The 56,574-nt window shown below is 64.7% G+C and carries 51 protein-coding genes and 2 rRNA genes (2 of these 53 only partly in view); 30 read left to right on the top strand and 23 right to left on the bottom strand.

Features of this window, described 5'->3' with window-relative positions:
• The 7 genes from pdxA to ECTHA_RS0109010 form a co-directional block, all read left to right on the top strand.
• Positions 1 to 261 carry the end of a 4-hydroxythreonine-4-phosphate dehydrogenase PdxA gene (pdxA, locus tag ECTHA_RS0109045; RefSeq protein WP_025280719.1) on the top strand. The gene continues 756 nt to the left of window position 1, outside the view, so only the last 261 of its 1,017 coding nucleotides appear in the window; its start codon lies beyond the left edge, outside the window; it ends in the stop codon at positions 259 to 261.
• A gap of 54 nt (positions 262 to 315) precedes the next feature.
• On the top strand, positions 316 to 645 hold the full coding sequence (locus ECTHA_RS0109040; RefSeq protein WP_025280718.1) for a DUF4156 domain-containing protein: 330 nt from the start codon (positions 316 to 318) through the stop codon (positions 643 to 645).
• Between the two features lie 14 nt (positions 646 to 659).
• On the top strand, positions 660 to 1,463 hold the full coding sequence (rsmA, locus tag ECTHA_RS0109035) for a 16S rRNA (adenine(1518)-N(6)/adenine(1519)-N(6))-dimethyltransferase RsmA (RefSeq protein WP_025280717.1): 804 nt from the start codon (positions 660 to 662) through the stop codon (positions 1,461 to 1,463).
• A gap of 82 nt (positions 1,464 to 1,545) precedes the next feature.
• Positions 1,546 to 2,670, top strand: coding sequence for a transaldolase (tal, locus tag ECTHA_RS0109030; RefSeq protein ID WP_025280716.1), 1,125 nt, complete (start codon positions 1,546 to 1,548; stop codon positions 2,668 to 2,670).
• 665 nt (positions 2,671 to 3,335) lie between these two features.
• A complete protein-coding gene (locus ECTHA_RS0109020; RefSeq protein WP_025280715.1) occupies positions 3,336 to 3,800 on the top strand; it encodes an REP-associated tyrosine transposase in 465 nt (154 codons plus the stop codon).
• Between the two features lie 491 nt (positions 3,801 to 4,291).
• Positions 4,292 to 5,317, top strand: coding sequence for a glucokinase (gene glk, locus ECTHA_RS0109015; RefSeq protein WP_025280714.1), 1,026 nt, complete (start codon positions 4,292 to 4,294; stop codon positions 5,315 to 5,317).
• Between the two features lie 37 nt (positions 5,318 to 5,354).
• The gene (locus ECTHA_RS0109010; RefSeq protein WP_025280713.1) at positions 5,355 to 7,961 is read left to right on the top strand and encodes a DUF2339 domain-containing protein; all 2,607 of its coding nucleotides are present in this window, start codon (positions 5,355 to 5,357) and stop codon (positions 7,959 to 7,961) included.
• On the opposite strand, the gene ECTHA_RS17795 is transcribed toward ECTHA_RS0109010, so the two are convergent.
• From ECTHA_RS17795 to ECTHA_RS0108945, 13 genes are all read right to left on the bottom strand, one after another.
• Positions 7,933 to 8,700: a TSCPD domain-containing protein gene (locus ECTHA_RS17795; protein ID WP_035369551.1), complete on the bottom strand. Its 768-nt coding sequence runs from the start codon at positions 8,698 to 8,700 to the stop codon at positions 7,933 to 7,935. The genes ECTHA_RS0109010 and ECTHA_RS17795 overlap by 29 nt on opposite strands.
• Positions 8,701 to 8,717: 17 nt before the next feature.
• A complete protein-coding gene (locus ECTHA_RS0109000; RefSeq protein WP_025280712.1) occupies positions 8,718 to 10,874 on the bottom strand; it encodes an adenosylcobalamin-dependent ribonucleoside-diphosphate reductase in 2,157 nt (718 codons plus the stop codon).
• 307 nt (positions 10,875 to 11,181) lie between these two features.
• On the bottom strand, positions 11,182 to 13,068 hold the full coding sequence (htpG, locus tag ECTHA_RS0108995) for a molecular chaperone HtpG (RefSeq protein ID WP_025280711.1): 1,887 nt from the start codon (positions 13,066 to 13,068) through the stop codon (positions 11,182 to 11,184).
• 221 nt (positions 13,069 to 13,289) lie between these two features.
• Positions 13,290 to 14,039, bottom strand: coding sequence for a sulfur oxidation c-type cytochrome SoxX (gene soxX / locus ECTHA_RS17790; RefSeq protein WP_025280710.1), 750 nt, complete (start codon positions 14,037 to 14,039; stop codon positions 13,290 to 13,292).
• A gap of 16 nt (positions 14,040 to 14,055) precedes the next feature.
• Positions 14,056 to 14,859 carry a sulfur oxidation c-type cytochrome SoxA gene (gene soxA / locus ECTHA_RS0108985; protein WP_025280709.1) on the bottom strand — a complete coding sequence of 268 codons (804 nt, stop codon included), beginning with the start codon at positions 14,857 to 14,859 and terminating at the stop codon, positions 14,056 to 14,058.
• A gap of 432 nt (positions 14,860 to 15,291) precedes the next feature.
• Positions 15,292 to 15,762 carry a methylated-DNA--[protein]-cysteine S-methyltransferase gene (locus ECTHA_RS0108980; RefSeq protein ID WP_025280708.1) on the bottom strand — a complete coding sequence of 157 codons (471 nt, stop codon included), beginning with the start codon at positions 15,760 to 15,762 and terminating at the stop codon, positions 15,292 to 15,294.
• A gap of 4 nt (positions 15,763 to 15,766) precedes the next feature.
• Complete coding sequence (locus ECTHA_RS0108975) at positions 15,767 to 17,572, bottom strand: hypothetical protein (protein ID WP_244875624.1); 1,806 nt, start codon at positions 17,570 to 17,572, stop codon at positions 15,767 to 15,769.
• Positions 17,573 to 17,598: 26 nt separating this feature from the next.
• The gene (rplS, locus tag ECTHA_RS0108970; RefSeq protein WP_025280707.1) at positions 17,599 to 17,946 is read right to left on the bottom strand and encodes a 50S ribosomal protein L19; all 348 of its coding nucleotides are present in this window, start codon (positions 17,944 to 17,946) and stop codon (positions 17,599 to 17,601) included.
• A 13-nt stretch (positions 17,947 to 17,959) separates the two neighbouring features.
• Positions 17,960 to 18,724 (bottom strand): tRNA (guanosine(37)-N1)-methyltransferase TrmD, encoded by a 765-nt coding sequence (gene trmD, locus ECTHA_RS0108965; RefSeq protein ID WP_025280706.1) that lies wholly within the window; start codon positions 18,722 to 18,724, stop codon positions 17,960 to 17,962.
• Between the two features lie 8 nt (positions 18,725 to 18,732).
• A complete protein-coding gene (gene rimM / locus ECTHA_RS0108960; protein WP_025280705.1) occupies positions 18,733 to 19,236 on the bottom strand; it encodes a ribosome maturation factor RimM in 504 nt (167 codons plus the stop codon).
• Between the two features lie 19 nt (positions 19,237 to 19,255).
• On the bottom strand, positions 19,256 to 19,516 hold the full coding sequence (gene rpsP / locus ECTHA_RS0108955) for a 30S ribosomal protein S16 (RefSeq protein WP_025280704.1): 261 nt from the start codon (positions 19,514 to 19,516) through the stop codon (positions 19,256 to 19,258).
• Between the two features lie 122 nt (positions 19,517 to 19,638).
• Complete coding sequence (gene ffh, locus ECTHA_RS0108950) at positions 19,639 to 21,000, bottom strand: signal recognition particle protein (protein WP_026623660.1); 1,362 nt, start codon at positions 20,998 to 21,000, stop codon at positions 19,639 to 19,641.
• Between the two features lie 34 nt (positions 21,001 to 21,034).
• Positions 21,035 to 21,802 (bottom strand): MBL fold metallo-hydrolase, encoded by a 768-nt coding sequence (locus tag ECTHA_RS0108945; RefSeq protein ID WP_025280703.1) that lies wholly within the window; start codon positions 21,800 to 21,802, stop codon positions 21,035 to 21,037.
• A gap of 168 nt (positions 21,803 to 21,970) precedes the next feature.
• On the opposite strand from ECTHA_RS0108945, the gene ECTHA_RS0108940 reads away from it, so the two are divergent.
• The 8 genes from ECTHA_RS0108940 (at position 21,971) to folE2 (ending at position 30,047) form a co-directional block, all read left to right on the top strand.
• Positions 21,971 to 22,792: a cytochrome C assembly family protein gene (locus ECTHA_RS0108940; RefSeq protein ID WP_025280702.1), complete on the top strand. Its 822-nt coding sequence runs from the start codon at positions 21,971 to 21,973 to the stop codon at positions 22,790 to 22,792.
• Positions 22,793 to 22,909: 117 nt separating this feature from the next.
• Positions 22,910 to 24,202 (top strand): HlyC/CorC family transporter, encoded by a 1,293-nt coding sequence (locus ECTHA_RS0108935; protein ID WP_025280701.1) that lies wholly within the window; start codon positions 22,910 to 22,912, stop codon positions 24,200 to 24,202.
• A 32-nt stretch (positions 24,203 to 24,234) separates the two neighbouring features.
• The gene (gene radA, locus ECTHA_RS0108930; protein WP_025280700.1) at positions 24,235 to 25,596 is read left to right on the top strand and encodes a DNA repair protein RadA; all 1,362 of its coding nucleotides are present in this window, start codon (positions 24,235 to 24,237) and stop codon (positions 25,594 to 25,596) included.
• Between the two features lie 82 nt (positions 25,597 to 25,678).
• On the top strand, positions 25,679 to 25,939 hold the full coding sequence (locus ECTHA_RS0108925; RefSeq protein ID WP_025280699.1) for an exodeoxyribonuclease VII small subunit: 261 nt from the start codon (positions 25,679 to 25,681) through the stop codon (positions 25,937 to 25,939).
• Positions 25,940 to 26,824, top strand: a complete 885-nt coding sequence (gene ispA / locus ECTHA_RS0108920) for a (2E,6E)-farnesyl diphosphate synthase (RefSeq protein ID WP_025280698.1) — start codon at positions 25,940 to 25,942, stop codon at positions 26,822 to 26,824. It abuts the gene before it with no gap.
• Positions 26,825 to 26,893: 69 nt separating this feature from the next.
• Positions 26,894 to 28,810, top strand: coding sequence for a 1-deoxy-D-xylulose-5-phosphate synthase (gene dxs / locus ECTHA_RS0108915; protein WP_025280697.1), 1,917 nt, complete (start codon positions 26,894 to 26,896; stop codon positions 28,808 to 28,810).
• Between the two features lie 5 nt (positions 28,811 to 28,815).
• Positions 28,816 to 29,214, top strand: coding sequence for a 6-carboxytetrahydropterin synthase QueD (queD, locus tag ECTHA_RS0108910; RefSeq protein ID WP_025280696.1), 399 nt, complete (start codon positions 28,816 to 28,818; stop codon positions 29,212 to 29,214).
• Entirely contained in the window at positions 29,211 to 30,047 is an 837-nt protein-coding gene (gene folE2, locus ECTHA_RS0108905; protein WP_025280695.1) for a GTP cyclohydrolase FolE2, read from the top strand. The genes queD and folE2 overlap by 4 nt, the downstream gene beginning before the upstream one ends.
• A 90-nt stretch (positions 30,048 to 30,137) precedes the next feature.
• Here folE2 and bamC read toward each other — a convergent pair whose 3' ends face one another.
• Together bamC and dapA are read right to left on the bottom strand one after the other, a co-directional pair.
• Positions 30,138 to 31,283 (bottom strand): outer membrane protein assembly factor BamC, encoded by a 1,146-nt coding sequence (gene bamC / locus ECTHA_RS0108900; RefSeq protein WP_025280694.1) that lies wholly within the window; start codon positions 31,281 to 31,283, stop codon positions 30,138 to 30,140.
• A complete protein-coding gene (dapA, locus tag ECTHA_RS0108895; RefSeq protein WP_025280693.1) occupies positions 31,280 to 32,173 on the bottom strand; it encodes a 4-hydroxy-tetrahydrodipicolinate synthase in 894 nt (297 codons plus the stop codon). The genes bamC and dapA overlap by 4 nt, the downstream gene beginning before the upstream one ends.
• 159 nt (positions 32,174 to 32,332) lie before the next feature.
• Between dapA and ECTHA_RS0108890 the strand changes: the two genes are divergently transcribed.
• The 3 genes from ECTHA_RS0108890 to ECTHA_RS0108880 all read left to right on the top strand — a co-directional run bounded on the left by ECTHA_RS0108890 (position 32,333) and on the right by ECTHA_RS0108880 (position 34,909).
• Positions 32,333 to 32,887: a glycine cleavage system transcriptional repressor gene (locus ECTHA_RS0108890; protein WP_025280692.1), complete on the top strand. Its 555-nt coding sequence runs from the start codon at positions 32,333 to 32,335 to the stop codon at positions 32,885 to 32,887.
• 35 nt (positions 32,888 to 32,922) lie between these two features.
• Positions 32,923 to 33,414, top strand: coding sequence for a peroxiredoxin (locus tag ECTHA_RS0108885; protein WP_025280691.1), 492 nt, complete (start codon positions 32,923 to 32,925; stop codon positions 33,412 to 33,414).
• A gap of 79 nt (positions 33,415 to 33,493) precedes the next feature.
• On the top strand, positions 33,494 to 34,909 hold the full coding sequence (locus ECTHA_RS0108880) for a PhoH family protein (protein WP_025280690.1): 1,416 nt from the start codon (positions 33,494 to 33,496) through the stop codon (positions 34,907 to 34,909).
• A gap of 52 nt (positions 34,910 to 34,961) precedes the next feature.
• Here ECTHA_RS0108880 and ECTHA_RS0108875 read toward each other — a convergent pair whose 3' ends face one another.
• Genes ECTHA_RS0108875 through ECTHA_RS17785 form a run of 4 tightly spaced genes read right to left on the bottom strand, consistent with a single transcriptional unit; the run spans position 34,962 to position 38,149 of the window.
• Positions 34,962 to 36,047, bottom strand: coding sequence for an AI-2E family transporter (locus ECTHA_RS0108875; RefSeq protein ID WP_025280689.1), 1,086 nt, complete (start codon positions 36,045 to 36,047; stop codon positions 34,962 to 34,964).
• The gene (locus ECTHA_RS0108870; protein WP_025280688.1) at positions 36,047 to 36,406 is read right to left on the bottom strand and encodes a Crp/Fnr family transcriptional regulator; all 360 of its coding nucleotides are present in this window, start codon (positions 36,404 to 36,406) and stop codon (positions 36,047 to 36,049) included. Before ECTHA_RS0108870 ends, ECTHA_RS0108875 begins: the two co-directional genes overlap by 1 nt.
• Before the next feature lie 19 nt (positions 36,407 to 36,425).
• Positions 36,426 to 37,163, bottom strand: a complete 738-nt coding sequence (locus tag ECTHA_RS0108865) for a type 1 glutamine amidotransferase (protein WP_025280687.1) — start codon at positions 37,161 to 37,163, stop codon at positions 36,426 to 36,428.
• Positions 37,164 to 37,204: 41 nt separating this feature from the next.
• Positions 37,205 to 38,149 (bottom strand): LysR family transcriptional regulator, encoded by a 945-nt coding sequence (locus ECTHA_RS17785; protein WP_025280686.1) that lies wholly within the window; start codon positions 38,147 to 38,149, stop codon positions 37,205 to 37,207.
• A gap of 92 nt (positions 38,150 to 38,241) precedes the next feature.
• On the opposite strand from ECTHA_RS17785, the gene ECTHA_RS0108855 reads away from it, so the two are divergent.
• Entirely contained in the window at positions 38,242 to 38,874 is a 633-nt protein-coding gene (locus ECTHA_RS0108855; protein ID WP_025280685.1) for a TM2 domain-containing protein, read from the top strand.
• An 18-nt stretch (positions 38,875 to 38,892) separates the two neighbouring features.
• On the opposite strand, the gene ECTHA_RS0108850 is transcribed toward ECTHA_RS0108855, so the two are convergent.
• Positions 38,893 to 39,195 (bottom strand): hypothetical protein, encoded by a 303-nt coding sequence (locus ECTHA_RS0108850; RefSeq protein ID WP_025280684.1) that lies wholly within the window; start codon positions 39,193 to 39,195, stop codon positions 38,893 to 38,895.
• Positions 39,196 to 39,291: 96 nt separating this feature from the next.
• Complete coding sequence (clpB, locus tag ECTHA_RS0108845; protein WP_025280683.1) at positions 39,292 to 41,856, bottom strand: ATP-dependent chaperone ClpB; 2,565 nt, start codon at positions 41,854 to 41,856, stop codon at positions 39,292 to 39,294.
• A 317-nt stretch (positions 41,857 to 42,173) separates the two neighbouring features.
• On the opposite strand from clpB, the gene ECTHA_RS17780 reads away from it, so the two are divergent.
• The 11 genes from ECTHA_RS17780 (at position 42,174) to hemG (ending at position 54,585) form a co-directional block, all read left to right on the top strand.
• Positions 42,174 to 43,661: an isochorismate synthase gene (locus tag ECTHA_RS17780; protein WP_238625403.1), complete on the top strand. Its 1,488-nt coding sequence runs from the start codon at positions 42,174 to 42,176 to the stop codon at positions 43,659 to 43,661.
• An 8-nt stretch (positions 43,662 to 43,669) separates the two neighbouring features.
• Complete coding sequence (gene menD, locus ECTHA_RS0108835; protein ID WP_026623659.1) at positions 43,670 to 45,364, top strand: 2-succinyl-5-enolpyruvyl-6-hydroxy-3-cyclohexene-1-carboxylic-acid synthase; 1,695 nt, start codon at positions 43,670 to 43,672, stop codon at positions 45,362 to 45,364.
• 135 nt (positions 45,365 to 45,499) lie between these two features.
• Positions 45,500 to 46,285: a 2-succinyl-6-hydroxy-2,4-cyclohexadiene-1-carboxylate synthase gene (gene menH, locus ECTHA_RS0108830; protein WP_025280681.1), complete on the top strand. Its 786-nt coding sequence runs from the start codon at positions 45,500 to 45,502 to the stop codon at positions 46,283 to 46,285.
• Positions 46,282 to 47,133: a 1,4-dihydroxy-2-naphthoyl-CoA synthase gene (gene menB, locus ECTHA_RS0108825; RefSeq protein ID WP_025280680.1), complete on the top strand. Its 852-nt coding sequence runs from the start codon at positions 46,282 to 46,284 to the stop codon at positions 47,131 to 47,133. The genes menH and menB overlap by 4 nt, the downstream gene beginning before the upstream one ends.
• Positions 47,134 to 47,341: 208 nt before the next feature.
• Entirely contained in the window at positions 47,342 to 48,355 is a 1,014-nt protein-coding gene (gene menC / locus ECTHA_RS0108820) for an o-succinylbenzoate synthase (RefSeq protein WP_025280679.1), read from the top strand.
• Positions 48,352 to 49,782 (top strand): o-succinylbenzoate--CoA ligase, encoded by a 1,431-nt coding sequence (gene menE / locus ECTHA_RS17775; protein WP_025280678.1) that lies wholly within the window; start codon positions 48,352 to 48,354, stop codon positions 49,780 to 49,782. The genes menC and menE overlap by 4 nt, the downstream gene beginning before the upstream one ends.
• 11 nt (positions 49,783 to 49,793) lie before the next feature.
• Positions 49,794 to 50,228: a hotdog fold thioesterase gene (locus tag ECTHA_RS0108810; RefSeq protein ID WP_025280677.1), complete on the top strand. Its 435-nt coding sequence runs from the start codon at positions 49,794 to 49,796 to the stop codon at positions 50,226 to 50,228.
• A gap of 146 nt (positions 50,229 to 50,374) precedes the next feature.
• On the top strand, positions 50,375 to 51,865 hold the full coding sequence (locus ECTHA_RS0108805) for a DUF2867 domain-containing protein (RefSeq protein WP_025280676.1): 1,491 nt from the start codon (positions 50,375 to 50,377) through the stop codon (positions 51,863 to 51,865).
• Positions 51,866 to 51,954: 89 nt separating this feature from the next.
• Positions 51,955 to 52,395: an SRPBCC family protein gene (locus ECTHA_RS17770; protein ID WP_025280675.1), complete on the top strand. Its 441-nt coding sequence runs from the start codon at positions 51,955 to 51,957 to the stop codon at positions 52,393 to 52,395.
• 70 nt (positions 52,396 to 52,465) lie between these two features.
• Positions 52,466 to 53,176 (top strand): bifunctional demethylmenaquinone methyltransferase/2-methoxy-6-polyprenyl-1,4-benzoquinol methylase UbiE, encoded by a 711-nt coding sequence (ubiE, locus tag ECTHA_RS0108795; RefSeq protein WP_025280674.1) that lies wholly within the window; start codon positions 52,466 to 52,468, stop codon positions 53,174 to 53,176.
• Between the two features lie 68 nt (positions 53,177 to 53,244).
• Entirely contained in the window at positions 53,245 to 54,585 is a 1,341-nt protein-coding gene (gene hemG, locus ECTHA_RS0108790) for a protoporphyrinogen oxidase (protein ID WP_025280673.1), read from the top strand.
• 274 nt (positions 54,586 to 54,859) lie between these two features.
• Here hemG and rrf read toward each other — a convergent pair.
• Both rrf and ECTHA_RS0108780 read right to left on the bottom strand, forming a co-directional pair.
• A 5S ribosomal RNA gene (rrf, locus tag ECTHA_RS0108785) occupies positions 54,860 to 54,975 on the bottom strand.
• Positions 54,976 to 55,084: 109 nt separating this feature from the next.
• A 23S ribosomal RNA gene (locus ECTHA_RS0108780) occupies positions 55,085 to 56,574 on the bottom strand; it runs 1,397 nt beyond the window's last position.

The raw sequence follows: 56,574 nt of genomic DNA, 5'->3' as shown, positions 1-56,574 counted from the left end.
CTGTTCACCCAGCGGCACCTGCGTCATGCCGATGCAGTACTGGCCATGTATCATGACCAGGGTCTGCCAGTGCTCAAGCATGCCGGTTTCGGCGGCGCCGTGAACATCACCCTGGGCCTGCCCATCATCCGCACCTCGGTGGACCATGGCACGGCGCTGGACCTGGCCGGTACCGGCCAGGCCGAAGGGGGCAGCCTGCATGAGGCCCTGGCCACCGCCATTCATATGGTCCACGCCCGTCACGGCAACGCAGCGCCGTAGTGGAACGAACCGCCCCATGACATTGAAACCCTGCCCCATGCAAAGGAGCCAGCCATGAACCGCGCCCCGCGCCTGATCGCCCTCACCCTGGTGGGTGCCGCCTTGCTGTCCACCGGCTGCACCTTCGTGAAACTCACCCCCGAGGCCCAGGAAACCCGGGTGGTTCCCGCCGACCGGGTGGCCGACTGCGAGCGTCTGGGCAGCACCACCGCCTCCATGGCCGAGCGCATCGGCTTCCTCAAGCGCCCGCCCGAGCGCATCGAGCAGGAACTGGAACACGCCGCCCGCAATGCCGCCGCCGACATGGGCGGCGACACCGTGGTGCCCCGCGGCGAGATCATCGACGGCAGACGCACCTACGACGTCTACCGCTGCCTGCAATGACCGGATAACCCCTCTTGAATCACGCCCCCCGCAAACGTTTCGGCCAGCACTTCCTGCACGACCCCGGCGTCATCCAGCGCATCGTCGGGGCCATCGCCCCGCGCCGTGATGACACCCTGGTGGAGATCGGTCCCGGCCTTGGGGCCATCACCGGCCCCCTGCTGGAACGCCTGGATCACCTGCACGTGGTGGAACTGGACCGGGACCTGATCCCCCACCTGCACACCCTGGGCCCACCCGGCACCATCACCGTGCATGAGGCCGACGCCCTGCGCTTTGCCCTGGACAGCATCCCGGGGCCCCGGCCCCTGCGGGTGGTGGGCAACCTGCCGTACAACATCTCCACGCCGCTGATCTTTCACCTGCTGGATCAGGCCGCGCAGATCCGCGACATGCATTTTCTGCTGCAAAAGGAGGTGGTGGAGCGGCTCACCGCCGGCCCTGGCACCGCCGCCTATGGGCGCCTGGGCATCATGGTGCAATATCGCTGCCGCGCCGAGCCCCTGTTCCATGTGGGTCCCGGGGCCTTCCGCCCGCCACCCAAGGTGGACTCCGCCGTGGTGCGTCTCACCCCCTACGAGACCCTGCCCCATCCGGCCAGGGACGAACGCCTGTTTGCCCGGCTGGTGCAGCAGGCCTTCACCCGGCGCCGCAAGACCCTGCGCAACGCCCTGCAGGGGCTGGCCCTGGTGGAGCAGATCGAGGCCGCCGGCATCGACCCTTTGCACCGGCCCGAGACCCTCTCGGTGGAGGCCTTCGTGCGCATCGCCGATGTCGTGGCCGAGACCGCTGGCGCCGCCCCTGCCGATCAACCCTGAGGACCGGCGGGCCGCTGGCGGCAGCCCCGACTAACACGTTACACTGAACGCTTTTCTCCGCCGTGGGCGAGGACAGAATCACATGGGCGAACAGAACCCTTTGCTGCGTTTGCGTGACCTGGGCCAGAGCGTCTGGTACGACTACATCCGCAAGGACCTGATGGCATCCGGCGAACTGGACCGGCTGATTCGCGAGGACGGCCTGGGCGGCCTCACCTCCAACCCGGCTATCTTCGACAAGGCCATCACCGGCAGCGATCTCTATGATGATGGCATCCGCCAGGCCCTGGCGGCAGATCCGGACATCAGCACCCCCGCCCTGTTCTACCGTCTGGCCATCGAGGATCTCCAGGCCGCCGCCGACGCCTTCCGTGCCACCCATGACCGGACCGGGGGCCAGGATGGCTTCGTCAGTCTGGAGGTGTCACCGGACCTGGCCTTCGACACTGAAGGCACCGTGCGCGAGGCCCTGGACCTAGCCGCCCGGGTGGATCGTCCCAACCTGATGATCAAGGTGCCCGGCACCCTGCCGGGGCTGGCCGCCATCGAGCAGCTCACTGCCCGGGGCGTGAGCGTGAATGTGACCCTGCTGTTCTCGGTGGCCCGTTACGAGGCCGTGCTGGAGGCCTATCTCAAGGGCCTGGAGGCGCGCATGGAACAGGGCCTGGCGGTGGATCGCCTGGCCTCGGTGGCCAGCTTCTTCGTGAGTCGGGTGGATACCGCCCTGGACGACATGCTGGAGGAACGCATCCGCGAGGGCCGGCCGGTGGAGCACATGCAGGGCCGCCTGGCCATTGCCAATGCCAAGCTGGCCTATGCCCACTTCCTGGAAGTCACACAAAGCGAGCGCTGGCAGCGCCTCAAGGCCGCCGGCGCCCGTCCCCAGCGCCTGCTGTGGGCCAGCACCGGCACCAAGAACCCTACCTACAGCGACGTGCTCTATGTGGAATCCCTGATCGGCAAGGACACGGTAAACACCCTGCCCCCGGCCACCTACGATGCCTTCCGCGACCATGGCCACGCCGAGCCCACCCTGGCCACCGACCTGGAGCAATCCCGCGCCCTGATCCAGGGCCTGCCCGACCTGGGCATCGACCTGGAAAGCGTGACCGACCGCCTGGAAAGCGAAGGCATCGAAGCCTTCGCCAAGGCCTTCGATCACCTGATGCAGGGCCTGGAAGACAAGCGCGCCCGCCTGACCGCCTGATTCCTCCAGGGCAGGACCTTCCTCCCGGCAATAGGGAGCGGCCCCCTTTCCCCCCAAGCCCCCCCCGGCTCCCTGTGGGAGCCGACCTGGCCGGCGATGTGCTGCGACAACAGCATCCAAATCAGGCCATCTGCCCACCGCCTTCGCGGGCAAGGCCCGCTCCCACAACAAAAGAGCCAACCCCATCAACTCCACCTGTGGGAGCCGGCCTGCCGGCGATGCGCTGCGACAGCAGCGCCCGGAACAGGCCATGTGCTCACCGCCTTCGCGGGCAAGGCCCGCTCCCACAGCAAAAAAGCCAGCCCCATCAACTCCACCTGTGGGAGCCGGCCTGCCGGCGATGCGCTGCGACAGCAGCGAACAGGTCAGGCCATCTGACCACCGGCCTTCGCGGGCAAGGCCCGCTCCCGCAGCAAAAAACCAGCCCCATCAACTCCACCTGTGGGAGCCGGCCTGCCGGCGATGCGCTGCGACAGCAGCGAACAGGTCAGGCCATCTGACCACCGGCCTTCGCGGGCAAGGCCCGCTCCCGCATAGGGCCACCTCTCACAGAAAATCCATTCCACAAGAGACCGCCCCGTCAGCAGTTAGGTCATGCTGACTGATGTACACTAACCCTCCGTGGTACGACACCCACTTTCACCGACTTGCAAAGAGAGAAAGACATGCCATGGACGGCAAACAGTCATCGCCTGCGGCTCGGACGTTTCAGTGAACCAGGGCGACTCTACCTGGTAACCCTCACATGCCACCAACGTTACCGGCATTTCACCTCCCTCACTGCCGGTCGTACTTTCGTGGGCTCATTGATGAGCGTCCACCACCAGGCAAAGACGCTGTGTTATGTCGTCATGCCGGATCATGCGCATTGGCTCATGCAACTGGAAGTCGATACCGACCTATCCAGGGTGGTCCAGAAGGTCAAGTCACTCACCACCCGACAGATGCGATCAGGCGGCGGATTATCTGGCCCTTTGTGGCAAAAGGGTTTTCATGACCGCGCCTTGCGCAAGGAAGACGACGTGATAGCAGTGGCGCGCTATGTGATAGCCAACCCTTTACGGGCAGGACTTGTGGAGAGTGTGAGGGTCTATTCCCTATGGGACGCCTGCTGGCTGGAGACTGAATAAGTCCGGACACGCCAAGTGGGAAAGGTGGTGCCTGGCCGTTGCCACATACCTGCATCGGGCATGGGCGCTGGCCTTGCCGGCGATGTGCTGCGACAGCAGCGAACAGATCAGGCCATCTGCCCACCGCCTTCGCGGGCAAGGCCCGCTCCCACAACAAAAGAGCCAACCCCATAAACTCCACCTGTAGGAGCCGGCCTGCCGGCGATGCGCTGCGACAGCAGCGCCCGGAACAGGCCATCTGCCCACCGCCTTCGCGGGCAAGGCCCGCTCCCACAGCAAAAAACCAGCCCCATCAACTCCACCTGTGGGAGCCGGCCTGCCGGCGATGCGCTGCGACAGCAGCGCCCGGAACAGGCCATGTGCTCACCGCCTTCGCGGGCAAGGCCCGCTCCCGCAAGGGCCCGCCCCCCCTCTGCAGGTGAAAGGGGGCTGTCCCCTTTCTGCAGGTTCCTTCATCATGGGTGCTGAGCCCTTTACCGGCAGGTGATGCCATGAAGATCCTGGCAGGCGACATCGGTGGTACCAAAACGCTGCTGATGCTGGCTGATGTTTCCGATGATCGGCTGACAGCGCTGGCGCGTGAGCGATATGCCAGCGCCGATTACCCGGACCTTGCCCCCATGGTAAGGGCCTTCCTGAGTGACGCCGGGCTTCCCCGCGATAATATCGATGCCGCCTGCTTTGCCCTGGCCGGGCCGGTGGCGCGCGCTCAGGGGGTGGAACGGGCGCGACTCACCAACCTGCCCTGGGAACTGGAGTCGACCCGACTGGCACAGGATCTTGGCATCCCCCGGGTGGCCCTGCTCAATGATTTCGAAGGCATCGGCCACAGCCTGGACGACCTGCCCGCCGAAGCACTGCATACCCTGCAGGCCGGGCGGGCCGAACCCGACGGGGTACGTCTGGTCGTCGGAGCGGGGACTGGCCTGGGAGTCTGCATCGTGCCGCCCGGGCAGCCCCTTCAGGTTCTGCCTACGGAGAGCGGACATGCGGACTTCGCACCGGCCAATGCCGCCCAGGACCGCCTGTGGCAGTACGTGACGGACCTGGACGGGCGCTGCAGTCGTGAACACCTGCTGAGTGGCCGGGGGCTGGGGCGCGTGGCCGGTTTTCTGGTGGCCCAGGGCCAATCGCCGGGGCAGACCCTGAGTCAGGCCCTGGAAGGGGACGACCCCGCTCCGGTGATTTCCCAACTGGCCCTGGAGGGCAGCGACCCCGTGGCAGTGGAGGCCATGGACCTGTTCCTGGCCGTTTATGGCGGCCAGACCGGCGATCTGGCGCTGGGCTGCTTGCCCTTCGGCGGTGTCTTCATCGCCGGCGGCATCGCCCCGCGGCTGCTGCCACGGATGCGCGAGGGTGGCTTCATCGAAGCCTTTCGCAGCAAGCCCCCCATGACCCACCTGTTGGAACGCATGCCGGTTCAGGTGATCGGCGATACCGACGCCGGCCTGCTGGGGGCTGCCCGCCATGCGGCCAGCCTGTGTCGAGGGTTGGACGGGGCGGCCTGGCGCTCATGAACCCCTACCCTTTTCGGGTCGTGACCGCTTAGCCGGCATGCAGGTCATCTCCATCCTGCTCGGTCTGTTGGTGCTGGCGGCCCTGGTCGGAGGTTTGCTGGGCTGGTGGATCCTGTTCCAACAGCGGGCACTCAAGTCCCGCATCGCTCAACTTGAACGGATACTGGCCTCTTCGGAGCGGCAAGCCGGGGAAGCCTACCGGGGCACGGCCACCGACTCCCCCACCCGCGTGGAAGATACCCGGACCCCGGTAGCAGCCTCCCCCCCTTCCGACGACATTCCCATCAGTCTGCCGGATCAGCCCGCCAAGGATCCACCGGACCTGCCTCACCCATGGAAGCGCCCCGCCTGGCTGCAACACCTGCTCAGCCACTGGATGGTCTGGCTCGGTGGTCTGTGCGTGAGCCTGGCCGGGATCTTCATGGTCAAGTACAGCATCGATGCCGGTCTTCTTGGCCCATGGGGTCGGGTGATCCTGGCCCTGGTCACGGGTCTGGCACTCCACGTGCTGGCCGAGTGGCTGCGGCAACGCAAGGGGCATGATCCATCCCTGGCCGCCCTGGCGGGCGCTGCCAGCATCACCCTGTATGGTGCCCTGCTGGCCGCCCTCCACCTCTATGCCCTGCTGGATCCGGGCATCGTCTTTGCTTTGCTGGCCCTGGTTTCTCTGCTGACCATGGCGCAGGCGCTGCTCCACGGCCCGATACTGGCGGCCATCGGCTTGCTCGGCGCCTTCGTGGTGCCACTGCTTGTGAGCGACGGCAGTGGTGACATCGCCATCCCCCTGATCTACAGCCTGATCATCACCGCCAGTGGGCTTTGGCTGCTGCGAAGGATCTTTCGCCCCTGGCTGTGGTGGGGGATCGTCGCCGGAGCCCTGGGCTGGTGGATGTTATCCATGACCACCCCCGATGGAGACGGGTTACGCGGTCTTTACCTGGCTGCCCTCGCCTACGCCGTGGTCGCCATCCCGCGCCATCAATGGCTGCCTTGGAAGCCTCGCCCGCGCCCTGCGGGGATGGTCGGTGGGCATGTCTCGCTGATGGGGCGTCGATGGGGCCCGCAGGCCCTGACGCTGCTGCTGATCACCCTGGCCTGGGGGGCATCCATTCATCGCCAGGGGTTCGACACCCAGGCACTGGTCCAGTGGGCACCCCTGGTGGTGATCCTCACCCTGGCTGCCTGGCGGCGTGCGGAACTGCAGGCCCTGCCCTGGCTGAGCCTGGGCATACAGTGGCTGGCCTGGCTCGCCAGCGCCATGACCCTCAACCTGCTGGCCGACCAGTACCAGCTACGGGGGCTTGCATCCGACCTGGAGATACCCTTCCTGCAGTTCGCCGGCGCCATGGGCCTGCTCTACGCCGGCCTGGCCTTGCTACACCTGAAACATCGCGGCTTTTCCCATGCCTGGATGTCCCTGGCCCTGGTCGCACCACTGGCCTGGGTGGCCCTGGGCTGGCTGCTGGTCAGCCGCATGGACCCGCACGCCGGCTGGGCCATGACCCTGTTGATCGCCGGCATGATCTACGGCGCCGTGGCTGCCCGGCGTCTTCAACGCCAGGCAGGCGATGTCATTGCCCTGTGGTTCGTGCTGGCGGGCCATCTGGCCTACGCCCTGTCGGCGGCCGTGTACTTCCGGGAGGCCGGCCTCACCCTGGCCCTGGCCGCGCCCCTGCTGACCCTGGCCTGGCTGCGCAAACGCTACCCACTGCCCTGGCTGGAGTTCATCATCAAGGGGATCCTGCTGCTGGTGCTGGCCCGTCTGACTCTCAACCCCTGGGTGCTCAACTACCCACCGGATGTGCACTGGTCGCTCTGGACCGGCGGCGGTGCCACGCTGTTCTGCGCCCTGGCCGCCTGGCAGAGCCGCAGCCGCCCGTCCCTGCAGCGCTGGCTGGAGGCCGGCACCCTGCATTTGCTGGTGCTCACCCTGGGTGCGGAGGTGCGTTACTGGCTACATGACGGCGATATCTTCATCGATCATTACAGCCTCACCGAGGCGGCCATCAACACCACCCTGTGGGCGACGCTGGCGATGGTGTACTGGTATCGGGCGGGCCGTGATGAGGCCCTGGCGGGGCTTTATCGGGTATGCTCGTGGGTTTTGCTGGCCCTGGCGGCGGGCAGCTATGCCCTGGCAGTGACGGTGCTCAACCCCCTCTGGAGCACCGAAGCGGTCTCTGCCCGCCCCATCGCCAATCTGCTCTTGCTGGCTTACGGGGCACCGGTACTGATGGCCCTATGGGTGGCCTGGAAGCATGCCCCGCACGCACGGCCCGTGGCCTTGGCGGTGGCCGGCGTGGGGTTCTGGCTGTTCGTGAGCCTGCAGGTGCGCCATCTGTGGCAGGGGGATGTGTCGCTGTGGCTGTCCACGGGTCCGGGCGAGTTGTATACCTATTCGGCCGTCTGGCTGGTGATGGCGGCTGCCGGCCTGCTGGCCGGCAGCCTGTGGCGCCTTCAGGGAGTCTATCGGGCCGGCATGGCCCTGCTGACGCTGGTGATCGCCAAGCTGTTCCTGATGGACATGGCGGGACTGGATGGCCTGTGGCGCGTGGCCTCGTTCATGGGCCTGGGCCTGTCACTCCTGGCCCTGGCCTGGCTGCACCGGCAATGGCTCAACCGCACTTGCTATCCCCGCAGTTGAGGCAGGTGAGGCAGTTGTCCATGACGACCACGGCCTGGGTGTGGCACTTGCCGCAGAGCTGGGCGCCGGGGGGGAAGCTTTCCCGGGCCTGGGGATCGTCGCTGGCCTGGTGCACGCTTTCTTCGTACTGGGCGCGCTTTTCCTCCACCAGGCGGCGCTGGTGTTCGTCCAGGCCGTCGTCCTTGATCAGGCCGATCATGCGCATGTGGCTCTCGATGGCGTCGCCGATCTCGGCCACCAGGGAGGGCATGTACTTGCCGCCCTTCTTGAAATAGCCGCCGCGGGGGTCGAACACCGAACGCAGTTCCTCCACCAGGAAGGTCACGTCCCCGCCCTTGCGGAATACCGCCGAGATGATCCGGGTGAGGGCCACGATCCACTGGAAGTGGTCCATGTTCTTGGAGTTGATGAAGATCTCGAAGGGCCGGCGCAGCTCGTGTTCAGTGCCCGGGTTCAGGATCACGTCGTTGATGGTCACGTACAGGGCGTGCTCCGACAGCGGCGTCTTCAGCTTGTAGGTGGACCCGAGCAGCATCTCGGGCCGTTCCAGCTTCTCGTGCATGTGCACCACCTTGGCGGAGCCCTGGGCGGGCTGCGCGGGGGCCGGCGCGGGCGCACTGGGCGCCGCCGGCGGAGCGGACGATTCCGTGGGGGCGCCGGCCTGAGCGGCGCTCTCCTCGGCGGATTCTTCCCGCCAGATTCCGAAATCCACGATCGGTTTGTCAATCTTGATGGTCATGTACCTGTGCCCCTGATTCAGAATTTGCCGTAGTACCCTTCCTTCAGGGCCTCGTAGAGATTGGCGGCATTGTGGCTCTCGCCGTCGTATTCCACTTCCTCGTTGCCCTTGGCCAGCACCACACTGCCATCTTCCAGGACGAACCGGTAGGTGGTGTTTTCCAGGTCCTTTTCCTTGACCAGCACGCCCTGGAAGGCCTCCGGGTTGAAGCGGAAGGTGGTGCAGCCCTTCAGGCCCTGCTCATAGGCATAGCGGTAGATGTCCTTGAAGTCCTCGAAGCGGTAGTCCGTGGGCACGTTGGCGGTCTTGGAGATGGAGGAGTCGATCCATTTCTGCGCCGCTGCCTGCACGTCCACATGGGACTTGGGCGTGATGTCGTCGGCGGTGATGAAGTACTCAGGCAACTGGGCGCCCGGCTCCTCGGAATACGGCATGGCCTTCGCGTTCACCAATTCCCGGTAGGCCAGCAGCTCGTAGGAGAACACGTCCACCTTTTCCTTGGTCTTGCGGCCCGAACGGATGATGTTGCGGGCGTAGTGATGGGCGAACGAGGGCTCGATGCCGTTGCTGGCGTTGTTGGCCAGGGACAGGGAGATGGTCCCCGTGGGGGCGATGGAGCTGTGGTGGGTGAAGCGGCAGCCCTCCTCGGCCAGGGCCTCCACCAGTTCGGGGTCCGCCTGGGCCACCCGCTGCATGTAGCGGCTGTAGCGGGCATGCAGCACCCGGCCCTTGAGGGTATCGCCCACCTTGATGCCGTCCTTCTCCAGTTCCGGACGCAGGCGCAGCATGGCCGGGGTCACCTGGAATTCCTCGTCCATGATGGGGGCCGGCCCCTTCTCCCGGGCCAGTTCCAGTCCGGCGCGCCAGCCGGCCAGGGCCATCTCGCGGGTGACTTCTTCGGTGAAGGCCAGGGAACCCTCGTCGCCGTATTTCATGCCCAGCATGGTGATGGCGGAGCCCAGCCCCAGATAGCCCATGCCGTGGCGGCGCTTGCGGGAGATCTCCTCGCGCTGCTCCGGCAACGGCAGGCCGTTGATCTCCACCACGTTGTCCAGCATGCGGGTGAACACGGCCACCACCTCGCGGAAGGTCTCCATATCGAAGCGGGCCTGATCGGTGAAGGGATCCTGCACGAAACGGGTCAGGTTGATGGAACCCAGCAGGCAGGCGCCATAGGGCGGCAGGGGTTGCTCGCCACAGGGGTTGGTGGCGCGGATCTGCTCGCACCACCAGTTGTTGTTCATCTCGTTGACCTTGTCGATGAGCACGAAGCCCGGCTCGGCGTAGTCGTAGGTGGAGGTCATCACCATGTTCCACAGGTTGCGGGCCGGCAGCATCTTGTAGATGCGGCAGGCCACCAGGCCTTCGTCATTGGTGATGTAGTCGTTGTCCACGGGCCAGTCGCGCCACAGGACCTGGGCGGGATCGTTCAGGTCGATGCCGTCCTGTTCCGCCTCCTGGGGGCCCAGGGGGAAGGCCAGCGGCCACTGGGCGTCGTTCTTCACGGCTTCCATGAAGTCGGCGGTGATCAGCAGCGACAGGTTGAACTGCCGTAGGCAGCCATCGGTGCGCTTGGCGCGGATGAAGTCCTGCACATCGGGATGGCCGATGTCGAAGGTGCCCATCTGGGCACCACGCCGCCCCCCGGCGGAGGAGACGGTGAAGCACATCTTGTCGTAGATCTCCATGAACGACAGGGGGCCGGAGGTGTAGGCGCCCGCGCCGGAGACATAGGCACCCCGGGGGCGCAGGGTGGAGAAATCGTAGCCGATGCCGCTGCCGGCCTTGAGGGTGAGGCCCGCCTCGTGAAGCTTTTCCAGGATGTCGTCCATGGAGTCGTGGATGGAGCCGGACACGGTGCAGTTGATGGTGGAGGTGGCGGGCTTGTGTGCCCAGGCACCGGCGTTGGCGATGATGCGCCCGGCCGGGATGGCCCCCAGGCGCAGGGCCCAGAGGAAGCGCTCGTACCAGGTCTCGCGCAGGCCCGGCTCGGCCTCCACGTCGGCCAGGGCGCGGGCGACCCGCTTCCAGGTGTCGTCGATGGTGGGATCCAGATCCTCACCGGTGCGGGTCTTGAGGCGGTATTTCTTGTCCCAGATATCCATGGAGGCGGGCTGCATGGGGACCTCCCTTGAGACGACGGTTGCAAGGGCCTGGCGGGACTGGGATTTCATGGTGGCGGGATCCTTTTTCTACTATCTGTTGTGGTTGATGATTAACCAGAACACAACATCATGGATGTGAGGCGATCGAAGCTTAGGCAGTTGGCGGAGGGATTTCAAGCGCTCACAGGGGGCTCAGGGGGAGGTGCGGGAGAGGCGAAGCACGCCGAAACGGGCCTGGGACGCGGGGTTCCAGGGGTTCGGTCGGGACGGATAATTTTTTTTGATCCGACGAACGGTCGGCGACCGGAGGGAAGATGCGAAGGGGTGAGTGATGGCCCCGACGATCGGGGCCATCTCCTACGGGTTTGACCGTGGATCAGCCGTGGGTGATGAGGGTATTGAGGCGCTTCACGAAGCCCGCCGGATCCTCCAGCTGCCCGCCCTCGGCCAGTACGGCCTGATCCAGCAGCAGGCTGGACCAGTCCTTGAACCGGGCCTCGTCGGTCTCCTCGCCCATGCGCTGGATGAGACGGTGGGTGGGGTTCACCTCCAGCACCGGTTTGGTGTCCGGCAGGTTCTGACCCGCCTGCTTGAGCAACTGCTGCATGTACAGGGCCATCTCGTCTTCGGAGAGCACGATGCAGGCCGGGGAGTCGGTGAGGCGGTGGGAGAACTTCACCTCCTTGACCCGCTCGCCCAGGGCCTCCTGGATGCGCGGCAGCAGGTCCTTGACCTGCTCCTCGGCCTCCTGCTGGGCCTTTTTCTCCTCTTCCGTCTCGGTGTCGCCCAGGTCCAGGTCGCCCTTGGCCACGGACTTGAGGGACTTGCCCTCGAACTCGTGCAGGTGCGAGACCAGCCACTCGTCCACCCGGTCGGAGAGTAGCAACACCTCGATGCCCCGCTTGCGGAAGACCTCCAGGTGCGGGCTGTGCAGGGCCGCCGTGTGGCTGTCGGCGGTGATGTAGTAGATGGTGTCCTGCCCTTCCTTCATGCGGCCGATGTAGTCGGCCAGGGAGACGTTCTGGGTGGCCTCGCCGGTGTGGGTGCTGGCAAAGCGCAGCAGGCGACCGATCTGCTCCCGGTTGGCGTAGTCCTCTGCAGGGCCTTCCTTGAGCACGCGGCCGAAGGCGTCCCAGAAGGTCTGATATTCCTCGGGATCCTTCTTCGCCAGGTCTTCCAGCAGCCCCAGGACCTTTTTCACTGAACCGGAGCGAACACCGTCGATCAGGCGGTTGTTCTGCAGAATTTCCCGGGAAATGTTCAGGGGCAGATCGTTGGAGTCCACCACCCCGCGCACGAAGCGCAGATAGGTGGGCATGAGCTGCTCGGCATCGTCCATGATGAACACCCGCTGCACGTAGAGCTTGATGCCGTGACGGCGATCCCGGTCCCACAGGTCGAAGGGGGCACGCTTGGGGATGTACAGCAGCGAGGTGTATTCCTGGCGCCCTTCCACCCGGTTGTGGGTCCAGGTGAGCGGCTCCTCGAAGTCGTGGGCCACGTGCTTGTAGAACTCCTTGTACTCCTCGTCGGAGATGTCCGATTTGGAGCGGGTCCACAGGGCCGAGGCCCGGTTGACCGTCTCCCACTCGTCCAGGGCCTTGCCGTCATCGTCCCGCTTGCGCATGGCGATGGGCAGGGGGATGTGGTCGGAGTAGCGGGTGATGATGTGGCGCAGGCGGAATTCATCCAGGAATTCGTCCTCGTCCTTCTTCAGGTGCAGGACCACCTCGGTGCCCCGCCCGGCCTTCTCCACCGTCTCCACGGTGAACTCGCCGCTGCCGTCGGACTCCCAGCGCACGCCGTGCTCGGCGCCCATGCCGGCGCGGCGGGTGGTGAGGGTCACCCGGTCGGCGACGATGAAGGAGGAATAGAAGCCCACGCCAAACTGGCCGATGAGGTGGGCATCCTTCTTCTGGTCACCGGTGAGGCGGCTGAGGAACTCCCGGGTGCCGGAGTGGGCGATGGTGCCGATGTTGTTGATGACGTCATCCCGGCTCATGCCGATGCCGTTGTCGCGCACGGTCACGGTGCGGGTGTCCTTGTCGTACTCCACCTGGATGCCCAGTTCGCCCTCGCCTTCCATCAGGGCATCGTCGGAGAGGGCCTCGAAGCGCAGCTTGTCGCAGGCATCGGCGGCGTTGGAGATGAGTTCGCGCAGGAAGATCTCCTTGTTGGAGTACAGCGCGTTGATCATCAGGTGCAGCAGTTGGCTGACCTCGGTCTGGAACTGTCGGGTTTCCTTGTGCGTATCGACGCTCATGGGGGCTCCGCTGTTGATAGGTGAATTGACTCGCGGAGTGGTATGGGGGTGAGTGGGTAGGATTTCAAGAGGGTGAGGGGAATTTCAGGGGGCTGGGTGGGTTGTGGGGCTTCCTGTGGGAGCTGGCCTGCCAGCGAATCGCTGGGATAGCAGCGACCTGCCTGAGCTTTGTGCCTGCCGCCTTCGCGGGCAAGGCCCGCTCCCACAGGGATTGCCGGGGATCAGAAACCCGTATCCCCGGACGGGGCGGCCGCCGGATCCACCTCCGCATCCGGGTCCTTCTTGCGGGCATTCACCGGGGACTCGGCATCCAGCAGGTAGGCCATGATGTGGGAAATGGAATCCTGGGTGAGGAACTCGTTATGACCCATGCGCGGCATGGAAGTGCAGGGGAAGTAGGCGTGGGGGTTGTAGATCATCTCGTAAACGAACCGTCGCACCGCCTCGGTGTTGCCACGCAGCTCACCGTAATTGCTCAGGCTCGGGCCGATGTTCCCGTAGGCCAGCTCTTCCGGGTCCATCTGGTGGCACGCATAGCAGTTGCCGCCTACGGTACGTTCCGGGTTGTCGTAGTTGTGGCCGATGCGGAACCCGTAGCCGCTGCGGGCCAGTTCACGGCCCTTCTCCCAGTCGCCCAGCTGGATGCCGTCCTCCGGGTATTGAAAGCTGGCCCGGGCCATGGTGACGATGCGCGTGGCGATCTCCCCGTGGGGGCGGTTGCGGGTCTCGCTGCACAGGCGTTGCAGCTCATCCTGCTGCATGCGTTCCCGCGCGGTGCCACCCTCCTGAACCTCTTGAGCCAGGTTGAAGCTATCCGACTCGAAGATCAGGTAATCGGCATACTCCTCCGGAGACATCTTCGTGAAATCCCTTTTTTCATCGTTCTGGGCACCCACCTGTACGCAGCCGGCGAGCAGGCCGGCCGACAGGGCCAGGCCCATGCAGGCCGTATATCTTGTCTTGTTGGTCATCTCTTCTCCCCCCTTATCAGCGCTTCAGATCCGGCAATGTGGCCTCACCGCCCCGGGCCTGATCGGTCCAGTAAGAGAGGATCGCAATGGACGCATCGGAACCGAACTTCACGCCAGCCTGGCGCATCTGGTAGTAGCAACCCCGTACGCGGTGCTGTGAACTTCTCACCACACCGTGGCCGATGCGGTAAGCAGGCCAGGAGATGGCCTTGGACCACTCCTCCTGGTTGGAGGTCACCGGCAGGAACGAGAGGCGAATGCGCTTGCGGGGTTCGCTATGGCAGGACACGCAACCAAAATCCATGCTCCCGGCGCGGCGGTGGAAGAGCACCTCGCCGGCATCCCGGGTGAGCCGTTCCATGGGGTGGTCCATGGGTGGGTTCCAGGCCATACCGTTGGACTGGGCGGCCACGTAGGTGTAGATGGCCACCAGGTCCGCCTCGCGCGTATCCGACGAGTGCTTGCGCGCAACGGGGTCATCCTCCTCGGTGAAGCCCTGCAGTGTCTTCATGCAGTGGATGATGCGGCTCTCCAGATCCATGACGCGGCCGGTGTCCTCGAAATACCGGGGCATCTGCACATAGGCCCCCTCGAGCACACCAGGGCCGAGGCCGAAGTCACACTGCTCCAGAGATACGTTCCTGGGCCCTCTGGGCTCGTGATACAGATCCTCCCCCCGCCACTCGGTGAGCTCTGCCGGGTTGTCATCCGCCAGCATCATGAGCTGTTCCCGGCCGGTGAGGTAGGGCGAGTCCGACGCGGCCGCCCCCCCGACCACGCTCCCGGCCAAGGCCGTAGCGATCAATACATGCTTGAACATGTTCCAAATCCTCCGCGCTTTTATTCTGGTCATGTGGCGCCCCTCCGGCCCCCTGTGCCCGGGTGGTGATGGAAGCGCCCAGCCATAGACTGCGTCCAGCGTTGGCAAATGTCAATCGATATGGAATAAACACATAACCATTAGTAATTTCTTATGGAAGGGACGAGGATCGAGAGGTAGCTCAGAGGGGGCTTTTGTGGGAGCGACCCTTGGCCGCGAATAGGGGGCACCGGGCTTGTGTGCCCTCCCCGTTCGCGGGCAAGGCCCGCTCCCACATGGCATAGGGTGTGTGGAGGAAGATTCATAGGTGGCTCAGAAAGGGGCTTTTGTGGGAGCGGCCCTTGGCCGCGAATGGGGGGCACCGAGGCTGTGTGCCGTCCCCTTTCGCGGGCAGGCCCGCTCCCACAAGGGGGCAGGAGCCATCTCAGGGGATCAGAGGGTTTTTTCGTGGACGAGGAGCCATTGCTTGATGCGAGGGCCGGCGCCCCGGGTGGCGCCGCCATAGCCGCCCAGGCCGCCGTGGGCGGGGACGACGCGATGACAGGGGATGATGATGGGCAGGGGATTTCGGCGGCAGGCGCCGCCGATGGCCCGGGGGCCGGTGTTCAGGTGCCGGGCAAGCTGACCGTAGGTGATCGGGGCGCCCGGGGGAATGCGGCACAGGGCTGCCCACACACGCTGCTGGAAGGGCGTGCCCTGGGGGGACAGGGGGAGATGGAAACCGAAGGCGGGATCCTGGAAATACTGCCGCAGCTGCCGGATGGTCTCGGCGGCCAGGCCTGATGAGGGCGATGGTGTTGAGACGGGTGCGTCGGAAACGTAATCCAGGGCCGTCAGGCCATCGTCATCCCAGGTCAGGGCAATGTGCCCCAGGGGGGTGTCGATCACCGCCCGGGATGGCATCCGGCTACTCCACCAGCAGCAACTGCTGGAGGCGCTGACGGAGCATGATCCGTCGGCCCGGCTCGGTGGCCCGGTCCAGGAGGTCTTCGTACAGAGCCCGGGCATCGTCCACCAGGCCCGCATCGGCCAGGGACTGCGCGGCCTGGAAGCGGGCACTCAGGCCCCAAAGATCGGTGCTGTTGCCGGCCATGGCCGAGCGCAGATAGTGGCGTGCCGCCTGCTCATGGGCATCCAGGGCACGATGGGAGTCCGCCTTCCAGAACCACAACTCGCGCAATTGCCGGGACTCTGCCAGCCGGGGCGCCAGGGCCCGGAACAGGTTCAGAGCCTCGTCGTGGCGGCCCACGGTCTGCAGGTCGAACATCACCTGCATGAAACGGTCGGCCCTCTCGGCATCCAGACGACGCACACCGGAGAGCACGTCATAGAGCCCGTCGATGCCCGCCTGCTCCTGGCCGCTGAGGATGAGGGTGCGGGCCCGGCGCAGGCCCCAGTCGAAGGGGTCCACCCCCTCGGGAGGGCGGCGCAGACCGGCCATGAGGGCCGAGGCGGTCGCAAGATCCCCCTGCTCCAGGGCCTGCTCCACAAGCAGGTGCCGTACCGGATCCGGTACCCGCTCGGGACTGCCAAAAGGTCCCTCCCCCAGATACAGGGCATGGAGCAGTGCCTGGCCATGGCCCTCCACCCGCACCAGTTGCTCGCCCAGGTGACGGTGGGCCTGTTCCCGGCCCGAAGCCGAAGGGGATCTCAAGGCCACCAGGGCCAGCAGCCCGCGAGACAGATGGGGTTCGCGGTTCTGCAGTTGCGCGGCGCGTTCAAACCAACCTGCGTCATTACCCAGCAGCCACTGCCGACGGTTGGCCTCACGCTCGCCCAGTCGGGCGTAGTGCTCCCAGAGCAGATCGGCAGAGAGGCGAAAGGCATCATCACTCTCCCCCAGGTATCGCTGGGACGCCAGGGCGCGTTCCATGATGGCGAGCCCCTCGGCGCTGTCACCGACGGACCGGGCAGCAAGTGCGGCCACAGCCTGATACCGGGCCCCGTCCCGGGTATCCCGTCCCACGTCCCGGGCACGGGCGAGGGCCCGCGCCTGGGAGTCTGCGGCGGAAAGGTCGCCAGCACGCAGACGGGCCAGCAGGCGCAGCGCATCGGCCTCATGACCGTCACGGCCATCCAGGGCATCCACCGCCTCGCGGGGCCTTCCCAGGCTCAGCAGCAGGCGGGCCTCCATCAGGGCCACCCGCGCCACGTCATCGGGATAATCAAAGCGGTAGCGCTGCAGGGCGGTGAGGGCATCCTCGGGGCGGTCGTCGAGAATGTAGGATTCGGCCACCAGTCGACGCCAGGACCGAAACCAGCTCTCACTGGCGTTGTGGCTGCCGAACCAGATCAGGGGCCGCAACACATCGCGAGCCTCCTCACCACGCCCCAGTGAGACGAGGGCGTGGGCCTGCCGGGTGCGGGTCCAGATGACGAAGTCCACCGGCATCTCCACCGGGACCCGGGCGGTGCGTTCCACCACCTGCTCCCAGCGACCGTTCATGCCAAGGATTTCGATGCGGGCCTGCTCCCGTTCCATCCAGCGCACGGGTTCGGCGCGGGGGTCCGGCGTCTCCCGTGCCAGCAGGTTCAGGGCCAGTTCCGCAGCACCCACACGGGCCATGGCCATGGCCTCGTCGACAACCCGGTCGGCCTGTGCCGGCGTGATGCATACCAGCAGGAGACACAGCAGCACCAGACCACGCGGCATGGCCGTCACCACACGCACGACAAAGCGTCCCGGCAAGCCGGGACGCTTTGAACGAGCCATGCGGATGTAACCCAGGAGGGCCGGACTTACTTGACGTCTTCCTTGATGCGAGCGGCCTTGCCGGTGCGACCACGCAGGTAGTACAGCTTGGCACGACGCACCTTACCGCGACGCTTGACCTGGATCTCCGCCACCGACGGGCTGTAGGTCTGGAAGACACGCTCCACACCTTCGCCGTGGGATACCTTGCGCACGGTAAAGGCGGAGTTGATGCCGCGGTTACGCTTGGCGATGCACACGCCTTCAAAGGCCTGCAGACGCTCGCGGTTACCTTCCTTCACCTTCACCTGGACGACCACGGTGTCGCCAGGGGTAAAGTCGGGCACCTTGCGGTTCATCTGCTCGGCGTCCAGTTGCTGGATGATGTTACTCATGGTTTGACCCCTGTCAGTCACTGCTCGGCGCGGCCTGCCCCTCGGCATGCTCGCGTTGATATTCTTCCAGCAGGCGGCGATCCGCCTGACTCAATTCCTGCCGCGCCAGTATGTCCGGGCGGCGCTCCCAGGTACGCCCCAGGGCCTGCTTGCGACGCCAACGCTCGATCCGTCCGTGATCGCCGCTGCGCAGAACCCGGGGCACTTCCAGCCCGTCGATCACCTCCGGGCGGGTGTAGTGCGGGCAGTCCAGCAGGCCCGTGGCAAAAGAGTCCTGGGCGGCGGAATCCTCGCCTCCCAGGGCCCCCGGCAACAACCGGGCACAGGCATCCATCAGGACCATGGCTGCCAGCTCGCCGCCGGACAGCACATAATCACCGATGGACCATTCCTCATCCACTTCCAGCTGGACAAGGCGCTCATCAATGCCTTCATAGCGACCCGCCAGCAGGATCAGCCTGGACCGGCTGGCCATCTCATGGACGGCGGCCTGATCCAGGGGGCGCCCCTGTGGGCTCATGTACAGCACCCTGGCCGGCCGTGGGTCGGCCTCGCGAGCCGCGCGAATGGCGCGACGCAGCGGCTCCACCTTCATCACCATCCCCGGACCACCGCCATAGGGGCGATCATCCACGGTGCGATGGCGATCCTCGGTGAAGCATCTTGGATCCCAGCACTGCAGGGACAGCAATCCCCGCTCCCGGGCCCGCCCGGTCACACCGCAATGAGTCACTGAAGCAACCCACTCGGGAAACACGCTGATGACATCGAATCGCATGGGGGATCCTAGAAATCCGGATCCCAGTCCACTCGCATCCGGCCGGCGTCCAGGTCGATCTCATGGATCACCTGCCCCCGCAAGTACGGAATCAGGCGTTCCCGGTCGCCACGAACCACCAATACGTCATTGGCACCGGTCTGGATCAGGTTTTCCACCCGACCCAGGGAGATGCCACCCACTGTCTCCACTCCCAGGCCGACCAGGTCTGCCCAGTAGTACTCGCCTTCGGGCAGCGGCTCGAGCTGTTCCGGCCGGATGGCCAGCTGGCAACCCACATAGGTCGCCGCCACATCCCGATCGTCCATGCCCGCAAACTTGGCAACCACCCCCTTACCCTGGGGGCGTCCGTCTTCCAGAGTGACGGACTGCCATTGCCCATTCCGCTCCATGAGCAGGGGCTCGTACTGCAGGATGCGATCACGCGGGTCGGTCTCGGAGAAGAGCTTGACCCAGCCACGAACGCCGTGAACGCCCGAGATCCGGCCAACAACAATCGGGTCCGAGCCCACGTGCCTGCCCCGTGCTGCCTTAGGCGGCAGCCTGGTTCTGCTTCTGGAATTCCTTCAGCAGCTTGGCCACGCGTTCGGAGGTCTGGGCACCCTTGGACAGCCAGTGCTCCATGCGCTCGCTGTCCATGTGCAAACGCACTTCCTGGCCACGCGCCACCGGGTTGAAGTAACCCAGGCGCTCAATGTAGCCGCTATCACGGCGACTGCAGGAGTCGGTGACCACAATTTTGTAGAAGGGCGCCTTCTTGGCGCCACCGCGAGCAAGTCGAATCGTTACCATCTGCGCTTAGCCCTGCTTGTCAGGTATTCCGAGCGGGGGTTTCCCCGGAGAAACGCGGCATTATACACACGCCGCCCCCGGGCACAAGTAGGGGCGCCAGGGCGCCCCCTGCCATCTCGGGATCAAAAGGGCATGCGACCGCCCGGCATGCGGCCCTTCAGGGACTTCATCATCTTGTTCATGCCGCCCTTGGAAAACTGTTTCACCATCTTGCTCATCTGCATGTGCTGCTTGAGCAGCCGGTTCACGTCCTGCACCTGCGTGCCGGAACCGGCGGCGATGCGCCGCTTGCGTCGCCCCTTGATGATCTCGGGATGACGACGCTCCTTGGGGGTCATGGAGTTGATGATGGCCACCATGCGGCCCATGTCCTTGTCGTGGGCCTTGTTCTTGATGGCATCCGGCAGATCCCCGGTGCCGGGCAGCTTCTCCAGGAGGGAATTCACACCCCCCATCTTGGACATCTGCCCCAACTGATCCCGCAGGTCCTCCAGGTCGAAGCTCTTGCCTTTCTTGATCTTGCGGGCCAGCTTTTCCGCCTTGTCCTGATCCACCTGGCGGGTGGCCTCCTCCACCAGGCTCACCACATCGCCCATACCCAGGATGCGCGAGGCCACCCGGTCCGGGTGGAAGGGCTCCAGGGCCGTGGTCTTCTCCCCCATGCCCAGGAACTTGATGGGCTTGCCGGTGATGTGCCGCACCGACAGGGCAGCACCGCCACGGGCGTCGCCATCAGCCTTGGTGAGCACCACCCCCGTCAGCGGCAGGGCATCATTGAAGGCCTTGGCGGTATTGGCAGCGTCCTGACCGGTCATGCTGTCCACCACGAACAGGGTCTCGGCAGGATCCAGAGCCTCATGCAGACGCCGGATCTCGTCCATCATCTCGGCATCCACGTGCAGCCGGCCGGCGGTGTCAATGATGAGTACATCCCGGTGCTGCTTGCGGGCCTGCTCCAGAGCGGCCTTGGCGATATCCACCGGGTCCTGCCCCGCGTCGCTGGGGAAGAAATCGGCGCCCACCTCGCCTGCCACGGTCTGCAGCTGGCGGATGGCGGCGGGCCGGTAGACGTCACAACTGGCCACCATCACCTTCTTGTCCTTGCGCTCTGCCAGCCAGCGGGAGAGCTTGCCTACGGTGGTGGTCTTGCCCGCCCCCTGCAGACCGGCCATGAGGATGACCGCCGGGGGCTGGACATTCAGATTGATTTCATCGTTGCCATCGCCCATGACGGCAATCAACTCGTCGTTGACCACCTTCACCAGGGCCTGCCCCGGGGTCAGGCTGGCCAGCACCTCCTGGCCCACCGCCCGCTCCTTGACCCGGGCAATGAACTCCCGCACCACCGGCAGCGCCACGTCCGCCTCCAGGAGCGCCTTGCGCACCTCCCGGATGGTCTCCTGGACGTTTTCCTCGGTCAGTCGCGACTGCCCGCGCAGGCGCTTGATAGTGCCCTGAAGGCGATCTGAAAGGCTGTCAAACATGGAAACCTGCCTGGAACGTCAGTAAAGGCGCGGATTATATCTTGAATACATCCCCGCTGCCGAGGCGCACCAGATCCCGCTCGGGCAGTCGCCGCCGCAAATCCTCGAAGGTCTCGGACTCTGCACCGGGCTTGAGATGACTGATGCCCACCCGTGGCCGGTGCCGCAGCTTGACCAGGTCCTGGGCCAGCAGACTGGGGCAGTAATGGCCGGCACGACGCCCCAGGTCACGTTCCGACTCGGGGAACGCACATTCCACCATCAGCAAGTCCAGGCCTGCGTGATCATTCAGGGCGGTCCATAAATCGTCATTGCTGGTGGTATCACCGGTGAAGGCGAAAGCGCCACGGTCATCCTCCACCCGGTAACCCACCGCCGGCACCGTATGCGTGGCTGGCAGCATGTGCACCCGCCGACCCTCGATATCCAGGGGGCGGGCAGCATCCATCTCCTCGAAACGGACCACAGGGCGCTCACGCTCCGGCAGCTCGAAAAAATCGGGCCAGATCTGCCAATTGAAGATGTGGTGATGAATGATGCGCATGCAATCGGAGCGGGTATGGATCACCAGGGGCCTGGATTGCAGGCGGCTGAACAGGGTATCCACCAACAGCGGCAGGCAGGCGATGTGATCCAGATGGGTGTGGGTAATGAATACGTGGCGCAGGCGCGCCATGGCTTCCAGGGACAGATCCGCCACCCCCGTACCGCAGTCGATGAGGATGTCATCATCCACCAGCAGCGCCGATGTGCGCCGACCCGCGCCGATCCCGCCACTGCATCCCAGCACCTTGATCTCCATGGTCTGCGCATCTCCCGTCCGCGGCACTGAACGCCATGGGCCATGATCGTAGCATGGCTGCAAAGGCGCTGACCAAGCCAAGGAGAGGTTGCGAGACGCATGCACCTTCACCGGACTCCGATTTTGTGCAATGATTCTCGGTCGAAATTTAAGGTTTGGAATCCCCGCATGCTCGTAGCCGCCTTCGGATTACTCGCCACCGTGTTCTACTTCATGAGTGGAGCCCTGCTGATGCAGCGGCTGCGCCGTGCTGCCGGCGGGGAGCCGCCCTCGGACAAGGGCCGGCTCCTGCTGTTCTCCGCGTGGGGCGCCGCCATCGTCCTGCACGCCCTGGTGCTCTACCACTTCATGTTCGGAGCCAACGGCTTCGGTATCGGGGTCTTCAGCGTTGTATCGATGACGGCCTGGATCATCGCCGTGTTCCTGTTTGTCTGGTCACTGCGACACCCCATCCATGTGCTGGGCATCATCCTGCTGCCATTTGCCGGGGTGACCGTAGCGCTGGAGATGGCCCTGGCCGGCGGCGCACCCACCGCCACGGTGGCCGACCCCGGGCTGCGCGCCCACATGCTGCTGGCCATGATCGCCTTCAGTCTGCTCACCATCGCCGCCATCCAGGCGGGTCTGCTGGCCCTACAGAACTACAGCCTGCACAACCATCGTCCCGGCGGGCTGATCCGGGCGCTGCCACCGCTGTCGATGATGGATTCCATGCTGTTCCACATCATCGGCTGGGGCTTCATCTTTCTCACCGCGGCACTGGGAACGGGCCTGTTCGTGCTGGAAGACATCCTCGCTCAGCAACTGGCCCACAAGGTGGTGTTTGCCCTCATCGCCTGGGTGGTGTTTGCCATCCTTCTATTCGGGCGCTTCCGCTTCGGCTGGCGTGGTCGCAAGGCCGTGCGCTGGACGCTCATGGGATTTGCCTGGCTCGTGGTGGCCTACGTGGGCACCAAGCTCGTCATGGAAGTGATGCTGGGCATCGCCTGAACCCTCCCGCACGCCTCGCCCAGGCACACGGGGACAATGGCAGCCCTTGACAGGTCGGCCGGCGTCTCCGTGTAATGCCGGTGGTGCGAAACCTCCCCCTGAGGTGCTGAAGCGACCTTGGAAAATATTCCCTTAGGCGCACTGGCTGCCGTGCTGGTGGTGCTGTTCATCTGTTCGGCCTTTTTCTCCGGGTCGGAAACCGCCTTGATGGCGTTGAACCGCTATCGCATGCGCCACATGGCGCAGGCGGGCCATGGCGGTGCACGCCGCGCCCAGAAACTGCTGGACAAGCCGGATCGACTCATCGGCCTGATCCTGCTAGGCAATAACTTCGTCAACATCCTGATTACCCAGCTGGCCACCTATATCGGCTTCAGGGTGTATGGCGACGTGGGGGTGGCTGTAGCCACGGGCCTGCTCACCCTCACTTTGCTGGTGTTTGCCGAGGTGGCCCCCAAGACGCTGGCCGCCCTGCACTCGGATCGCGTGGCCTACCCGGCCGCGTATGTATTCACTCCCCTGCTGGTAGTGGCCTATCCGCTGGTATGGACCGTCAACCTCGTGGCCAATGGCGTATTGCGTGCCGTGGGTGTGCGTGCCGAGAACCGTGCCCATCAGGCACTGTCCAGTGAGGAATTGCGGGTGGCCGTGAACGAGGCCGGCAGCCTGATCCCGGCCCGCCACCAGCGCATGCTGGTGAACCTGCTGGACCTGGAAAAGGCCACCGTGGAAGACATCATGGTGCCGCGCAACGAGATCGTGGGGATCGATCTGGAGGATGACTGGGAAGAGATCGAGGACCAGATCATCCACAGCCAGTACACCCGTCTGCCGGTTTTCAAGGGCAATGTGGACAACATGCTGGGTTTCATACACCTGCGGCGAGTGTTGCCCATGGTGTACCGGCATGAATTCTCGGCAGCCCAGCTGCGCGCCAGCCTGCGCGAGCCCTATTTCATCCCCCAGGGCACCAATCTCAATCGCCAGCTACTCAACTTTCAGCGCGAGCAGCGACGCATCGGCCTGGTGGTGGATGAGTACGGCGACATCGAGGGCCTGGTCACCCTGGAAGACCTGCTGGAGGAGGTGGTGGGCGAGTTCACCACAGACCCGTCCGCGGTCTCGCCCGAAGTACTCCCTCAGGAGGATGGCAGCTATCTGGTGGATGCCACCATCCACCTGCGGGAGCTCAACCGCATCCTCGGGTCCCGGTTCCCGGTGGACGGCCCACGCACCCTGAACGGCATGTTGCTGGAGTATCTGGAGACGATCCCCGATGCCAATACCAGCGTACTCATCGACCGCTATCCCATCGAAATCGTCCACGTGAAAAGCAACGCCATCAAGACCGTGCGCGTCAGCCCGCGCCTGCCCACCAGGGACGGGGGCCAGGACAGCACCAGTCCTTGATTCCGCCCACGGCGACACACGGAACCAGGATCATGGCCAAGCCCCGCGTACAGCATCAATGCACCGCCTGTGGAGCCCTGTCCCCCAAATGGGCTGGCCAGTGCCCCGACTGCGGCGCCTGGAACACGCTGGAGGAAGTCGCGTCCCGATCGGCACCCATTGCCGCCACCGGCAGCCGTTTCGCCGGCTATGCCGGCGGCCCGGCCCAGGTGAAGCGCCTGGGCGAGGTGACCACCGAGGGCGACGCCCGCAACACCACCGGCATCTCGGAACTGGACCGCGCCCTGGGCGGCGGACTGGTGCAGGGCTCGGTGGTGCTCATCGGCGGTGACCCGGGGATTGGCAAGTCCACCCTGCTCCTGCAGGCCCTGGCCACCCTGCCCGACCTGGCCAGTCTCTATGTAACCGGCGAGGAATCCCCCGAACAGGTCTCCCTGCGCGGACGCCGCCTGGGCCTGCCCTGCGACGATCTGCGCCTGCTCACCGAGACCTGCGTGGAGCGCATCATTGAACACGCCCAACGGGAGAAGCCCCAGGTCATGGTGGTGGACTCGATCCAGACGATCCACTCCGAACAACTGCAATCGGCCCCGGGCTCGGTGGCCCAGGTGCGCGAGAGCGCGGCGGTGTTGGTGCGCTATGCCAAGCAGACCGGAACCGCCGTGTTCATCGTCGGCCACGTGACCAAGGAGGGTCAGATCGCTGGCCCACGCGTACTGGAGCACATGGTGGATACGGTGCTTTATTTCGAGGGGGATCCCGGTGGCCGCTACCGGGTGCTCCGGGCGGTGAAAAACCGTTTTGGCGCGGTGAACGAGCTGGGGGTCTTCGCCATGCTGGAGACCGGCCTCAAGCCGGTAAGCAACCCCTCGGCCATCTTCCTGTCACGTCACGAGGAACCGGTACCCGGCAGCGTGATCATGGTGACCCGCGAGGGTACGCGACCACTGATGGTGGAGGTGCAGGCCCTGGTGGCCGAGAGCCACGCTCCCCAGCCCCGGCGGGTGACCGTCGGCCTGGAACAGAACCGCCTTGCCATGCTCCTGGCGGTGCTGCATCGTCACGGCGGCCTCGCCCTCTATGATCAGGACGTCTTCGTCAATGTGGTGGGTGGCGTGCGGGTCACGGAAACCGCCGCCGATCTGCCCATGCTGCTCTCGGCCCTGTCCAGCTTCCGCGACCGCCCCCTGCCCCATGAACTGGTGAGCTTCGGCGAGGTGGGCCTGGCCGGCGAGATCCGCCCGGTGCCCAATGGCGAGGAGCGCCTGCGGGAGGCGGCCAAGCACGGCTTCACCCGCGCCGTGGTGCCCGCCGGCAATGCGCCGCGCAAGCCCATCCAGGGCATGGAGGTCACTGCCGCCAGCCGCCTTTCCCAGGTTCTGGACGTGATCTGAGACCGGCCACCGCAGCAACCACGACAGCGCTTCGTGCTACCCTTTGCTTCGCGTATCATTCCACCCCAGCCAGAGGCACAGAATGACCACAAGCGACACACCCGACAATCCGGCCGAGTTTGAAAAGGACCTGGAGTCCCTGGAGGCCCTGGTGGGCCGCATGGAACAAGGGGAACTGTCGCTGGAGGCCTCGCTGAAGGAATTCGAGCGCGGGATCGCGCTCACCCGCCGCTGCCAGAAGGCCCTGACCGAGGCAGAACAGAAGGTGCGCCGACTCACCGAGGATGGCACCGAGATCGATCTCGACATGCCCGAACCAGCGGGCCCGGACGGAGAAGACTGAGTGGAATCACGTATTTCCGAGCTGCAAAAACGGGTTGAAGCCGCCCTGGCTGGCTGGCTGCCCGAGTCAAACATCCTGCCTGGCCGGCTGCATGAAGCCATGCGCTACTCTGCCCTGGACGGTGGCAAGCGCATTCGGCCGGTACTGACCTACGCCACCGGAACCGCTCTGGGCGTTCCCCTGGATCAACTGGACGGCCCCGCCTGTGCCGTGGAACTGATCCACGTGTATTCCCTGGTGCACGACGACCTGCCGGCCATGGATGACGACGACCTGCGCCGCGGCAAGCCCACCTGCCACAAGGCCTACGACGATGCCACTGCCATACTGGTGGGAGACGCCCTGCAGGCCCTGGCTTTCCAGATCCTGGCCACCGACCCTCACATGGTGGATGACCCTTCTGCCCGTCTGCGCATGGTGGAACAACTGGCCCGGGCCTCTGGCTCCCGGGGCATGGTGGGTGGTCAGGCCATCGACCTGGGCTCCGCCGGCAAGCAACTGGACATCGCCGAACTGGAAGGCATGCACGTGCACAAGACGGGCGCCCTGATCCGGGCCGCCGTGCTGATGGGGGCGAACAGTCGCCCTGACGTGGATCCGCACACCCTTGATGGCCTGGACCGCTTCGCCAAGTGCATCGGCCTGGCCTTCCAGATTCGCGACGACATTCTGGACGTGGAAGGCGATACCCAGACCCTGGGCAAGACCCAGGGGGCCGACCAGGCTCTGGGCAAGGCCACCTACCCGGCCATCATTGGCCTGGAATCCTCCAAGCAGCAGGCCCGGGAACTGGTGGACCGCGCCCTGGAGGGCATTGCGGGCCTGGATGAGCGGGCCGATCTGCTGCGCTGGATCGCCCGGTTCATCGTCGAGCGCATCAATTGAGGGGGGATTCGGGTTGCACACCCGGCCACCCGTCACGATAATGAAAGTTTTCCTCCGAATGGCAGTGAGATGACCCAGACTGATTCGTATCCCCTGCTCTCGCGCATCCACAGCCCGGAGGATATCCGCGGCTGGTCCACGGATGAACTCTCCTCCCTGGCCGAGGAGATGCGAGCCTTTCTGCTGGAATCCGTTTCCCGCACGGGCGGCCACCTGGCCGCCAACCTGGGTACGGTAGAGCTCACCATCGCCCTGCACCATGTATTCAACACACCCGAGGACCGCCTGGTCTGGGATGTCGGTCACCAGAGCTACCCCCACAAGATCCTCAGTGGCCGCCGCGACGCCATGAAGTCCTTGCGCCAGAAGGGCGGGCTGGCCGGATTCCCCAAGCGTGACGAAAGCTGTTTCGACTGTTTTGGCGTTGGCCATTCCAGCACTTCCATCAGCGCCGCCCTGGGTATGGCCCTGGGGGCGCGCCAGCAGGGCGAGCGACGCAAGTCCGTGGCCATCATCGGCGATGGTGCCATGACCGCCGGCATGGCCTTTGAGGCCCTCAACCACGCTGGCGACGAAAAGGCCGACCTGGTGGTCGTGCTCAATGACAACAACATGTCCATCTCGGCCAACGTGGGCGCTTTGAACCGTCATCTGGCGAGCCTGCTTTCCGGCCCCATGTATTCCAGCATGCGCGAAGGCAGCAAGCGGGTGCTGAACCACATGCCCCCCATGCGCGAATTCATGCGCCGCGCCGAGGAGCATGTGAAGGGCATGATCGTCCCCAGCACCCTGTTCGAAGAACTGGGACTGAACTACTTCGGCCCGGTGGACGGCCACGATGTGAATGGCCTGGTCAAGATGCTGCGCAACATCTACACCATGGAAGGGCCGATCCTGCTACATGTGGTCACCCATAAGGGGCGCGGTTACGCGCCGGCCGAAGAGGATCCCTGCACCTACCACGGGGTAGGCAGCTTTGACCCCAACCAGGGCATTCAGGGCGGCAAGGGCGGCGGCTCACCCACCTACACCCAGGTGTTCGGCCAGTGGTTGTGCGACCAGGCTGAAGCAGACGAGCGAATGGTGGCCATCACCCCCGCCATGAGCGAAGGCTCGGGCATGACTGCCTATGTGGAGCGCTTCCCGGACCGCTACCACGACGTGGGCATCGCCGAGCAGCATGCCATCACTCTCGCCGCCGGCATGGCCTGCGAGGGCGTCAAGCCGGTGGTGGCCATCTACTCTTCTTTCCTGCAACGGGGTTATGACCAGCTGATCCACGACGTGGCCCTGCAGAACCTTCCCGTGCTGTTCGCCGTCGACCGTGCCGGCGTAGTGGGCCCCGATGGCCCCACCCACGCCGGGAGTTTCGATATCTCTTTCCTGCGCTGCATCCCCAACATGGTCATCATGGCCCCGGCAGACGAGAACGAATGTCGGCGCATGCTCTCCACCGGTTTTCTTCTGGACCAGCCCGCCGCCGTGCGCTACCCCCGTGGCAAGGGCCCTGGCGTGCTGCCCGAAGCGGGCCTCATCCCCTTGCCCGTGGGTCAGGCGGAGGTGCGCCGCCGCGGCAAAGGCGTGGCCATCCTGGCCTTTGGCACCCCGCTGGCCCAGGCGCTGGATGTGGGCGAACGACTGGGCGCGACCGTGATCAACATGCGTTTCGTGAAACCCCTTGACGAGCAGCGGGTGCTGGAAGCGGCCCGGGAACATGACCTGCTGGTCACCGTGGAGGACAACGTGGTCGCCGGTGGCGCGGGCAGTGCCGTGGCTGAGTGCCTGGCCTCTCATGACATCGCCGTGCGCCTGCTGCATCTGGGTCTGCCGGATCGTTTCCAGAGCCACGGCACCCGCGAGGAACTGCTGACCGACGCCGGCCTCGACACAGACAGCATCGAGTCGGCCATTCGCAAACGCCTGGGCCCCCAGGCTTGTGCCGGCGCCGCCGGTGGCGTAATATCCGAGCAAATTGGTCAAGTTTAATCGCGGTGTCCAAATATACTCTCAAGGTGCTGACCGATTTCGCGTCAGCGCACACCCTGCGGGACTACCCCGGAGATTGCGCTCGGCTGCACGGCCACAACTGGAAGGTGGAAGCCGAGGTGGAGGCGTCTCGGCTGGACAGATTGGGCATGGCGGTGGACTTCAAGACCATCAAGGGGTTGGCGCGCGAGATTGCCGGCCAACTGGATCACCAATATCTGAATGACCTGGAGCCCTTCCGGGACGTGAACCCTACCGCCGAGAACATTGCCCAGTGGTTTTTCCGCGAAATGGCGGCGCGACTCGATGCCCCCAACGTCAGGGTCAGCGCCATCACCCTGTGGGAAACCGAGAGGGCCTGTGTGCGGTACTCGGAAGACCAGTCAAAGGACTCAGCCCCATGAGCACAATCGTTCCCAAGTTGATCACGCCGGCCATCCCCGACGTTCAGGCCAGCGCCGATACCCGCGAGATCCCCATCAACAAGGTGGGCATCAAGGACATCCGGCACCCGGTGCGGGTAACCGATCGTACTGGTGCCGACCAGCACACGGTGGCGCACTTTTCCATGTATGTGAACCTGCCCCATGATTTCAAGGGCACGCACATGTCACGTTTCGTGGACATCCTCAATGCCCACGAGCGAGAGATCACGGTGGAAACCTTCAAGCTCATGCTGCATGAAATGGCTGAGCGCCTGGAAGCCGCCGCCGGGCATATCGAGATGAACTTCCCGTATTTCGTCAACAAACCTGCCCCCGTCACCGGGGTGTGCAGCCTCATGGACTACGATGTCACATTCATTGGTGTGATCCAGGATGGCAAGCCGCAGATGAACATCCAGGTGCTGGTACCCGTCACCAGTCTGTGTCCCTGCTCGAAGGGCATCTCCGAGTACGGCGCCCACAACCAGCGCTCGCACGTGACCGTGAACGTGCGCATCAAGGATTTCATGTGGGTGGAGGAGCTCATCGACCTGGTGGAGAAGGAGGCCTCCTGTGAACTCTACGGACTGCTCAAGCGCCCGGATGAAAAATATGTCACGGAGCGGGCTTATGACAATCCAAAATTCGTGGAAGATCTGGTGCGGGATATTGCCGTGCGTCTGAACCGGGATGAACGGGTGTCCGCCTACTCCGTATCGTCGGAGAACTTCGAATCCATCCACAACCACTCTGCCTACGCCCTGATCGAACGGGACAAGGAACTGGAAGCATTGGCACTGGCCAAGGTCTGAGCCCGGGGATCAGCCCGGTCATCTGAACGCGGACCCGAGCTCAGCGCCCATCATCAGGCGGCCGGATGGCCGCCTGATGCGTCATGCGTATCATTCAATCCCTTCGAACTGTTCCCGAATGCGTTCCAGCACGGCCTCGGCCTCCTGGGCATCCAGCATCTCACCCTGCTGATCGCGCGCCACCACCCGCACACGCTCATCCACTTCTCCGAGCAGGATGCGGTATTGGGTGTCCCGGCGCAGGGTGGGCGTTTCGTCCCGACCGAACAGGCGGCTCAGGAAGCCACCTTCCCTCTCGCCCCGTTCCGGACGGTAGGTCACGAAGTAGGTGCCGGCGCTGCGGTCCTGATCGTCCACCAGCAGGGAGGCGCGATCCAGCATCACCCCCAACCGACGCCATACGCCCAGGAATCGATCCTGAATCTCCAGCACCGGCTCGCCGTCCATCTGCGTGATCCGCAGCGAGGGGGTCACATCCTGCGCCTCGGCCACCGCCTGCACGGCCCGTTCTTCCTCCGGGCCCAGATAGCTCATGATCTGCACCAGCATACGGGCCTCGGCTTCGGGATCCGCCGGTGCCATCTGCCAGCGCACGTCATCCTGGCTCACCGCCACCTCGCGGGTACTGCGATGACTGACGAAGACCGTAGCGGCCGACTCACCCTCCGGCTCCACCCGCACCCGGAATTGATCCCGCGTGCTGGCATCATAGGAATCCCCGAACACGCGACCAATCAACTGGCGAATGCCACCCTCGATGGGTACGCCAGCCTGCATCTGCATCCATTCGGTCTCCAGCAGCCCCTGACGCGGCTCGTCCCGGGCCAGGGGCACATCCTGCTCGTTGAAGAAGGCGCGCAGACGCGGCCAGAGCTCGTCCGGGGGCATATCCACTTCCAGCCAGCGCACGGGCCCATCACGGAGCACGCGAATTCCCTCCGGAAAGGTCAGCACCTGCTCGCTGAGTGCTCGGGTGTCCCGCGGCGCTTCTTCTACCTGGGTGCCGACATCGCTGGGGGCCTCCCGGGCGCTCACACGGCCGCTCGGGGCTTCCGGGATTCGAAACGCGGGGTCCACCTCCGGCGCCACCAGATCAGGTGGCACTTCCAGCGGGCGTGTTTCACCCCGATTGGCGCTGTCGCGCTCACCCAGCAGGCCACAGCCACTGATCAAAAGGGCACCAGCCAGGACCGGCAGCAGGTGCCGGGGCTTTGGGAATACCGATGATGCTTTCATGAATGCGAGGAACTCAGGGGAATGTGTGCAGCCAGAAGGGCTTCGCGCAAGGGCTCGCGCAGGTGCTCGGACAGGGGCGTCAGGGGCAGGCGGATCCCCGGCGGAATCAGCCCCATCTCATGGAGTGCCCACTTCACCGGGATGGGGTTGGACTCCACGAACAGGGCCTGGTGCAGGCCCCTGACGGGTGCCTCGGCAGCCTCGGCAGCGGCCGGATCACCGGCCAGGGCCGCCTTGCACATCTCATGCATCGCCCGGGGGGCCACATTGGCGGTCACCGAGATGATCCCCCGCCCACCGGCCAGCATGAAGTCCCGGGAGGTGGGATCATCTCCGCTGTAAAGATCCAGCCGGTCGCCACACAACCCGAGCACATCCCGTGCCCGCTGAACATCGCCAGTGGCCTCCTTGAGGCCAATGATGTTGGAAATGCTGGACAGACGCTCCACCGTCTCGGGCAGCAGATCCACCGCCGTGCGGCCGGGCACGTTGTAGAGAATCTGGGCGATGGGCACTGCATCGGCGACGGCCTTGAAGTGGCGGTAAAGCCCTTCCTGGGTGGGCTTGTTGTAGTAGGGCGTCACCAGCAGGCAGGCGTCAGCGCCGGACTGCATGGCCAGGCGGGTGAGCTCAATGGCCTCCGAAGTGGAGTTGGCCCCCGTGCCGGCGATCACCGGTACCCTGCCCTTGGCGAACTCCACCACCTGGCGCACCACCTGACAATGCTCACGCACATCCAGGGTGGCGGACTCACCGGTGGTACCCACAGCGACGATGGCATCCGTGCCATTGTCCACGTGGAACTCCACCAGCGCCTCCAGCGCCGCCTCGGCGAGGGAACCGTCCTCGTTCATGGGCGTGGCCAGAGCCACCATGCTGCCGTGAAACATCGAAACCTCCACACTCGATACAGGCCCACATAGTAATGTCCACCCCCTCCCCCATCAAGCGTGATGGCATGCCTGGCCCGCCAAGCCCCACCACCACGGTGGCTTTACCCACGGGCTCCTTGATAATCTCAGGGATCAGCCGCACCGGACTCCCCCAGGATGCCCCAATCCCCGCGTCACTCCCGTAGTACCCATCTACTCATCTCGGCCATGGGCGAACAACAGCCCGGGCTGCTCGACCACCTCACGCGGGCGATACTCGACAGTGGATGCAGCGTGCAGGACAGTCACATGGCCGTACTGGGGAACGCTTTCACCGCTACCCTGCTGGTCTCCGGCAACTGGAACACCCTCAGCAAGCTGGACGGCGCCCTGGTCACCCTGGCCCGACAGCAGAGCCTGGACGTGCATACCCGACGCACCGGCCCCGGGCAACGGGAAGGGCACAGCCTGCCGTACTCCGTGGACGTCATCGCCCTGGACCAGCCGGGGATCGTTCACCAGTTGGTGGGCTTCTTCTCCTCCCGTGGGGTGACCATCCGCGAGATGAACAGCCAGGCCTACACCGCCGCGCATTCCTCCACCCCCATGTTCACGGCCCACCTGTCCGTGGAGATCCCCGCCACCGAGCACATCGCCTCACTGCGGGAGGATTTTCTGGATCTGTGCGATGAACTGAACCTGGATGGCGTGATCGAACCGATCAAGGGATAACCGCCCCGCCACCCCACGCTCTGGAGGAACAGCCCATGTCCCAGCCCACCCCCCAGGTCGCCGTCGACCAGCCCGTGCCGGATTTCGAGCTGCCCGCCACCGGCCATGACCAGCCGGTGCGCCTGTCGGACCTGCTGGGCGACCGGCACCTGGTGCTGTATTTCTACCCCCGGGACGACACCCCGGGCTGTACCACCGAGGGCAAGGACTTCACCGAACAGTACGCACGCCTGGAACAGGCCGGGGCCCGGGTACTGGGGATCTCGCGGGACTCCCTCAAGTCCCACGACAAGTTCAAATGCAAGTATGGATTCCCCTTTGAGCTGCTATCGGACGAGGACGAACGGGTCTGCGAACTGTTTGGCGTCATGAAACTGAAAAACATGTACGGTAAACAGGTGCGCGGCATCGAGCGTTCCACCTTCCTCATCGACCGCCAGGGTGTGTTGCGCCAGGAATGGCGCAAGGTCAAGGTCCCCGGGCATGTGAACGCAGTCATCGAGGCCCTGGAATCGCTGGACCGGTAACCGGGCTCGCCAGACCGGGACGAAACCAGGGCCTTCCTGTCATCAACTCCTTCCAGGGCGCATCCATGGTAAAGACGGCATGGTGAAAAAAGAGATCCACGGCAAGCGTCTGTTCGTCCTGGACACCAACGTGCTCATGCACGACCCCACCGCCCTGTTCCGCTTCAAGGAACACGACATCTACCTGCCCATGGTGGTACTGGAGGAACTGGACCGGGGCAAGAAGGGCATCTCCGAAGTGGCCCGCAACGTGCGGCAGGTGAGCCGCTTCATTGACGAACTCATGGGCGACGCCCGCCAGGAAGACATTGCCCGCGGCCTGCCCCTGACGGGTGTCGGCTTTGCCGATCAAGCCGACCTCAACGGTCGGGGGAGGCTACTGTTCCAGACCCACGCCATGGCCAGCAGGCTGCCGGATACCCTGCCCGGGAACACCCCCGATCACACCATCCTCGGCACCGCCCTCACCCTGCAGCAGGAGCGCCCTGACCAGTGCGTCACCCTGGTCTCCAAGGACATCAACCTGCGCATCAAGGCCACCGTCCTGGGCATCCATGCGGAGGATTACTACAACGACCAGGTACTGGACGACGTCAACCTGCTCTACGCCGGCACCCACGAGCTGCCCCCGGACTTCTGGGACAGCCACGTCAAGGCCATGGACTCCTGGCAGGAAAGCGGGCGCACCTTCTATCGCATCACCGGCCCCATCACCGAGCAATGGCACCCCAGCCAGTTCCTGTATCGCACCGACGAGCCGACCTTTCTGGCCATGGTCCGTCAGGTGAAGACCAGCACGGCGGTGGTGGAAATGGTCCGGGACTACACCGGACCGCGTCACACGGTGTGGGGCATCAACGCCCGCAACCGGGAGCAGAACTTTGCCCTGAACCTGCTCATGGACCCGGAAGTGGACTTCGTCAGCCTGGTGGGTGCTGCCGGCACGGGCAAGACCCTGCTCACCCTGGCCGCCGGCCTGGCGCAGACCCTGGAGGAGAATCTCTACAAGGAGATCATCATGACCCGGGTAACAGTGCCCGTGGGCGAGGACATCGGCTTTCTACCGGGTACAGAGGAGGAGAAGATGGCCCCCTGGATGGGGGCGCTGATGGATAATCTGGAGGTGCTCACCCAATCCGACAGCGGCGGCGACTGGGGCCGTGCCGCCACGCAGGAACTGCTCAAGAGCCGGGTGAAGATCCGCTCACTGAACTTCATGCGCGGCCGCACCTTCCTCAACCGCTACGTCATCCTGGACGAGGCCCAGAACCTCACCCCCAAGCAGATGAAGACCCTGATCACCCGCGCCGGGCCCGGCACCAAGGTGGTGTGCCTGGGCAATGTGGGCCAGATCGACACCCCCTACCTCACCGAGACCAACTCCGGCCTCACCTTTGTCGTGGACCGCTTCAAGCACTGGGAACACAGCGGCCACATCACCCTGCAGCGCGGCGAACGCTCCCGCCTGGCAGATTTTGCCTCCACGAACTTGTAAGCCAGGCCTTCGCGGGCGAGGCCCGCTCCCACAACCCCCAGAGCTGTCCCGATCAGGCGGCTTCGTCCTGGGCTTCTTCTTCCGGGATGTTCTCGTAGCGGGGCCAGGAGCGGATGACGGCCTGGATCAGGGTGGCCAGCGGGATGGCGAAGAACACCCCCCAAAGGCCCCAGATGCCACCAAAGATCATCACCGCTGCAATGATGGCCACCGGATGCAGGTTGACCACCTCAGAGAACAACAAGGGCACCAGCACATTGCCATCCAGGAACTGGATCACCGCATAGGCGATCAGCACATAAGTGAATTCGCTGCTCACCCCGAACTGGAAATAGGCCACTAGGGCCACCGGAATGGTCACCACCGCAGCCCCCACATAGGGGATGATCACCGACACACCCACCGTGAAGGACAACAGCAGCGCATAGTTCAGGTCAAAGAAGATGAAGGTGAGATAACTGGCCGCCCAGACGATGAGGATTTCGATGAATTTGCCGCGCACGTAGCTGGCGATCTTCAGGTTCACCTCCTGCCACACCTCCGTCGCCAGTGCCCGATCCCGAGGCAGAAAGCCGGTGATCCACCCCAGGATGGCGTCCCTGTCCTTGAGCAGGAAAAACACCATCAGCGGCACAATCACCAGATACACCATGATCGTGGCCACATGCACCGCCGAAGCCAGCGTGATATTCACCATGCGCTGCCCCAGGGCCACCGACTCGGCCCGGATGGAACCCATGATCTCCCGCACCTGCTCCTCGGTGATGAACTGGGGATAACGTTCCGGTAACTGCAGCAGGATGTTCTGCCCCTGGGCCACCATCGTCGGCAACTCACGCACCAACTGGGTGATCTGCTGACTGAGCACCGGCACCACCAGCAACAGCGTGGCCACCAGCACGGTGAGGAACAGCAGAAAGACAATCACAACGGCCGGCATCCGCGGGATACGCCAGTTCTGCAGCTGGCGCACCGCGCCCTCCAGCAGATAGGCAAAGATCACGCTGGCCAGCAGGGGCGCCAACAACTTGCCGGCGAAGATGACGATGGCAAATCCCACCGTGAGCAGGAACGCCAGGATCACCACCTGCGGATCGGAGAAATGCCGGTCATACCAGCGTTTCAGCACCGGAATCATCATTGCCCGCCCTCGCACAACTCACGATAATGACGCGCGAACACTGCCTCCAGGTCATCAATGACCTCCCGTGCCTCGCGCCCCTGGAGCATGTGTTGACTCATCAGCATGGAGGTCTCGTTGAGCAACCGGGCCTTGTCCAGCATGGGGTAGGTACTCGACAGACGCTTCATGGCCTTGATCACTGTCTCCTCTTCCGGCCGCGGTATGGCCTGAGGCTCGGGCACCGGCACATCCTTACGGCCACCACGGGTGGCCAGAAACTCGGCAAAGGCCAGCAGCATTTCCCGTTCCGCGTCGGGCAAATCCCGGTACAACCCCATCAGGCGTTGCTGTGGATCCTTGCGAAGAGGGTTCATTCCAGACACGTTCAAGCAGTTACTCCATCTTCAGGCTGAACACGGGCATCTTGCGACGCTCCTGCATCAGTTGCAGTTCGGTGACCAGCGCCATCACCACCTGGTCAGTGATCTTTTGCATGCCGCTCCACTCCCGCCGGGCCTCCACCAGCAGTTCCGTGATCCCCGGGGGTGGATTGTGCCCCTGCTCCATGATGATGTCTTCCAGCATGCCGGGCTTCATCTCGGGGCGGAACAGCAGACCATAGGTGAGCGGATCCGGCCTCACGGCCAGCCAGCGGCCCTCGTCGTCCACCAGAATGGGCTCCAGCCCGTCGGGCAGGGCGACAGCACCATGATACAGGGTCAGAACCCGCTGGCCATCCAGTGCCTCTGCCAGGGCATCTCCGGCCCCGGCAGAGGTCTTGCGGGCAGTCACAAAGCCGCTGGTATAGGCAGGCTCCATGGCGGCCTTGCCACCAGCCACCTGAGCCACCAGCAGCCCTCCCATTCCCAGGCCCACCACCGGTCGCCGGGCCTTCTGAAAGATGCGGATGAGCTGCAACTCATCCGGCACCTGAGGATTATTGTCCTGATCCGCCGTGGGCCAGGCGCCACCCAACAGCCACAGACCATCGAACTGGCCGGCAGACCCGGGCAGGCCCTGCCCCACAAAGGGTCGATAATAACTGAACCCGATGTCCCGTTTTTCCAGCTGAGTCTCGATCAGGCCGAGAAACTCCGAATAGGTGTGCTGAACAACCGCGTAGTTCTTCATCATCGGCTCCTGGCGCAGATCGCGGGCCAAGGCCCGCTGGATCAGACGCTGACGCTGGATGGGTGTCCGGTGGGGCCCCCGTCGTCGGAGGCCTGCCCGTCACAGTAGTTGCGGGCAAAACTGAGAAGTTCCTCCACGGCCCGCAAACGAAACTTCTGGCGCTGATGTACAAAGGCAAACTGCCGGGTCAGACCGGGCTCCAGAGGAATCCCTTCCAGACGTTTGAGGGCCAGTTCCTTGTCCAGGGTTGCGCGGGAGAGGATGGAGAGCCCCATACCCGCCTCCACGGCCCCCTTGATGGCCTCCGGACTGCCCAGCTCCAGGCACACGGTCAGCGCATTGCGCCCCATCCCCAGCTCGTTCAGGTAATCCGTGATCACCTCCCGGGTGCCAGACCCCTCCTCCCGGCAGATGAACGGATAAGGCAACACCTCCTCCATGGTCACCGACACCTTGCCCGCCAGGGGGTGCCCCGGGGGCACGATCACCACCAGTTGGTCCATCTGGCAGACTTCCACATGCAGATTGCGGTTGGAAACGGGCCCTTCCACCACCCCCAGGTCGATGATGTTGTTCTCCACCATGGAGACGATACCCTCGGAATTGGCCACCTTCAGACGGATGTTCACCTCGGGATGCTTGCGCTTGAAATTGCCCAGCAGTGCGGGAAGCATGTACTCCGCGATGGTGGTGCTCGCTCCCAGGGTGAGGGCCCCGGAGACATCCCCGGTGATCTCGCGGATGGCGTTCTCCATCTCCCCGTAGGCCTCGAAGATGCGCTCGGCATAGCGAAAGGCCGCGCGACCCGCCTCGGTGAGGCTCACCCGGTTGTGGGTACGATCGAACAGCCGGGTGTTGAAATGCTCCTCCAGCTGACGCACCTGGAATGTCACTGCGGGCTGCGTCATGTGCAGGGCCTCGGCCGCCTTGGTGAAGGAGAGCAGCCGGGCCACGGTATAAAACACTTGAAGTCGTCGGTCAGCCATTTTGCAAATTACCTATCGAAGCCTTACGGTGCCCATGGTACTCACTAATGTACCTTGGGGCACTTCATCACCACCACGGGGGAGCCTCCCGCATGAGCAAGGCCTGGAAACAACTGGATCTGGAAGGGGCGGGGCTGCAGACGATGAATGCCCGGCTCACCCGGGAGATGCGTCGACGCCCGCCGGCCTATGGACTGGCGCTGGCCTTTCCCCTGGGGCTGCACCGTTTTTATCTGCGTGAGCCCCTGGGCGGATCGGCCTATGTGGCGCTCTCCCTGCTGACCCTCATCCTATGGACCTGGGGCGGCGGCGCCTGGGCCCTGGTACCGTTGGGCGTGATGCTGGCCGCGGTGGTCTTTGATCTGTTCTGGATGGACGGTTACATCACCCGTTACAACAAGGCCCTGCGCATGCGCCTGTTCCTCAGGCCCGGGCATGAACCGCCCAGGGATTACCGCGGCCGGGTACACAAAACGGGAATGCTGGAAACTTATCAGAAGGAGAAGGAACAGGAGCGGGCCGGCCATCAGCCGGTGAACATGGAGGACCTGCAGGCCAGGGGAACACAGGCCCACGGGGACCCGAGACGCATGCCCTCCTTCAACGAACAGGAGGCCATGCTGCGGGAACTGGCCAAGGCCCGGAAGGCGCACCGAAGCCCGACCCAGAATCGGGAAGACGCCAGCGACGGCGATGAAGGGGGTGGGAAACAGCCCCGGAAATAGGCGGCCATCCCCCGCCGGTCAGGGATCACCGGGACGCCAGACGCCGAAGGCTTCCTGGGGTGATTGCTGAGGCGAGGCAACCTGTTGCGCCTGCTGCTGGCGCACCACATCGTCATGCACGTGACGCATGAACGCCGCCAGCTGCCCGAGAAACTCCTGCCGCTTGGCTTCGGGGATGGGTTGGGAACCCAGCAGGTAACCACTGATGGCCGACATGTACTGCACGGTCACCAGGGGGTCGTGACAACGCTCGTCGTGCTCCACCAGGACATCCTGGAGTTTGTGGACGAGTTCACCGGATAGTTGCAGGGATTCAGACATGGTGCCAAGGATACTCGGGGTGAATTATGCCGGGCAAGATGCTTGAGGCATCAGCCCGGTCTGCGGGCCGTTCGAAAACGGCCCGCAGCGTCGAATTCAGGCGAAACTCAACTGTCCATCCGTCACATCCACCCGGATCACGTCCCCGGGACCGTAGTCCCCCTTGAGGATGCGCTGTGCCAGGGCGTTTTCCAGCTGCTGCTGGATGGCCCGCTTCAGCGGCCGCGCCCCGTACACCGGGTCGAAGCCCGCCTCGCCCAGGCGATCCAGGGCGGCATCGCTCACCTCCAGGGACAGATCCCGCTCCGCCAGCCGCTGGCGCAGATAGTCCAGCTGGATCAGGGTGATGGCGCGGATCTGTTCGCGGCCCAGGGGATGGAAGACCACCACCTCGTCCACCCGGTTGATGAACTCGGGGCGGAAGTGGGTGCCCACCACCTCCATCACCGCCGACTTCATCTGGTCATAGTGCTCCTCGCCGGCCATCTCCTGGATGAGCTGTGAGCCCAGATTGGAGGTCATGACGATCACCGTGTTGCGAAAATCCACGGTGCGCCCGTGGCCGTCGGTGAGCCGGCCATCATCCAGCACCTGCAGCAGCACGTTGAAGACATCCGCGTGGGCCTTCTCCACCTCGTCCAGCAGGATCACCGAGAAGGGCTTGCGGCGCACGGCCTCGGTGAGATAGCCCCCTTCCTCGTAGCCCACATAGCCCGGGGGTGCCCCGATCAGACGGGCCACCGAATGTTTCTCCATGAACTCCGACATGTCGATGCGGATCATGGACTCCTCGGTATCGAACAGGAAATTGGCCAGCGCCTTGGTGAGTTCCGTCTTGCCCACCCCCGTGGGGCCCAGGAACAGGAAGGAGCCGTTGGGCCGATTGGGGTCCGAGAGCCCTGCCCGGGCGCGGCGGATGGCGTTGGAGACGGCCTTGACCGCCTCGTCCTGCCCCACCACACGATGGGTGATGTTTTCCTCCATGCGCAGCAGCTTGTCCCGCTCGCTTTCCAGCATCTTGGAGACGGGGATGCCCGTCCAGCGGGACACCACTTCCGCGATCTCCTCATCGGATACCTTGTTGCGCAGCAGCCGCATCTCCGACATCTCCGCCTGGGCAGCCATCTCCAGGCTGCGCTCCAGGTCCGGGATCTTGCCGTACTGGAGCTCCGACATGCGCCCCAGGTCGCTGGCGCGGCGAGCGGTATCCAGCTCCACCCGGGCCCGCTCCAGTTCCTCCTTGATGGCCGCGGTGCCGGACAGAGCGGCCTTCTCCGACTTCCAGACCTCCTCCTGGTCGGAGTACTCCCGCTCCACCCGATCGATCTCATCCTGCAGGGCCTCCAGGCGCTTGCGGGAGGCCTCGTCGGATTCCTTCTTCAGGGCCTCGCGCTCGATCTTGAGCTGGATGAGGCGCCGCTCCAGGCGGTCCATGCTCTCGGGCTTGGAGTCGATCTCCATGCGGATGCGGCTGGCCGCCTCGTCCACCAGGTCGATGGCCTTGTCCGGCAACTGTCGGTCGGTGATGTAGCGATGGGACAGGGTGGCGGCGGCGACGATGGCCGGGTCGGTGATCTCCACCCCGTGATGCACCTCATAACGCTCCTTGAGGCCACGCAGGATGGCGATGGTGTCCTCCACGTTGGGTTCCTCCACCAGCACCTTCTGGAAGCGCCGCTCGAGGGCCGCATCCTTCTCCACATACTTGCGGTATTCATCCAGGGTGGTGGCGCCGATGCAGTGCAGTTCGCCCCGGGCCAGGGCCGGCTTGAGCATGTTGCCGGCATCCATGGAGCCTTCGGCCTTGCCGGCACCCACCATGGTGTGCAGCTCATCGATGAACAGGATCACCCGCCCCTCCTGCTTGGACAGGTCGCTGAGCACCGCCTTGAGGCGTTCCTCGAAATCCCCGCGGAACTTGGCGCCGGCGATCAGGGCCCCCATGTCCAGGGAGAGCACGCGGCGGTCCTTGAGGCCCTCGGGAACCTCGCCGTTGACGATGCGCTGGGCCAGGCCCTCGACGATGGCGGTCTTGCCCACGCCGGGCTCGCCGATCAGCACCGGGTTGTTCTTGGTGCGCCGCTGCAGCACCTGGATGGTGCGACGGATTTCCTCGTCGCGGCCGATCACCGGATCCAGCTTGCCCTGCTCGGCCCGTTCGGTGAGGTCGATGGTGTATTTCTCCAGGGCCTTGCGCTGGTCCTCGGCATTGGCATCGTCCACTCGCTGACCGCCGCGCAACTGGTCCACCGCCTTGTTCACCGCATCCTTGGTGGCACCGGCCTTGTGCAGCAGGTCCGTGAGGGCCCCCTTGCCTTCCAGGGCGGCGAGGACGAAGAGCTCCGAGGAGATGAACTGATCCTTGCGGGACTGGGCCAGCTTGTCGCACAGGTTGAGCAGTCGCCCCAGATCATTGGAGATGTGCACGTCCCCGCCGGCCCCTTCAACCTGGGGCAGACGTTCCAGGGCCTCACCCAGTTGCGAGCGCAGCAGATTGACGTTCACACCCGCCTGGGACAGCAGCGGCCGCACCGAGCCACCCTCCTGGTCCAGCAGGGCGATCATCAGGTGCACCGGCTCGATCATCTGGTGATCACGGCCCACGGCCAGCGACTGGGCGTCGGCCAGTGCCGTTTGAAACTTGCTGGTGAATTTATCCATGCGCATAGTGGCAAAACCCCTTGGAGATGTGTCAGATTACAACTGTACATGGGGCCACATGCCGGGCCTTTCAAGCACCGCCTTGGCCAAGGGGTGATCTTGGGGCTTCATAACTGATCACCACTTTTCGGAGCCAAAAAAGCGGTGATGGAACATATCGAACTGATTTACGTCATAGCCCTTGGGGTCGGCGCTTCTTACACTGGGCCCGTCTCCTCAAACCTCCCGGATGGGCCGAGGTCATGCTCGCACGGCCGGCCAAGGCAAGCGACCCAGGCCATGACCACTGCAGGCGCCACGTTTTCAGAGGATTACCCGTGTCATCAGCCAGCCAGCATCCGGCATCTCCCGAGCAGTCCATGGGCCAGGACCGCCCGGGGCTGAGTCGTGATGTCGGCCGTGACTGGGCCCGCGAGACCTGGACGCCCGCGCCGCGCCCGGGACTCCCCGCCCCCGCACGATCCCCGCATGAGCGGGCCGTGGGTCAGTTGCTGGACGAGATCAAGAACTGGCGCTTTCGCGAGGGCGAGTTGCTGCACGCAGCCACGCCCGTGCCCGCCGTCGATCCCTTCCACTGGCTGGAGAGCAACCCCGGCGCCTCCCGGTGCCTGTGGCAGAATCGGGAACAGACCCTGACCCTGGCCGGTATCGGTGCCGCGGCGGAACTGAGTGCCGATACCGCCGAGGATTACGATCACCTGCTGGAGCGCATCAACGACATCATCGGCCAGCAGGACACCGCCTTCGTGGGTGGTTTTGCCTTCGATGGCCGCTCCGGCGAGCGGGAATGGCATGAGTTCCCAGCGGCCCGCTTCGTGCTGCCTTCCATCGAGTTGCGCCAATGGGATGGCGGCTTTCGGCTGGCGGTGAACCTGCGCGCCAGCACCCGCCGTGAATTCGTGCGCCGCAAGACCCGGCTGATCGCCGAACTGTGTCGCCTGCGTTTCACGCCGCCCAGGCCGGCGAGCGCCCCCTGGCCCATCCGCGTGACCCGGCGCGTGGATGACATGAGCTTTGACGAGTGCCAGGGACATATCCGGCATATTCTGGAACACATCCAGCAGGGGCGTATTCACAAGGCCGTGCTGGCCCGCCGCGTGGAATTGCAACTCAATGACCCGCTGCCCGGTTTTGCGACCCTCAAACGCTGGCATCACACCAACGGCGGCAGTTTCTGCTTTGCCCTGGAGCATGGGCACAAGCTCTTCATGGGCTGTTCGCCGGAGCGCCTGTTCAGCCGCGAGGATCGTCGGGTGTGCACCGAATCCCTGGCGGGCACCGTGCGCCGCGGCCGCAGCCGACAGGAAGACGCCCAACTGGAGCATACGCTGCTGCGGGATCCCAAGCTGATCCATGAACACGAACTGGTCACCCGCTATGTACGCGATCGCATCGCCCCCTGGGTGACCTGCACCGACTGTCCCACCGAGGCCGGCGTGGTGAAGCTGGATCGCATTCAGCACCGTTACCTGCCCATCCGCGCCACCCTCAGACCCGGTGTGATGGATGATCAACTGCTCAAGGCCCTGCACCCCACCCCCGCGGTCTGTGGCTTCCCGCGCCGGGAGGCCCAGGAACTCATCGCCCGGCGGGAGACCACCCATCGGGGCTGGTACAGCGGCGTGGTGGGGATGATCTCACCACGGCGTTCGGAGTTTGCCGTGGCCATCCGTTCGGCCCTGGTGGAGCGCAATCGGGTGCTGTGCTATTCCGGCGTGGGCATTGTGGAAGGCTCAACACCAGAAGCGGAGTGGAACGAACTGGAGGCCAAGATCGAGTCCTTCCTGGCCGTGCTGGGGTCCTGACGGCGGGGATGCGAGTACCCTTCAGTCACGTCAACGAAGCCTGGGCGAGTCTGATCATGGAGCGCCTGCATGCCCATGGTGTGCGGGATTTCTGTATTGCCCCGGGGAGTCGCAGTGCCCCATTGGCCCTGGCGGCGGCGCGTCTGGGGCAGCGCCGCGGCGACCTCTCCCTGCACACCCATTTCGACGAACGCGGCCTGGGCTTTCTCGCCCTGGGGCTGGCCCGGGCCAGCGGACGGCCCACAGCCCTCATCACCACCTCGGGCACGGCCGTGCCCAACCTGCATCCCGCCCTGGTGGAGGCCTTTCAGACTCACCAGCCGTTGATCGCCCTCACCGCCGACCGCCCACCGGAGTTGATCCACTGTGGTGCCAATCAGGCCATCGAGCAGCCCGGCCTGTTTGCCCTGCATGTGCGCGCGCAACTGAACCTGCCACCGCCAGACACCGCCATCAGCGCCGGCTGGCTGGGCGCGGAACTGGACCAATGCCTGCAGGCACTGCGCGGCGCCGATGGTGGTCCGGTACATATCAATGCCCCGTTTCGCGAGCCCCTGTACGGTACCTCGCAGCTGGCGGACTTCGGCCCCTGGCTGTCGGATCTGCGTCACCCTCCGGACCCGACGCCCGCCCCTGAGGTCATGGCCCTGCCCCGCCTGCATGGCCCGCTGGCGCTGGTGGCAGGGCAGCTGGACACCGATGAGGCCGAGGCGGTGCTGGAACTGGCCCAACGGTCCAACCTACCCGTCCTGGCAGACATTGGCAGCCAGCTCAGGCTGGTCGACCATCCCTGTATCGTGCCCTACCCGGACCTGCTGCCCGCCAGCCCCGATGGCCAGAGGCTACTGGCGGGTCTGAGGCAGGTGATTCAGTTCGGCGGGCGCATCACCAGTAAACGGCTCAACCAGTGGCTGGCCAGGTTTGCAGGCGAATACTGGCTCGTCAGCCCCCATTCCGGCTGCCTGGACCCGGAGCGCCGAGCGATCGCGATCCAGGCGGATATTCCTGCCCTGTGCGCACAGCTGCCCCTGTCCCCGCAGGAGGACACCGGCCTGGTGGCTGCGGCCCGGGCACTCGCTCCGCGCCTGGACGCGGCCACCCGGGCGCCCTTCTCGGAACTGTCGGTGGCCCGACGACTCAGCCAGGAGCTCCCCAAGGACATGGCCCTGTTCCCGGGCAACAGCCTGAGCATCCGGCTGCTGGACGCCGTCGCCGAGCCGGGCCTTGGCCAACGCTGCGTGACCAGTCGAGGCGCTAGCGGCATCGACGGTCTGGTGGCCGCGGCGGCAGGCTTTGCCCGGCACCACCCCGGTGGCCTCACCCTGCTGCTAGGGGATCTGTCCCTGCTGCATGATCTCAACAGCCTGTCCTTGACCCGGGGCAGTCCGTCCCCTCTGGTGATCATCGTGCTCAACAACGACGGTGGCGCGATCTTCAACCTGCTGCCGGCCCAAAGCCAGGGCGAGCACTTCCAGCCTCTGTTCCAGTTGCCCCATGGCCTGGGTTTCCAGCACGCCGCAGCCCAGTTTTGCCTGAACTATGCTGCCCCCAGGGATATCGAGGCCTTTGCCGAGTCCTACCAGGCGGCCTGCCAGCGCCCCGGCGCCACGCTCATCGAACTCACCTTCCCACCCGACCGGGGCAGCCGGGCCCTATCGGGGCTGATCCAGTCCATCCGTGATGATGCAGCCCCCCAGCCCTGAGCCCTCAGGAGCAGCCCTTGTGGGAGCGGCCCCTGGCCGCGAAGGGGGTTGGGGCCATTCGGATGAGGGGGCTTCGATCTTCGCGGGCAAGGCCCGCTCCCACGGGTATTGCTGTGGGTTGGAGGTCATTATCTGATGAGTGCATTCACCCTGGTGCTGTTGCATGGCTTCATGGGCCGCGGAGATGACTGGAAGGCACTGATCAGTCATCTGCCTGCCGGGGTTCAGTGCATCGCCCCCGATCTGCCCGGGCATGGCGACGCCCCCCTGGATCCCATCGGGTCAAACCCGCCATTCGGGGCCTACTGTGAACAGGTCTGGACCGGACTGCATGCACAACTGCCGGAACGGTTCGCCCTGGCCGGGTACTCCATGGGCGGGCGTATAGCCGCCTGGCTGGCCGCCCGACATCCCGAGCGGGTGACAGCACTCGTCCTGGAGGGCGCCCACCCGGGACTCAGCAGCGCCGCCGACCGCCAGGCACGCCTGGACAACGACGAGACCTGGGCCCGACGCCTGGAACAGGGCCCCTGGCCCGATGTGCTGGATGCCTGGTATCGCCAGCCGGTCTTTGCCTCGCTGGACAATGCCCGCCGCCGGGCCTTCATCCAGGCACGCGCCCCCCAGGATCCGCAACGGCTGGCCCATGCACTGCGCGCCGCCAGCCTGGGTCATCAACCCTCGCTGATCCCGGGCGTGGCAGGATTGGACATCCCGCGCACCTTCATCGCCGGGGGCCAGGACGAAAAATTCACCTTCCTGGGCGAGCGCTGGGCCCGGGATTGCCCCGGCCTTGAACTTGTCAAACTGGATGGTCTGGGGCATAACTGCCACGCCGAGGCCCCGGAAACGGTGGCCCGCATCATTCATCGCACCTGCTGCGGCCAGCAGAACGTTACCAAGAGCATTCACAGCCCATGAGTACAGCAAGCACCTCCAGCATCATCCCCGCCGCCGACTGGCAGGATCACAGTGACTCCTTCCAGGATGTCCTCTATCACAAGGCCGAGGGCATCGCGAAGATCACCATCAACCGCCCCCAGGTGCGCAACGCCTTCCGTCCGCTCACCGTCAAGGAGATGCAGCAGGCCCTGGCCGACGCCCGCTTCGACGAGAACATCGGCGTGATCATTCTGACCGGCCAGGGGGATCTGGCCTTCTGTTCCGGCGGCGATCAGCGGGTGCGCGGCGACTCCGGTTACAAGGATGACCAGGGCGTGCACCACCTGAATGTGCTGGACCTGCAGAAGGACATCCGTTCCTGCCCCAAGCCGGTGATCGCCATGATCGCGGGGTATGCCATCGGTGGCGGGCATGTGCTGCATCTGATCTGCGACCTGAGCATCGCCGCCGAGAATGCCCGCTTCGGTCAGACCGGACCCAAAGTGGGTTCCTTCGACGGCGGTTTCGGTGCCAGTTACATGGCCAGCGTGGTGGGCCAGAAAAAGGCCCGGGAGATCTGGTTCCTGTGCCGCCAGTACAACGCTCAGGAGGCCCTGGACATGGGGCTGGTGAACACCGTGGTGCCCCTGGAGCAGCTGGAGCAGGAGACCGTGGCCTGGTGCCGTCAGATCCTGGAGCACTCCCCCATCGCACTGCGCATGCTCAAGTCCGCCTTCAATGCCGGCACCGATGGCCAGGCGGGCATCCAGGAGCTGGCCGGCAATTCCACCATGCTCTTCTACATGACCGAAGAGGGGCAGGAAGGCCGCAATGCCTACCTGGAAAAGCGCAAGCCGGACTTCGGCAAGTTCCGTCGCCAGCCCTGAGTGCTCCCCTCTCTGCATGGTAACTCGCCACTGCGAAAACCCCCTCCCATGCAGGGTGACAGACACAACCCCTGGATCGACCCATGTGGGAGCGGGCCTTGCCCGCGAATGGCGGCGGGCACAGGCCTGAGGGCACCACTCCGCAGCGCATCGCTGGCAGGCCAGCTCCTACAGAGGACAACTCACACAGGGGAGGCAACGCCTACAAATGAACGCCAATTCCAATCAGGCCCTGGCCAGCCTCACCCTCTGGCGCTACCGCCTGCCCCTGCGGGAACCCCTGGCCCTGGGCCCGTGCACCCTGTCCCATCGGGAGGGACTTCTCCTGGAGTGGCAGGGTGAGCAGCAACCGGTGATCTGGTCCGAGATCAGCCCCTTGCCAGGCTTCAGCGGTCATGACCTGGAAAACTGCACTGAGCATTTGAAGCGACTGCTGCAGGCCCCGGGGACACTGAAGGACCGACTGGACCCGGGGCAACCCGGACTTCCTGCCGAAGTGCGTTTCGGCCTGGAGAGCGGCCATCTGCAAGGGTCCACCCCCCTGCCCGATGCCCGCCCACTGCCACGCTGCCGTTTGTTGCGCCACAATGCCGATCTGGAGGTTGCACCGCATGACGCCTGCATCAAGCTCAAGGTGGGCCGAGCATCGGCAGCGGAGGATGCCCGGCGCATTCAGCATGTCAGCCGACAGTTACGGGACGGCCAGCAGCTGCGCCTGGATGCCAACCGCAGCTGGACGCTGGACACCGCCCGGGATCTGAGCCAGCGGATCGATCACCGCCACGTGGCGTTCATCGAAGAACCCCTGCTACCCGGCAGCGACTACGCAGAATGGTTTACCGCCACGGGCCTGCCCCTGGCCTGGGACGAGACCCTGCGGGAAATCCCCCCCGAGGCCGTGGAGGACCACCTGAACACCCCCGGCCTGGCGGCCCTGGTGATCAAGCCCATGCTCACCGGCCTTGGGCGTGCCGAGGGCTGGGTTCGGGCCGCCCGGGCGCGGGGGCTGGGCGTGGTGCTCAGCGCCGCCTACGAGAGCAATCTCACCCTGGATATGTACACCCGCCTGGCGGTCCATTGGGGACTGACGGGTCCCCAGGGTCTGGACACCTTCGATCCCTTCACCCATGCCCTGATCGAACCCATCCGCAGCCAGCCCGAACATGCCGACCGGCCGGTGCTGGGACGTGAGCACCTGCATTGCCTGGGGCACTGGACATGACGCCTGCCGCCAATGACACCCTGCCCTGCCTGCTGGATGAAGCGGCCCGCCGCTGGCCCGGTCAGGCGGCCCTGATCCTTCCCGGGCAGACTCCACTGACGTTTGCCCAATGGTCAGCGCGGGTGACCGAGCGGGCAAGGTCACTCCAGGCCCAGGGGGTGACATCCCTTCAATGGGTTGTCCTCAGCGCGGACCGGAATCCGGAGACCCTGGTGGATATCTTCGCCGTGCTGCGCGCGGGCGCACGCCTGCTGCCGGTGAACCCGGCCCTGCCGTCGGTGGCAGTGGATGCCCTGATGGAGGCGCATGCCCTGGACTGGCGCATTCCCGAACCTGGAGGGGCGGTGGTGGCCGGACCTGGCAGGGTCGATGACCCCGGGCCCCCTCATCCTTCCCCGGCCCCCGTCCGCACTGGGCTGCACGGGCGATTCCCGGCCGATGACGTCCGCACCGGTGTGCTCACCTCCGGCTCCACCGGTCAGCCCAAGGTGGCCATGCACAGCCATGCCAACCACGTGTTCAGCGCCGAAGGGGCCAATCGGGCCATTCCCCTGGGACCGGGAGACCGCTATCTGCTCTCGCTGCCCCTGTTTCATGTGGGCGGACTGGCCATCCTGTTCCGTTGTCTGCTGGGGGGCGCCTCCCTGGTGCTGGGCGGGCGGGCCGAGGATTCGGATCACCTGGCAGCCACCGGCGTGACCCATCTCTCCATGGTGGAGACCCAATTGCAGCGTCTGCTGGCGCAGGCGCGGCCGCTGCCCCGGCTCAAGGCGATCCTGCTGGGCGGGGGCCCCGTGCGACCTTCCCTGCTCGAGGCGGCGCGGGCCCGGGGGCTGCCCTGCTGGATGAGCTACGGGCTCACTGAAATGACTTCCCAGGTGCTGAACCAGGGCCCCGATGGCCGGGTGCGGGTGCTGGATCATCGGCAATGCCGGGTGGACGGCAAGGGCGAGATCCTGGTGCGTGGCGCCACCCTGTTCAAGGGCTATCTGCGGGGCGGGGAAACGGACCCGGGCACCGATGACGACGGGTGGTTCCGTACCCGGGATCTGGGCTGCTGGGATGAGCGGACCCTCAGCATCACCGGGCGCCTGGACAATCAGTTCATCAGCGGTGGCGAGAACATCCAGCCGGAGACGGTGGAGCAGGCCCTGCATCAGCACACGGACGTGCTGCGGGCCGTGGTGGTGCCCTACCCCGACCCGGAGTTCGGGCAACGCCCCGTGGCCTTCCTGGCGGTCCGAGCTCCGGTGGAGACCTGCGTACTGCGTGCCTGGTTGCGGGAGCGGTTACCGCCATACATGGTGCCCGTGGCATTTCAGGCGCTGCCCGCCCAGGCCGGCCTGAAGGTGAGACGGCGGGAACTGGCCCAAAGGGCAGGGGCCATAGGCGCCGAGGTGCTGTATCCTGAGGGTGAGACACCGTGAGAGAGCCGTCCATGTGGAAGCGTCCTGTCGATCTTGATGCCCTCAACGACATCACCCGCGACACCCTGATGCAGTCCCTGGGGATCCGTATCACCCAAATCACCGATGATGCGATCTATGGCACTCTGCCCGTGGATGAGCGCACCCGCCAACCCTTTGGCCTGCTCCATGGCGGCGCCTCGGTGGCCCTGGCCGAGACCTTGGGCAGCGTGGGGGCGTACCTGGCCTCGGCGCCCGAATACATGGCCGTGGGCCTGGAGATCAATGCCAATCACCTGCGACCGGCCCGCCAGGGTGTGGTGACCGGTTGCGCCCGTCCGGTGCACGTGGGCAGTCGCACGCAGGTGTGGGAGATCCGCATCCAGGATGATCAGGACCGGGAGATCTGCATCGCCCGGCTCACCACCATGCTGACGGAGGCACCGGCCGGCAGCAGGAGTGCATGATCCGGGCGCCAGACCGCCTGTGGGAGCGGCCCTTGGCCGCGAAGGGGGGTAGGGTCACCTCTTAGGTGCCTCACTGGCATGGGCTTCGCGGGCGGGGCCCGCTCCCACAAAGGGAGGCTTATCTACCATGGTAATGGGAGGTTTTCATGGCCACAAAAATCGAGCAGGCTCAGGACGGGGGTCACCCGGACGCACGCCCCATCACGCTGGTCTTCGGGGCCAGCGGCTACATCGGCTCCAATCTGGTTCCCCGGCTGCTGGCCTCCGGCAAGGCCCGAGTGCGGGCCTGCTCGCGGCGCCTGAGCGTACTCCAGGCGCGAGGCTGGGACGAAGCCGAGCTGGTGGCCGCCGACGCCCTCAAACCCGAAACACTCGCCCCGGCACTGGAGGGCGTGAGCACGGCCTATTATCTGGTGCACTCCATGGGGGCCGGGAAGTCCTTCGGCCAACTGGATGTTCAGGCGGCCCGCCACTTCGCAAAAGCTGCCGCCGATGCAGGCGTGCAGCGCATCGTCTATCTGGGCGGGCTGGCCCCGGCCTCCGCCCGCAGCGAACACATCGTCTCACGGCGTCAGACCGGGGATGAACTGCGCCGCGGCCCGGTGCCAGTGACCGAATTGCGGGCCGGCATCATCGTGGGCCCCGGCTCCGCCGCCTTCGAGGTGATGCGGGATCTGGTGCTGCACCTGCCGGTGATGATCACACCCAAGTGGGTTTCACGCACCTCACCGCCCATCGCCCTGGACAATCTGCTGGAATACCTGCAGCGGGCGCCCGACGTGCCCGAAGCGGCGGGTCGCATCCTGGACACTGGCGGGCCGGAGTACCTCACTTACGGGCGCATGATGCAGATCCTGGCCGAGGAGGCGGGTCGCAAACCGCCGCTGATCGTTCCCGTCCCCCTGCTGTCACCCAAGCTCTCCTCCTACTGGCTGCGCCTGGTGACCTCCGTGCCCACCTCCATTGCCCGGGCCCTGGTGGAAGGCCTCAAGGAGAACTACGTGGCCGAGGATGAAGAGACCCGACGCCTCATGCCCCAGGACCTGCTGGATTTTCGCAGCGCCGTGCGCGCGGCCTTCGAAGCCGAAGCGGAAAATGCCCTGGCCGCCCGCTGGACCGAGGGCGCGTTCATGTTCCGGGACTACCGGCTGGACTACAGCTATTACGCCAAGACGGCCGGCGGCTCCGCTGTGGCCGATGCGCCCGTGGAGTCGGTCTGGTCCGTGGTGACCGCCATTGGCGGCGGAAACCGGTATTTCGCCTACAACCCGCTGTGGAAGATCCGCGAAGTCACCGACTGGATGCTGGGTGGCCCCGGTCGCAATTACGGCCGTCGCCATCCCACGGAACTACGGGTGGGCGACATGGTGGACTCCTGGCGCGTGGTCGGGCTGGAACCAGGGCGGCGCCTCACCCTGGGCTTCGGCATGCGGGTGCCGGGGGCGGGCGTTCTGGAAATTGATCTGGCGCCGGAGGGGAACGGTACCCGCATCAACGTGACCAACTACTGGCACCCCGCCGGAGTGTGGGGGCTGCTTTACTGGTATGCCATGGCCCCGGCACATCTTTTCGTGTTCACCGGCATGGCTCAGGGCATCGCCCGGCAGGCGGAAACCGCAGCCCGTGCAAGCACTTGACCCCCGGAGCCGTCTTTGACATAACCCTTGCGTCATCGTGCATACTCGGCCGCTACCGCACCACAAGCAAGCCCACGGGGGTAATCACCATGCCGGTCATCGATCACGACATGATCTTCCCGGCGGAACCGGATGAAGTCTTTGCCCTGATCCGCCGGGTGGACGAGTTTCCGCGTTATGCCGACGCGGTGGAGTCGGTCACGCCGCTCAATGACACCACCTACCGTTGGAAGGTCCGGGCCAATGGCATGGTGTTCAGTTGGGATGTGGCCATCGTTGAAGAAGAGCCTCCCCACCGACTGACCTGGAAGTCGCTCAGCGGCATCCGCAACACCGGCCGCTACCGTCTGAGCCCCGTCCCCGGGGGCACGCGGGTGAAACTGTCGATCGAGTATCATCTGCACAATCGTCTGCTGGACAAGACCGTGGGGCGGGCCGCCCGCCCCCTGGTGCATCACATCAGCGGTCAGGCCTTCGAGCGCGTGCGCCGGGCACTGATCGAGGATCAAGCCAAAAACACATCGGCCTAGGCAGGGAACATCGAAACACCCCGGCAAAACTGAAGCCTCTCCGGGCCAAGATCCCAAGGGATACCCCTGAATGGAAAAGCAGCAACGCATCATCCAGATGTTCAATGACATCTCGCCGACCTATGACCGGCTCAACCGCATCCTGAGTTTCGGGGTGGACCGTCGCTGGCGCCGCAATGGCTGCCTGGCGGCCCTCAAGGCCCACGGCCGGCCGGTGAAGCACCTGGTCGACGTGGCCACGGGCACGGGGGACCTGATCCTGTTCTGGCGGGAAGCGGGCAAGGCCAGCGGTACCCCCATCGAACGCGCCACCGGCCTGGACCCCGCCATCGGCATGCTCACCCTTGCCCGCCGCAAGGTGAAGAACGCCGACTTCCAGGAGGCACAGGCCAACGCTCTGCCCCTGGAGGACAACAGCGCCGACATGGTGAGCATCAGCTACGGCATCCGCAACGTGGTGGACGTGGATGGTGCACTGAAGGAGTTCCATCGGGTGCTGGAACCGGGCGGCCATGTCCTCATCCTGGAATTCATGAGTCACCCGGAATCCACCCTCATGGATCGCATGAGCCGCCTGTACATGAACAAGGTACTGCCCAAGGTGGGCGCCATGATCTCCAAGGACAACCAGGCCTACACCTACCTGCCGGAATCCATCCAGGCCTTCTTCAGCACGGAGCAACTGGTGGAAAAACTCGCCACCGCTGGCTTCGAGATCGTGCAGGTCAAGGACGACACCTTCGGCATCTCCACGCGCTTCATCGCCCGCAAGCCGGGCTGAGTGTCCACACCGGCCTGCCTTTCTGAATCACCTCATCACCGATTCAATCATCCACGGAGAATTCGCTCATGCGAGTGGCAATCATCGGGGCCGGCATCAGCGGCCTGAGCACAGCCTTCTACTTCAATCGCTCCAGAAGCGATGCGGAACTGCACATCTTCGAAGCCAACAACCACCTGGGCGGCACGATGCACACGGTGAACAAGGAAGGCTTCCTGTTCGAGGAGGGCGGTAACGGCTTTCTCAGCAACAAGCCGGACATGCTCAAGCTGGTGGAAGACTGCGAGGGCTCGCACCTGCTCATGCGCAGTGAGGACGCCGCCCGCAAGCGCTTCATCTACACCGACGCCATGCATCCCTTCCCCGACAGCCCCGGCAAGTTCCTCAAGTCCGGCCTGCTGACCGCCCCGCAGAAACTGCGCGTGGCCGGCGAGGTGTTCACTCCCGCCAAAAAGGACGACAGTGACGAGACCCTCCAGTCCTTCGGCTATCGCCGCCTCGGCAAGGCCTTCACCGATGTCTTCCTGGATGCCATGACCGCCGGCATTTACGGCACCACCGCCGACCGAGTTTCCGTGCAGGCCGCCTTTCCTCTCGTGGCCTCCCTGGAAAAAGAGCATGGCGGGCTGTTCAAGGGCATGATCAAGCGCCGCAAGCAAAGCGCCGGTCCTGGCGGCGTGCTGATGAGCTTCAAGGGGGGCATGAACACCATCGTCGACCACCTCAAATCCAGGATCAAGGCCCAGTGGCATACAGGACACCCCGTGGACAAGGTCACCGCCACAGAGACCGGCTATCAGCTCGCAGTGGGCGACCAGACACACGATTTCGACCAGGTCATCATGGCAGTCCCCGCCTACGCGGCGGCCCCCATGCTCTCCGACCTGGATCCTGAATTGTCTCGTCAGCTGGATGCACTGGACTATTCACCGATCGCTGTCGTCGGCTTCGGCTGGAAGGAACTGGATCACCCGCTGGACGGCTTCGGCCTTCTCACCACCGCCAAGGCGCCGCTGCCTTTCCTGGGCGTACTCTGGGATAGCAGCATCTTCCCTGATCGGGCACCCAAAGGCATGAAGAGCATTCGCGTCATGCTCGGTGGCCAGCGCGCGCCCCACAAGGTCTACCAGGATCCCGAGACCCTCATCCAGGAATCCCGCGAGGGGCTGGTCAAAGCCCTGGGCATCGACAAGGCCCCGGACGCCACCATCGTGAAACGCTGGCCCAAGGGTCTGCCCGGCTACCCGGTGGGGCATATCGCCGCAGTGGATCGCATCATGGAACGCGCCGGCCAGCACCGAGGCCTGCACCTGACAGGCAACGCCTTCCGTGGCATCGCCATGAACGACTGCGTCCGCAATGGTCGCCTCACCGCCGAGACAGCGGCTCTGGTAGGTCGAGCCACCTAATCGGCGGGCACGAGGCCTGAAGCGCCGGGGCGGGTGAAGCCGTTGGCGGGTGTCGGCCGCAGGGAAGCGGCTGCCAAGCCTACAGGGAGGTATTCACGGCGTCCCGCCAACGGCTTTACCCGCCCCGACGCCGCCCCTGCCCTCTCCGAGCCACCCGACGCCGCTTCGGGGCCCACTGAGCCTCCCGCGCAGCGCCCCCAGGCTTTGGGCATCCCCGAACGCCGGGCAAAAAAAAACCCCGACCGTTTGACCGATCGGGGTTTTCAGGATAAGAGCCTGGCAGTGACCTACTCTCGCATGGGGAAGCCCCACACTACCATCGGCGCTGAGCAGTTTCACTTCCGAGTTCGAGATGGGATCGGGTGGTTCCTACTCGCCATGGCCGCCAGGCAAACTGGGTGTGATCCATTTCAATCAATGGGATCACCAATTCAGGAAAGTTCCAGGTGTTGTCATGTTGCTGTGATGACCGCACACCCTCAAACTGCTTGGGTGTTATATGGTCAAGCCTCACGGGCAATTAGTACGGGTTAGCTTCACACATTACTGCGCTTTCACACCCCGCCTATCAACGTTGTCGTCTTCAACGGCCCTTCAGGGGCATCAAGTGCCCAGGGAGATCTCATCTTGAGGAAGGCTTCCCGCTTAGATGCTTTCAGCGGTTATCCCGTCCGTACTTAGCTACCCGGCAATGCCACTGGCGTGACAACCGGAACACCAGAGGTACGTCCACTCCGGTCCTCTCGTACTAGGAGCAGATCCTCTCAAATCTCCGACGCCCACGGCAGATAGGGACCGAACTGTCTCACGACGTTCTAAACCCAGCTCGCGTACCACTTTAAATGGCGAACAGCCATACCCTTGGGACCTGCTTCAGCCCCAGGATGTGATGAGCCGACATCGAGGTGCCAAACACCGCCGTCGATATGGACTCTTGGGCGGTATCAGCCTGTTATCCCCGGAGTACCTTTTATCCGTTGAGCGATGGCCCTTCCATACAGAACCACCGGATCACTAAGACCTGCTTTCGCACCTGCTCGACGTGTCTGTCTCGCAGTCAAGCACCCTTACGCCTTTGCACGCACTGCGCGATGTCCGACCGCGCTGAGGGTACCTTCGCGCTCCTCCGTTACTCTTTGGGAGGAGACCGCCCCAGTCAAACTACCCACCACACACGGTCCCTGTCCTGGATTACAGGACGAGGTTAGAACTCCAAACATGCCAGGGTGGTATTTCAAGGTTGGCTCCACCGAAACTAGCGTTCCGGCTTCAAAGCCTCCCACCTATCCTACACAAGCAGGTTCAAAGTTCAGTGTGAAGCTGTAGTAAAGGTTCACGGGGTCTTTCCGTCTAGCCGCGGGTACACTGCATCTTCACAGCGATTTCAATTTCACTGAGTCTCGGGTGGAGACAGTGCCGCCATCGTTACGCCATTCGTGCAGGTCGGAACTTACCCGACAAGGAATTTCGCTACCTTAGGACCGTTATAGTTACGGCCGCCGTTTACCGGGGCTTCGATCAAGAGCTTCGCTTACGCTAACCCCATCAATTAACCTTCCGGCACCGGGCAGGCGTCACACCCTATACGTCCTCTTTCGAGTTTGCAGAGTGCTGTGTTTTTAATAAACAGTCGCAGCGGCCTGGTCTCTGCGGCCCCCAGCAGCTCCAGGTGCAAGACCCTTCACCACCAGAGGCGTACCTTCTCCCGAAGTTACGGTACCATTTTGCCTAGTTCCTTCACCCGAGTTCTCTCAAGCGCCTTGGGATTCTCACCCTGCCCACCTGTGTCGGTTTCGGGTACGGTCACTTCATACCTGAAGCTTAGAGGCTTTTCTTGGAAGCTTGGCATCGACCACTTCGCTCCACATGGGAGCTCGTCATCACGTCTCAGAATTGTGCCACCGGATTTGCCTGGAAGCACTCCCTACACGTTTAAACCGGACACCAACTGCCGGCTGATCTAGCCTACTCCGTCCCCCCATCGCAGTA

It is taken from the genome of Ectothiorhodospira haloalkaliphila ATCC 51935 (assembly GCF_000633935.1).
Classification (GTDB): domain Bacteria; phylum Pseudomonadota; class Gammaproteobacteria; order Ectothiorhodospirales; family Ectothiorhodospiraceae; genus Ectothiorhodospira; species Ectothiorhodospira haloalkaliphila.
This window is presented reverse-complemented; position numbering and strand designations above follow the sequence as displayed.

What these genes read in the sequence shown, in the direction of transcription:
- menC (WP_025280679.1), top strand. Translation starts at nt 47,342, where the DNA reads ATGAACGCCAATTCCAATCAGGCCCTGGCCAGCCTCACCCTCTGGCGC.
- ECTHA_RS0108980 (WP_025280708.1), bottom strand. Translation starts at nt 15,762, where the DNA reads ATGCCATCCCGGGCGGTGATCGACACCCCCCTGGGGCACATTGCCCTG.
- ECTHA_RS0108925 (WP_025280699.1), top strand. Translation starts at nt 25,679, where the DNA reads ATGACCACAAGCGACACACCCGACAATCCGGCCGAGTTTGAAAAGGAC.
- menB (WP_025280680.1), top strand. Translation starts at nt 46,282, where the DNA reads ATGAGTACAGCAAGCACCTCCAGCATCATCCCCGCCGCCGACTGGCAG.
- ECTHA_RS0108890 (WP_025280692.1), top strand. Translation starts at nt 32,333, where the DNA reads ATGCCCCAATCCCCGCGTCACTCCCGTAGTACCCATCTACTCATCTCG.
- ECTHA_RS17770 (WP_025280675.1), top strand. Translation starts at nt 51,955, where the DNA reads ATGCCGGTCATCGATCACGACATGATCTTCCCGGCGGAACCGGATGAA.
- ECTHA_RS17795 (WP_035369551.1), bottom strand. Translation starts at nt 8,700, where the DNA reads ATGACCATCAAGATTGACAAACCGATCGTGGATTTCGGAATCTGGCGG.
- menE (WP_025280678.1), top strand. Translation starts at nt 48,352, where the DNA reads ATGACGCCTGCCGCCAATGACACCCTGCCCTGCCTGCTGGATGAAGCG.
- glk (WP_025280714.1), top strand. Translation starts at nt 4,292, where the DNA reads ATGAAGATCCTGGCAGGCGACATCGGTGGTACCAAAACGCTGCTGATG.
- ECTHA_RS0108850 (WP_025280684.1), bottom strand. Translation starts at nt 39,195, where the DNA reads ATGTCTGAATCCCTGCAACTATCCGGTGAACTCGTCCACAAACTCCAG.
- ECTHA_RS0108885 (WP_025280691.1), top strand. Translation starts at nt 32,923, where the DNA reads ATGTCCCAGCCCACCCCCCAGGTCGCCGTCGACCAGCCCGTGCCGGAT.
- ECTHA_RS0108875 (WP_025280689.1), bottom strand. Translation starts at nt 36,047, where the DNA reads ATGATTCCGGTGCTGAAACGCTGGTATGACCGGCATTTCTCCGATCCG.
- ffh (WP_026623660.1), bottom strand. Translation starts at nt 21,000, where the DNA reads ATGTTTGACAGCCTTTCAGATCGCCTTCAGGGCACTATCAAGCGCCTG.
- rplS (WP_025280707.1), bottom strand. Translation starts at nt 17,946, where the DNA reads ATGAGTAACATCATCCAGCAACTGGACGCCGAGCAGATGAACCGCAAG.
- ECTHA_RS0108855 (WP_025280685.1), top strand. Translation starts at nt 38,242, where the DNA reads ATGAGCAAGGCCTGGAAACAACTGGATCTGGAAGGGGCGGGGCTGCAG.
- menH (WP_025280681.1), top strand. Translation starts at nt 45,500, where the DNA reads ATGAGTGCATTCACCCTGGTGCTGTTGCATGGCTTCATGGGCCGCGGA.
- ECTHA_RS0108940 (WP_025280702.1), top strand. Translation starts at nt 21,971, where the DNA reads ATGCTCGTAGCCGCCTTCGGATTACTCGCCACCGTGTTCTACTTCATG.
- soxX (WP_025280710.1), bottom strand. Translation starts at nt 14,039, where the DNA reads ATGACCAACAAGACAAGATATACGGCCTGCATGGGCCTGGCCCTGTCG.
- hemG (WP_025280673.1), top strand. Translation starts at nt 53,245, where the DNA reads ATGCGAGTGGCAATCATCGGGGCCGGCATCAGCGGCCTGAGCACAGCC.
- dapA (WP_025280693.1), bottom strand. Translation starts at nt 32,173, where the DNA reads ATGTTTCACGGCAGCATGGTGGCTCTGGCCACGCCCATGAACGAGGAC.
- ECTHA_RS0108865 (WP_025280687.1), bottom strand. Translation starts at nt 37,163, where the DNA reads ATGAAGAACTACGCGGTTGTTCAGCACACCTATTCGGAGTTTCTCGGC.
- ECTHA_RS17785 (WP_025280686.1), bottom strand. Translation starts at nt 38,149, where the DNA reads ATGGCTGACCGACGACTTCAAGTGTTTTATACCGTGGCCCGGCTGCTC.
- clpB (WP_025280683.1), bottom strand. Translation starts at nt 41,856, where the DNA reads ATGGATAAATTCACCAGCAAGTTTCAAACGGCACTGGCCGACGCCCAG.
- ECTHA_RS0108870 (WP_025280688.1), bottom strand. Translation starts at nt 36,406, where the DNA reads ATGAACCCTCTTCGCAAGGATCCACAGCAACGCCTGATGGGGTTGTAC.
- ECTHA_RS0109010 (WP_025280713.1), top strand. Translation starts at nt 5,355, where the DNA reads ATGCAGGTCATCTCCATCCTGCTCGGTCTGTTGGTGCTGGCGGCCCTG.
- trmD (WP_025280706.1), bottom strand. Translation starts at nt 18,724, where the DNA reads ATGCGATTCGATGTCATCAGCGTGTTTCCCGAGTGGGTTGCTTCAGTG.
- htpG (WP_025280711.1), bottom strand. Translation starts at nt 13,068, where the DNA reads ATGAGCGTCGATACGCACAAGGAAACCCGACAGTTCCAGACCGAGGTC.
- ECTHA_RS0108805 (WP_025280676.1), top strand. Translation starts at nt 50,375, where the DNA reads ATGGCCACAAAAATCGAGCAGGCTCAGGACGGGGGTCACCCGGACGCA.
- ubiE (WP_025280674.1), top strand. Translation starts at nt 52,466, where the DNA reads ATGGAAAAGCAGCAACGCATCATCCAGATGTTCAATGACATCTCGCCG.
- rpsP (WP_025280704.1), bottom strand. Translation starts at nt 19,516, where the DNA reads ATGGTAACGATTCGACTTGCTCGCGGTGGCGCCAAGAAGGCGCCCTTC.
- ECTHA_RS0109000 (WP_025280712.1), bottom strand. Translation starts at nt 10,874, where the DNA reads ATGAAATCCCAGTCCCGCCAGGCCCTTGCAACCGTCGTCTCAAGGGAG.
- menD (WP_026623659.1), top strand. Translation starts at nt 43,670, where the DNA reads ATGCGAGTACCCTTCAGTCACGTCAACGAAGCCTGGGCGAGTCTGATC.
- bamC (WP_025280694.1), bottom strand. Translation starts at nt 31,283, where the DNA reads ATGAAAGCATCATCGGTATTCCCAAAGCCCCGGCACCTGCTGCCGGTC.
- folE2 (WP_025280695.1), top strand. Translation starts at nt 29,211, where the DNA reads ATGAGCACAATCGTTCCCAAGTTGATCACGCCGGCCATCCCCGACGTT.
- ECTHA_RS0108975 (WP_244875624.1), bottom strand. Translation starts at nt 17,572, where the DNA reads ATGGCTCGTTCAAAGCGTCCCGGCTTGCCGGGACGCTTTGTCGTGCGT.
- ECTHA_RS0109020 (WP_025280715.1), top strand. Translation starts at nt 3,336, where the DNA reads ATGCCATGGACGGCAAACAGTCATCGCCTGCGGCTCGGACGTTTCAGT.
- ECTHA_RS0108945 (WP_025280703.1), bottom strand. Translation starts at nt 21,802, where the DNA reads ATGGAGATCAAGGTGCTGGGATGCAGTGGCGGGATCGGCGCGGGTCGG.
- dxs (WP_025280697.1), top strand. Translation starts at nt 26,894, where the DNA reads ATGACCCAGACTGATTCGTATCCCCTGCTCTCGCGCATCCACAGCCCG.
- ECTHA_RS0109040 (WP_025280718.1), top strand. Translation starts at nt 316, where the DNA reads ATGAACCGCGCCCCGCGCCTGATCGCCCTCACCCTGGTGGGTGCCGCC.
- ECTHA_RS0108880 (WP_025280690.1), top strand. Translation starts at nt 33,494, where the DNA reads ATGGTGAAAAAAGAGATCCACGGCAAGCGTCTGTTCGTCCTGGACACC.
- ECTHA_RS0108810 (WP_025280677.1), top strand. Translation starts at nt 49,794, where the DNA reads ATGTGGAAGCGTCCTGTCGATCTTGATGCCCTCAACGACATCACCCGC.
- soxA (WP_025280709.1), bottom strand. Translation starts at nt 14,859, where the DNA reads ATGTTCAAGCATGTATTGATCGCTACGGCCTTGGCCGGGAGCGTGGTC.
- radA (WP_025280700.1), top strand. Translation starts at nt 24,235, where the DNA reads ATGGCCAAGCCCCGCGTACAGCATCAATGCACCGCCTGTGGAGCCCTG.
- tal (WP_025280716.1), top strand. Translation starts at nt 1,546, where the DNA reads ATGGGCGAACAGAACCCTTTGCTGCGTTTGCGTGACCTGGGCCAGAGC.